Here is a 57,671-nt window from a genome sequence, read left to right on the forward strand (position 1 = left end):
CTCGCCGGAATTGCCATGACTGTGTTGATGGGACGGATGAATCCAGTCAGTATGGATTTCTCCTTTGCCGTACCACAATTCATTCAACCGGAATGGACGTGGACCTCCACCATTAACTTTGCCTTACCCTTAATTCTGGTCAGTCTGTCCGGACAGTTTTTACCCGGCATGGCCATTTTAAAACTCAGTGGCTACGACACGCCGGCCAAGCCGATTATTACTATGACAAGTATCGCCTCACTGGCAGTTTCTGTAGTGGGTGGAATTAGTATTGTCATCGCGGCGATTACGGCCGCATTATGTACCGGTAAAGATGCGCATGAGCTGAAAGAAAAACGTTATATCGCCGGGATTGCCAATGGCCTGTTTTATATTTTAGGCGGCCTATTTGCCGGTAGTATCGTGATGCTGTTTAGCTTGCTGCCTAAAGAGCTAGTTGCGGCTTTGGCTGGACTAGCATTACTTGGCGCGATTGCCACTAATATCACCACTGCAATTAAAGAAGAGTCACATCGTGACAGTGCACTGATTACCTTTATTGCGACCGTTTCAGGCATGAGCTTTCTCGGCTTGAGCTCAGTGTTTTGGGGCATCTGTATTGGCCTGATTGCGCATCTCATTCTGACCAAGCGTGAAGCTGCCGTTAAAGCAACTGAACAACTGCAGACCGCAAAAAATTAAGATATCTGAAAAATAAAAAACCCGCTCGAAAGCGGGTTTTTTATTGCATGGTTTCAGTCTTATAGACGAACCAATGGCAAAATCTGTTCAGCCAGTTCTTCGGCAGTTTCAGCAGTCAAGCTAACATCCGTGCCTTCAGCAACTGCAGTAATCACCACGATACCAGTTTCACGCAATAAAGCCACCTGCTCAGCCGTTAAGCCCACTTTGGCAATGGCGACGATACCATTTTGCAACAGCAGGCTTTCAATCGCTTGCGCCTGTTCCAATGCTTTTTCAGGTACAGTCACCGCAGCCGGTTTTTGTCCTAGACGTGCAGCACGGTCTTCAGCAGAAACAGGTTTTGCATGCGCAGACCATTCTACCGACTCTTCCACCATCCCTGCACCGATCGTCACGTTATTTAAACGATCAATGAAGATAAATGCACCGGTATAACGGCTGTCCTGATAACGATCGAAGACCACTGGGGCATCAAATTCAATCGTCACATCCGCAATCGCATTGAGATCGAGATGATCCACCTGCATATGCTCAAGTGTATTCACGTTCACGCGGTAGTTAATTGCAGTCACTTTGGCAGGAACGGTTTGTGTTCCCACTTTCAGATTATACAGTTTACCGATGACTAGGGGCTGGTCATTCATCCAGACCACAGTCGCACGCACTGAGCGTGAAATATGTGGGGCTTCCTGATCCGCACGCACCAGCATGTTGCCACGTGACACATCAATTTCGTCATTCAGCGTCAATGTCACCGCCTGACCAGCTATCGCGTGTTGCAAATTGCCATCAAAGGTCACGATTTCTTTAATCGTTGAACGTTTGCCGGATGGAAGTGCAATGATTTCCTCACCCACGCTGACATCACCGAGCGCAATCGTACCAGCAAAACCACGGAAATCCAGGTTCGGACGGTTAACATATTGCACCGGGAAGCGGAAATCATGCTTGGCAGAACCACGGTTGATTTCTACAGTTTCCAAAATCCCCATCAAGGTTTCACCTTGATACCATGGGGTATTGGCAGACTTGTTCACGACGTTATCGCCATTCAAGGCAGAAATTGGCGCAAACAAAATATTGCTTGGTTTGCGGTCAACCAACTGGTTGACGAATTCTTGGTATTGCGCCTGAATCTCGTTGAAACGTGCTTCAGAGAATTCCACCAAATCCATTTTATTGATCGCCACCACGATATTTTTAATACCGAGCAGGCTGGCAATATAGGTATGACGGCGGGTCTGGGTTTGCACACCATAACGCGCATCAATCAGGATAATCGCAAGGTCACAGGTCGACGCACCGGTCGCCATGTTACGCGTGTACTGCTCATGTCCCGGAGTATCAGCAATGATGAACTTGCGTTTTTCTGTCGAGAAATAGCGGTACGCAACATCGATGGTAATCCCCTGCTCACGTTCCGCTTGTAAGCCATCAACGAGTAACGCAAGGTCAGGCGCATCACCGGTAGTACCGACTTTTTTACTGTCACGGGTCACGGCTTGTAACTGATCTTCATAGATCAGTTTTGAATCATACAGCAAGCGACCAATCAGGGTACTTTTACCATCATCCACGTTACCGCAGGTCAAAAAGCGTAATAAGTCTTTACTTTCGTGCTGTTTTAAATAGGCCAGAATATCCTGGCTAATCAGGTCAGACTGATGAGACATGGCTCAGCTCCACAAATCTTAGAAACGTTTTAGAAATAGCCTTCTTGCTTTTTCTTTTCCATCGAACCCGCCTCATCATGGTCAATCATACGACCCTGACGTTCGGAGCTTGTGGTTAAAAGCATTTCCTGAATAATGTCCGGCAAGGTATCCGCTGTGGATTCCACTGCACCCGTTAATGGGTAACAACCCAAGGTACGGAAACGGACCGATTTCATTTGTGGGACTTCACCTTCATGGAGTGGCATACGCTCATCATCCACCATGATCAAGGTACCGCTACGCTCCACCACAGGACGTTCTGCAGCGAAGTACAAAGGCACCAACGGAATCTGCTCAAGATAGATGTATTGCCAGATATCCAGTTCAGTCCAGTTCGACAATGGGAAAACACGGATGCTTTCACCCTTGTTCACTTTACCGTTGTAGATATTCCACAATTCTGGACGCTGGTTTTTTGGATCCCAGCGATGTTTGCTGTCACGGAAAGAATACACACGCTCTTTGGCACGCGACTTTTCTTCATCACGACGTGCACCACCAAAAGCAGCATCAAAACCGTATTTGTCCAAAGCCTGTTTCAGACCTTGAGTTTTCATGATGTCGGTGTATTTCGAGCTGCCATGGTCAAACGGATTAATCCCCGCGTCCACCCCTTCCTTATTTTGATGCACAATCAGATCAAAGCCATGTTTTTTGGCCATGTCATCACGGAACTTGATCATGTCGCGGAATTTCCAGCCGGTATCGACATGCAATAAAGGGAAAGGTAGTTTTGCAGGATAGAACGCTTTCAAGGCAAGGTGCAGCATCACTGCTGAATCTTTACCAATCGAATACAACATCACCGGATTTTCAAATTCGGCAGCAACCTCACGAATAATGTGGATGCTTTCAGCTTCTAACTGTTTAAGATGTGTAAGTCTTTCCTCAGTTGGAGGAACGATTGCCATAACAACTCCGGATGTATCTGTGTTTCAAGATGAGTGTGATGCTTTATTCAGCATCATACAAATGATATTCATTATAGTGATGAACAAATCATTCCTTTTGCATTGTTTGTGATATTGATATTCCAATTCATCATATAACCTTGGTCTAAAGGCCTGGTGACTTTTTATTCCTTGGCTAGCCTAGAATACAAGATAAACAACCTATTCTCTCTATTTATACAAACAACCCACCTAAAAACTTTAAGTTTTCAGCTTTGTTCCCTACCCTGACCAGTTATTGTGCACAGTAATCAGCTTATCGCTCTAAACTCTAGCAGTACAATCAACTCTTTGTTTCAATGCACAAAGCCTTTACATTACAAGATAAAGCATTTTTTCACAGGGCTCATCATGACGCTTTCTGTCCAACAGACTAAAACACAACTTGAAGCTGCCCATGTGGCAGGTTTTATCTATCAGCAAGACAATCTCCTGGTACTACAAGAACCGCTTACCCCGGAGGGCAAGGATCAGAATGTCTTTATCCAGCATGATGAAACGGCTGATCAGCTCGGGATCCAGTTTGGGATCAAAGTTGTTGAAGAGCAGATTGAATTACTGATTGGCATTACCCATAGCAATCAAGATAAAAGTTATGAAATCGGCGCGGGCAATCTCAGAGGTGAACAACGTGCCTTTAACCTCCTTTATGCATTTTATAATTATCCGAAAGGCTTTTATCTGCTACGCCTACCTTTAATGAGCGATGCAGAAAGTTTGCAAGATGCACTCGACAGTCAACTGTTCCAACTGGAACAGATGGCATTTTTAAATAGCGCAGTTAAAACCAATGCATTGGGTGAGCAAAGTTACTGGATGAAATCATTTATTGTGCAGCAAAGTCTGGACATGCAACAGCGTTTACGAGCTGCGTTAAATGACTAATACACAGCCATAAAAAATCCCCTCGATTGTGAGGGGATTTTTTGTATCCGTAAAAATTAAGCTTCTTTACGGCGCATATGCGGGAACAAGATCACATCACGAATACTTGGCGCATCAGCAAAGATCATCACTAGACGGTCAATACCAATCCCCTCACCTGCTGTTGGAGGAAGACCGTATTCCAGTGCTTCAACAAACTCGGCGTCATAATGCATGGCTTCATCATCACCGGCATCTTTTTCAGCGACTTGCGCCTGGAAGCGTTCTGCCTGATCAATCGGGTCATTCAGCTCGCTGAAACCATTGGCCAGTTCACGACCACCGATAAAGAACTCGAAACGATCGGTGATGTGCGGATTTTCATCATTACGGCGTGCCAGAGGCGAAGTTTCCGCTGGATATTCGGTAATGAAGGTTGGCTGACGTAATTTGGTTTCGACGGTTTCTTCAAACACGATGGTCTGCAATTTACCCAAGCCGAAAGAAGGTTTCACTTCTTCTTTCAGCACATCCTTGATGAACTTCGCCAGGAACTCACGGTCACTGACATTTTCAGGGGTAAATTCCGGATTATGTTCAAGGATCGCATCAAACATGGAAATCTTCTTGTATGGACCTTTGAAGTGGAACACTTCACCCTGATACGGCACATCGGTTGAACCCAAAATGTCGTGTGCCAATTTTTCCAGCATGTCTTCAGTCAAGGCCATCAAATCTTTGTAATCCGCATAAGCCTGATAGAATTCAATCATGGTGAATTCTGGGTTATGACGGGTCGATACACCTTCATTACGGAAATTACGGTTGATTTCGAAAACACGTTCAAAACCGCCAACCACCAAACGTTTCAAATAGAGTTCCGGTGCGATACGCAAGAACAATGGCATATCCAAAGCGTTATGATGCGTTTCAAACGGACGCGCTGAAGCACCACCCGGAATGATATGCATCATCGGGGTTTCCACTTCCATAAAACGGTGTTGGGTCAAATAGTGACGAATACCCGCGACCACTTTGGCACGAATTTCAAAGGTACGGCGTGTTTCTTCATTCACGATCAAGTCTAAATAACGCTTACGGTATTTGACTTCAGTATCGGTCAAACCATGGAATTTGTCAGGAAGCGGACGTAAAGACTTGGTCAACAGTTCACAGGCTTCAAGGTGCACATACAAGTCACCTTTACCTGAACGACCGATATAACCTTCCGCTGCGATAATGTCCCCCAGGTCGAGTGACTTGATCATCGCCAATGTCGCTTCAGGTAAACCTTTACGGTCCACATACAACTGGATACGACCACTCATGTCTTGAATGACCATGAAAGAGCCACGGTTCAACATGACGCGACCCGCAACTTTTACATAGACTTTTTCACCTGATTCAATTTCTTCTTTGCTTTTTCCGTGAAACTCAGCTTGTAAGTCCGCTGCATAATGCTCACGTTTAAAGGTATTTGGCCAAGGGCTTGTGCCGTTTTCTTGCGCCTGCGCTTGAATTTGCTTTAACTTGGCATGACGCTGTGCAATTAAATCGTTTTCGGAAATTTGTTGTTCAGAAGTCGATTGAGCGTTGTGTTGCGTCATCATCTGCCTCGAAAAATTTAAATAAAAAAGAAGTCGTATAGCATAGCAGAATTACAAAAAATTTCGAATCTATTGACCACAACACGACTAAAAAATAATTTTTACATTTTCACAACGTTTGTGGGCAGTTTTGCACCATTGCCTTAGACCAATAGCTAAGTGGCAGCCCGAAAAGCTGTTCGTAGAATGAAGGTCGATGAAAGTTCTCGGTGCTTTCTTCTTTTTATCTTTGCTAATTTTTATTTTTGATTGCGTGACATAATAATGAACGAAAGCACTATCAAGATTCTGTTCTTGCATGGCTTGGACTCCTCAAAGGACTCCACCAAGTTCCATGCCATTCATTCTGACAACAAGTTTTGTATTGAAGTCGATTACCGCAACCTCAACTTTGCCACCGTACAAGCCTTCTACAGTGAAATTATTGCCAAAATTAAACCCCAACTGCTGGTCGGTCATTGCTTGGGGGGCTATTGGGCATTAAAAATGTCAGCACAGCATGGGCTGGCAGCAGTGGTGGCCAATCCAAACTTATCTCCCGATTTTCGTGATGACTACCCACCCATCAATGAGCAGGATCTGGATCATGACATTCCGCAAATGGCCTATTTGGAACTTGGCGATGAAATCCTGGATATGAACCAGGTACTGGCGCAACTTGAACCCTTTATGCTGATCGAAACCTTTGCCGGCGGACATCACCGTCTTGAGCATCCCGAAAACACCAATGGTTTAATTGAACAAGTCAGCAAACAGCTGTTATCAGCCACTTTGTAATGGATGCCACGTTGCTCAAAATTCAGGCATAAAAAAAGCCTTGTACAAACAAGACTTTTTAAATGATATGACTTAAGCAACTTTTTTGGCTTCAGCCTGTGTCGTATTAAGTACTGGCCAGATCGGTAGGCCTAAGTCACGGTGCATATGCGGTAAATCCAACAAAATGCTCGCACCTAAAACAGTATGCTCACATTTCTCGGCCAATTGACGCACCGCTTTTAACGTACCACCCGTCGCCAAAACGTCATCCACAATAATGACTTTTTGGGGTGCTACATCAGCTGCCATTTCCAAACGGTCGACACCATATTCCAAGCTATAACCCACACCCACAACTGGCGGTGGCAGTTTACCTGCTTTACGAACCAAAAGTAGGCCCTTTTCTAAACGCTGCGCGAGCAAACTGGCCAACACAAAACCACGTGCTTCCACAGCAACAAAACTTTCTACTTCATCCAACATGTCCTGCGGCATGTTTGCAATTAATGCATCCGCCAATGAAGCCAAGTTTTGCATAAACAACGGTGTCAGATCATAAAAGCAGATACCTGGTTTTGGGAAATCTTGCACTGTACGGATGTTCGACCAAAGTGTAGCTGACAAATTCATCATGGGAGAGGAAAGCAAAATAAGAAGACGCACAAATTTTAACGCTTAAAATGATCAATGCCTAGCCAAAAAAGGACGGTTAAGACACTTGGAAATTTAGTTATTTATATAACTTATTGATTTTATTACACCCATTTTTTTAAATTATATTGGGTATATTATTTACTTATTATAGAATACATGAAAAGTTCATTTTTAGCTGTTAGACCATGGTCTAAATCACCCCTTCTGCACTTTTTTAAGCGATTTTAGAACCCGCCTCTCCGAACTCTAGCTTTCTCTATAACCCTCAATTGAATCATCATAGAAAGTTTATCGCGCGATCTCAAAATAATTCTGCCAGCAACGCAGGAGAATCGCTGAGATTCACTTTACTTTGCCGATAGAACTGCGTAAAAATTCAATTAATCTATGGCAACGGTCATATGTTTAAACCTTATTGCGGTGAATGGTAAAAATCCGCTATAGCCATCAGTGTTGGGAGAATTGAATGAAAAAGTATCAATGCATCGTGTGTGGATGGATTTATGATGAAGCACTCGGTTGGCCGCAAGATGGCATTGCTCCAGGTACAAAATGGGAAGATGTACCAGAAGATTGGACCTGCCCAGACTGTGGCGTCTCCAAAGCAGATTTTGAGATGATTGAAGTCTAATTGAGAATCAAAGACCATGTTTTCATGGTCTTTTTTTATGACACCTGCCGAGATTTTATCTATGCAAAATAATCTTCATCCTATCGTTATTATTGGTTCGGGCATGGCGGGTTATACCGTGGCGCGTGAAATCCGCAAACTGAGCCCTGAACAAGCGCTGGTGATGATTTGCGCCGATGACGCTACCAACTACGCAAAACCAACTTTATCCAATGCCTTGGTCGGCAAAAAAGCACCTGAAAATATCGCATTGGGCGATGCTGCAAAAATGAGTGCACAGCTCAACATGCGCATTGAGACCCATACCTGGGTTAAGCAAATCCATAGCGAACAGCATGAACTCTTATTGGAAAAAGACGGTGAAAGCAGCACCCAAGCCTACTCAAAACTGATCTTGGCTGTTGGCGCAAATCCGATTCGCCTCGCCATCGCAGGAGATGGCAGTGACGACATTCATGTGGTGAACTCACTGAATGATTATCGTGCTTTCCGGGAAAATCTTGAAAAACGCAAAGACAAACGTGTGGTCATTTTAGGCGCTGGACTGATTGGCTGTGAGTTTGCCAATGATTTGCAAAACACCGGTCACGATGTCACGGTGATTGATCTGTCACCTTTGCCTTTAGGTCGTTTATTACCGGCTTATGTTGCTGAAGAGTTCCAGAAAAATCTAGAAGACAGCGGGATTAAGTTTATCCTTGCCACGACGGTCGAAAAAGTCACTAAAATCAACAATGGTGAAGATTATGCGGTCATGTTAGCCAATGGCCATAGTCTGGTAGCGGATATTGTACTCAGTGCCGTAGGCTTACAACCGAATATTGCTTTAGCGAAAACTGGTGGGATTCATACCAGTCGTGGCATTTTGACCAACAGCCTGCTGGAAACCAATCAGCCTGATATTTATGCAGTCGGTGACTGTGCAGAAGTGAATGGCACTTTGTTGCCGTATGTGATGCCCATCATGCAACAGGCTCGTGCATTGGCCAAAACCCTGACCGGTCAAAGCACGCATGTTCATTACCCAGCAATGCCTGTCGCAGTAAAAACCCCGGCGGCCCCTTTAACGGTGTTGCCTGCACCTACCGATGTGGATGTGAACTGGGAAACAGAAGAATTTGACGATGGCATGATTGCCAAAGCTTTTGATAGCGAAGGCACTTTACGTGGTTTTGTCCTGCTCGGTGCAACAGCAGCCAAACAGCGACTGGCCTTGACCAAACTGGTGCCAGACTTGATTCCTACTACAGTTTAAGCGTTTAATATAAAGGACATTTATTTAAAATGTCCTTTATAGAGGACGCTCAACATGAACAGTGCTTTGCAGTTTAGTGTGTCTCCTTATACCCCATTCATGCAGGAAACCAAAGTCGAACTGGGCAATGGCATTACCCTGCATGTTGAAGTGGGCGGTCATCCCGAGCATCCAGCAGTTCTGTTAATCATGGGCCTGGGTGCGCAAATGCTTTACTGGCCTGATTTCTTATGCAAGTCCCTGATCGATCAAGGCTTTCGTGTCATCCGCTTTGATAATCGTGATATTGGCCTTTCCTCCAAAGTTCCACATCAAGGTCCGCCGCTCAACACCATCAAACTGATGGGACGTTTTGCACTCGGTCTCGAGAATCAGGGTGCCCCTTATACCCTGCATGATATGGCAGATGATGCCGCTTTACTGACTGAACAGTTACAACTCGATCAAGTCTATGTACTCGGGGCGTCCATGGGGGGAATGATCGCACAAATCCTGGCCGCTAAATATCCAGAAAAAGTCAACAAACTGGGCTTGATGTTTACCAGTAACAACCAACCCCTTTTACCTCCACCTTTTCCAAAACAATTACTCAGTTTACTGGAGAAACCGGCCTCGAATGATGAGGCAGGCATTATTGACCACAGCCTTAAACTGTTTAACCTGATTGGTTCACCCGGCCATATCAATCCGATTGAAGCCATTCAAACTGCACGAAAATTATATCAACGCAGTTATTACCCGGCGGGTGTACTTCAACAGTTTTTAGCAATATTATGTACGGGCTCCTTGCTTCAACTGGACAAACAGATCGCGCAACCGACGTTGATCGTACATGGTTCGCAAGACCGTTTGCTCCCGCCAAGTCATGGTAAAGCTGTTGCGAAAGCGATCTCAGGCGCAAAATTTGAATTAATTCATGGAATGGGGCATGATATTCCCCCGCATTTCATACCTCAAATTAGCGGTTTATTTGCTCATCACTTTAAATAAACATTAGGACACTATGGCTGCATTACCCTCCTTAAGACAGCTGTCATACCTCGTTACACTGTCTGAAACGTTGCACTTTACTGAAGCAGCGCGCCGTTCGTTCGTGACCCAGTCGACTCTGTCGGGCGGGATCATGGAGCTAGAGCGCCTTCTAGGTGGTGTACTTGTTGAACGTGATCGGCAAAATGTTCGTTTGACACCATTAGGCGAACAGGTCGTAGCACGTGCCCGTGTTCTCTTGGCCGATGCCCAAGACCTGATGCGCTTAAGTCGTGAAATGAGCGAGCCGCTAACCGGCGATTTACATCTGGGAATTATTCCAACCATTGCACCGTTCATTTTGTCAGCCTTACTGGATGAAGTGCACAAACAGCTGCCAAAAATTCAGCTGCATTTGCATGAAGCACAAAGTGAAAAAATTGTCGAAAAACTCGAGCATGGCAATCTCGACATGGTGGTGCTTGCCCTGCCGTTTGACACGCGCAGTCTAAAAGTGGCTGAAATCGCTAAAGAAAGCCTGTACCTGGTTTGCCATAAATCCGATCAGCACTCGGCTACCGCACGTTCCTTGCAAGATCTGGATTTATCTCGCCTGATGTTACTGGAAGAAGGTCATTGCTTGCGTGATCACGCACTCAGCGCCTGTCCGGTGGGGGAACGTAAAAATGATCACCGCTTGAAAGCGAGCTCATTACCGACTCTAGTTGAAATGGTTTCGTCTAATCTTGGTTTTACCTTGCTGCCCGAAATTGCAACACATAGCCACATGATTAAGTACAATCCTGAACTAGTGGTCAAAGCAATTGATGCTGCTCCTAGCCGCACCCTTGCCTTGGTCACGCGTAAGAGCACGCCATTACAAAGTGAATTTGATGTCTTGCTGCAGGTTTTACAAAAAATCGTAAACAATCTGAATTAATTTAATTCTGAATCAAAAAAGGAGCTTTTAAAGCTCCTTTTTTATGGGGAGGATAAAAATTACTTAAAAATTTCCAGCAACTCGCGTTGGGCATTATGCGGCGCTTCACCTTCGGCTGGCTGTGCACGCAGCCAAGTACCATCGCCCTGTAACAACCAGGCCTGCTGATTATCTTGCAGGTAATTCAGTAAGCCCTGCTGATAAATACGTTTTTTCAGTGCCGGATCTTCAATCGGGAAGCAGGCTTCTACACGGTTAAACAGGTTACGGTCCATCCAGTCAGCACTTGAACAGTAAATATGCGGATTGCCATTATTACTGAAGTAATAAACACGGGTATGCTCCAAGAAACGACCGACAATCGAACGCACCCGGATATTCTCGGACAGTCCTGGCAAACCTGGACGTAAGCAGCAAATTGAACGAATAATCAAATCAATCTGCACGCCAGCTTGTGATGCCTCATACAGTTTATTGATCAACTGCATTTCGGTGAGTGCATTCACCTTGACAATAATCTGTGCTGGCTTGCCCGCTTTGGCATTGGCAATTTCTTCGTCAATATAAGTCAGCAACTGCGCGTGTAAGGTAAATGGTGCATGTAGCAATTTTTTCAGTTTGGCCATTTTACCCATACCGGTCAGCTCCTGAAAAATGCGGTGCACATCTTCACAGAGCTCCTTGTCGGTAGTCATTAGGCCATAATCAGTATAAATACGCGCATTGGTGGCATGATAGTTACCCGTGCCTAAATGCACATAACGCACCAGTTTGTTATTTTCACGGCGTACCACCAGAATCATCTTGGCATGGGTCTTGTAACCGACGATCCCATACACCACCACAGCACCCGCTTCTTGCAATACATTGGCAACCGCAATATTGGATTCTTCATCGAAACGCGCACGCAGTTCGATGACTGCCGTCACTTCCTTGCCATTACGCGCTGCTTCAGCCAGTAATTGGACAATTTCCGAATCTGCCCCACTCCGGTACAACGTCTGTTTAATCGCCAACACCTGAGGATCACGTGCTGCTTCACGTAACAGGTTAATAACTGGGGCAAAAGATTCAAACGGATGGTGCAGCAAAATATCCTGCTTTTGCATGGCGTTAAAAATACTTTCCGACTTGCGCAAGGCTTTAGGCAGTACAGGCGTATGCGAATCATAACGCAAATGTGGACGCTTAAAATTTGAAAGCAAACGTGCCAAGTTTACTGGTCCATCGACCTTATAAAGCTGGCTTTCATCTAAATCAAATTCATTCAGCAAATATTGATAAATCGGTTTTGGACAATTTTCTGTCACTTCCAGACGTACAGCACGACCAAAACGACGTGAACTTAACTCACCTTTCAGGGCTTTGGCTAAGTCTTCAACATCTTCATTCAAAGCCAAGTCTGCATTACGGGTTACACGGAACTGATAACAACCAGTTGCGGTCATGCCTGGGAATAGATCAGATACATGCTCATGAATAATGGCGGATAACATGACATGGTGTTCTTTACCACCCGTCAATTCATCCGGCAAGCGCACCACTCGTGGTAACGAGCGTGGGGCCGGTACAACAGCCAGGTCGATCTGACGGCCAAAGGCATCCTTCCCTTCCAAGGTCACGATAAAGTTCAGGCTTTTATTGACCAGACGGGGGAACGGATGTGCCGGGTCCAAACTGATCGGCGTCAGCACGGGAGCGACCTGCTCCTGAAAGTACTTTTTAATCCAGGTGGATTGTGCCGGCGTCAGTTCACCACGCTTGAGAAAACAGATGTCTTCTTCGCGCAACTTCGGCAAAATTTCTTCATTTAAGATGCGATATTGACGTTCAATTGCAGCATGCGCGGTTTTAGAAATGGAATCCAATACCTGTTTAGGCGTTAAACCATCCGGACTACGGCTTTCATTACCTAAATCCAGCTGTTCCATCACCCCGGCAACACGAATCTCAAAAAACTCATCCAGGTTACGAGAAAAAATGAGCAGGAAATTCATCCGTTCCAAGAGTGGATGTAAAGGATCAACCGCTTGTTCGAGTACGCGTAAATGAAAATCTAGAATTGAAAGTTCACGATTGATGTAGCGATCATTATAAATATATTCAGCAGGGGTGGCGGAAACCGCATTATTCATGCTCTAACCTATGATTATAAAGTGTAAAGTCTTCATCTAAGTATGCTTTAAATTTATGTAAATTTCATAAAAAAAGGCCAAAAATATGGGCTTTTTCAAAATTATTTACACTTAAGGAATATTGCTGTAACGCATATATTTACGGATCATGCGCTTGCGATATTCTAAGGAACGGTCATTACGATGATGCTGGTAATATTTCGGATTCGGTAGAATTGAGGCCAGAAAAACCGCCTGCTCACGGCTCAAACTGCGTGCACTCTTGCCAAAATAATATTGGGTGGCTGCTTCCACTCCGTAGATATTTTCACCAAATTCGACCGAGTTTAGATAGACTTCTAATATCCGCTGCTTAGACCACATACGTTCCATCATCCAGGTGGCAGCTGCCTCCTGACCTTTGCGGATAAAAGAACGCTGATTATATAAAAACAGGTTTTTCGCCAACTGCTGGGAAATGGTTGAACCTCCAGCAACGACCTGCCCCTGCTCGTTATTGCGTTGTAAGGCAGACTGGATACCGGCCCAATCAAAGCCATGATGCTGCAAAAATTTACCATCCTCTGCTGCAACTACGGCATGTTTGACGTTATCACTAATCTCATCATAATCGCGCCATTGATGCTTGATTGGCTCACTCGGATCTGACCAGTAATCTAGACGCATGAACATGGTGGTTTCGACATCATGGGTACGCCACCACACCAGACTGGCAAAAATCCACAACTGGACCAAGAGCACGATACCAACAAGAATTAACAAAGTCCGAACAATAAAAGCTTTCATGTCAGTAGGTTGCTCCTGAATTGATAATTTTTCGTGTTAAGCTTTTTCTCAAGATGATCATGACCGAGACTCCCTCTATGGCAGAGTTTGCTCCCCCATCTTTTCAGCAGCAGTCTGTTCAGCTGCGGCGCTGGTGGATCACCGCCCTGTTGATTACAGTCAACGTAGGGCTTTTTCTCTGGCAAGTGCTGCACGGCATGAACATCAGCCAACCGGCTATAGCCGATGCTATCTACTGGGGTGCTGATTATGCACCTTTAACCTTTTTAGCGGAACCACAACGCCTGTTCAGCAGCATGTTTTTTCATTTTGGCCTGATTCATCTCATGCTGAATATGTGGGCGTTATACATCTTCGGTAGTGTCGCTGAACAGCTGTTTGGCCACCGCTTCTTTATCGGATTGTACCTGCTGGCTGGACTGATGGGCAGCCTGTATAGCGGCTATATCAGTATTCAATCCAGTCTGCTGTTACTGCAAAACTTCGATCCGGCTGATCTGCCACGCGTCAGTGCAGGCGCTTCGGGTGCAGTGATGGGTTTGGGCGGAGCACTTACCGTGCTTTCACTCCTTCCGCCCCTGCCGCGTCAGACTTTGCTCTTGGACAAGAAATCTCTGCTAATCATTATGGGGATTAACTTGGCGATGGGCATGATGATCGCGGGAATTAACAATGCAGCCCATCTGGGTGGCATGATGATGGGCGCAGGACTGGCACTGCTCTGGTATATCAGTCAACGGGTCAAACTCGCGTGGGGTGGATTGCTGGCGTTAATGCTCGGTGCGGGACTGTGCTGGTGGCTGTATCAATACAACCTGCAGCAGCTAGAAGTGATTCAACCGATCTGGCAAAGCTTGCTGCATGAGATGTTGAGAAAAACATAAAGCAAAAAAATAGGGTAGCATCAGCCACCCCAACTTTTTCTTTATTGTAATTCACGCAAACTCTGTAAAGGAGGAATGTCACAAAGATAACTCAAGCGATAACGCCCAATCAGCGCACATAAAATACTCATCAGCAGCGGTAAAACCAGCCAGATTTCCCAGTGTGGTTGTATGACCAGATTCATTTTGGAGCTAGCAACAGCACTGATCACCTCAGCAAACAGGCAAGCAACCACCCCCGCAACGGCTCCTAAAAATCCAATTTCCAGAGTCAGCATGCGTTTTAATCGAGCTTTGGAAGCCCCAAATGAACGCATCAGGGCAACTTCACGTTTACGTTCATCCATCAGCAGATTAAGGCAGGCAATCAACACCAGGAACCCCGCGACACTGACCAGCAGAGCCAAAATGGTCATGATCTGCACCAGCACCTGCACCAAGCGTTTGATTTCATCCAAAATCTGGCTGACATCAATAAACACGGTATTGTTATATTGCTGAATCAACTGGAGCAGCTTGGCTTTATCCTGTGGAGGAACATAGAAACTGCCGAGATAACTGCCAGCATTTCCATCCATCGTATGCGGAGAGAAAATAAAGAAGAAATTTGGACTAAAACTTTCCCATTCCACCGTACGCAAGTTAATCACTTTAGCCTTTAGCTGCCCTTCCGGCAAACTAAAAGTCAACTGATCTCCGAGTTGAATACCGAGTGTTTCTGCAGTTTTTTGCTCAACAGAAACTTGTGCAACCTGACTGAAACTAGACTGACCCTGCACAATCTGGTTATCTGCCGGGAAAGTTTCAGCCTGGGTCAAATTGAGTTCACGGCGCAAAGAATTATTCTGTGCCACCAATTCAGCTGAAAAAGGCTGACCATTTTTGGCAATCAAGCGTCCGCGAATATTCGGATACAAGGGGGTACGATGCCAGCCATTTTGTTGTAACCGCTGCTGAAAGCCCGGCATATCAAACGGTGGCAAACCGTACACAAACTGGTTGGGCGTTCCTGCAGGCAACTGCTGTTGCCAGCGCTCCAGCAAATCTGTACGCAATACAGTCAACACTGTAATGAGACTCAGACCCAAAGCCAATGCTGTAATTTGGAATGCGGTTTGATAGGGGATGCGCACATAGGCAGACAAACGGTTTTTGCCGGCTTTTAACCACTTTAAGCCAAGCCAGACCAAAGCATACAGTACCCCACTTAAAGCCAGAATGCTGCCCATGACCAAGGCCGTCAGACCGACCCGTTCTGTAAGCAAAATACTAAACAGCCCGAGGCTGAGCAAACCGCTGCTGAGCAACACAAGCAAAGATTGCGCAGATTTCTCCTGCTGACGGATGACCCGGATCGGTGGGGTTTTGAGTAACTGCCAGACACTCGGCAAGATAAAACCAAGCATGACGATGGCACTGGTCAGCATCGCAATCGGTAATGGACCAAGCAGCATCTCCATCCAAGAGAAACTTAATTGCAAATGGGGAATCAACTGCAACATCAGACTCAACAGCCCATAACCCAGCCCTACACCGATGACACTGCCAAATAGCATTGCGAGCAGCATGACCAACGCTAAAATCGCCAGATAAGCCCACCAGATCTGTCGTTTGCTCGCCCCCATACAACGCATCAACGCGATATGATCCTGATTCTGAACCACATAGCGCTGGCTGGTCAGGGCAATCGCGATGCCACAGAGCAGGATCGTCAGAATATTGGCGAGCTGCAGGAAAATATCCAGATTTTCAATCGGTTTCACCAAGCGACTATTGCCTTCGCTGGCGCTGCGCAAACGCAAACTCCCCTCTGCAGAGGAGGCTGAATTGGTTTTTGCCTGATCTTGATCCGGTCTTAGCTGCTTAAAATATTGCTGGAACTGTTCAAGCTGTACAGGTGATCCTGCCAACAATAAACGGTATTCAATGCGACTGCCGGTTTGAATGGCCCGGGTTCGGGCAATATCCTGTTGGTGAATCATCACCGTGGGTGAAAATCCGGAAAAACCCAATTCCTGATTGGAATCCCGCTGAATTTTTCCAGCCACCTGAAATGCTCCATCAGCAATATGCACCGTATCACCAATTTTTGTATTGAGTAATTCCATCGCTCGCGGACTCAGCCAAATCTGGCCAGGCCGAATTTTAGGATTCATCACGCCATTCACTTGCAGTTTTCCACGCAAAGGAAAAGCCTGATCCACGGCTTTGACATTAACCATGACAAACTGGTCACCGGTATAAGCCATCGAACTAAAAACCGTGACCTGTGAACGCCGTAATTGTAATTGTTGTGACTTTTGCTGCCATTTTTCAGATAGTGGCTGATTATCGGACAGCAGCAAATCTGCCGCTAACATCTCGGCGGCCTGCAAGGCCACCGCCTGCTGCACCTGCTGATTGCTGAATTTGAGAGCTGTGGTCGCACTGATCGCCAACGTTAAAGCAATCAACAGCAGGTAAATCCCGCTACTGCGGAAACTCTGGAGCAGTAAAGGCTTAAAAATTGCGCTCATGCCGGCTCCTGTACAGCTGCAGATTCCAGCAACTGTCCGTCCACCAGTTGCAAATGGCGCTGGCATTGTTCCGCTAGTTTCAGATCATGAGTGACCAGTACCAAGGTGGTACCCATTTCCCGATTGAGCTGAAACAGTAACTGCTCGATTTCCTGAGCCGTTTGTCCATCCAGGTTACCGGTCGGTTCATCGGCAAAAATAATTTTCGGTTCACTTACTAAAGCCCGGGCAATCGCGACACGTTGCTGCTCTCCGCCTGAAAGCACTTTAGGAGTTTGGGTTGCCTGACGCTCCAATCCTACTTTTTTCAATAACTGCAAGGCTTTTTGTTCCGCTTGAGCATAATCAAAATGCGGCTGTAAACGTAAAGGCAACATCACATTTTCTAGAGCTGTTAAATGTGGTAACAATTGAAATGACTGAAAGACAAAACCAATCGATTGCTGACGGACGGCGGCACGCTGCTCTTCATTCAGGTGATGGATCGGTTGACCACACACATACAATTCGCCAGAACTGGCCTGATCCAACGTTGCCAGTAGCCCCAACAGAGTCGATTTTCCCGAACCGGAACGTCCGGTAATCGCAACCAGTTCCCCCGGATAAATGTCGAGCTGAATATCTTTTAAAATGGTTAGGGTCTTATCTTGTAATGTAATGCTTTGGCTCAAATGCTGGGCAGAAATCAGGGCTTGTGGCATGATGGAGTCCGAGATATTGGTTTGAGTCATAAAGTGCCTCTATGCAGAAACATAGCGTAATATTCAAGATCCAGCAGTGGATGTGTGTTGGATGTCTCTGTCTCAGCCCGATGGCCGTTTCCGCCAAAACCATTATGGTTTTAGGTGACAGTATTAGCGCTGCCTACGGGATGAATCCGGAGCAAGGTTGGGTGAGTTTGTTGCAAAAACGATTAAACCAACAGTATCCGAAACAGCATAAAGTGGTCAATGCCAGTGTCAGTGGTGAAACCACCAGTGGTGCTTTGGCACGCTTGCCGAAACTGTTAACAACCTATCGTCCAGACGTGGTGGTGATTGAGCTCGGTGGAAATGATGGTTTGCGCGGACAACCACCGCAGATGATTGCCAAAAATTTAGGCCAACTGATTCAACATAGCCAAAAGACGCGGGCCAAAGTTGTATTGTTAGGGATGAAAATCCCCCCGAACTATGGCAGTGCTTACAGTCAGGCTTTTGAAAAAAATTATCGCGTGGTCAGTCAGCAGTACAAAATTCCACTGCTGCCGTTCTTTTTACAGCGTATCGCTGGCAATGCTCAATTGATGCAGCAAGATCAGATTCACCCGAATGTGAAAGCCCAGCCGATTTTACTGGCCAATGCTTATCCATACATTAAGGGCGCGTTATAAACGCGCCCTTAATGACTGATCTTGCCTAAAAATACGGTTAATAATCGAAGAAGACCACTTCACCGGTTTCGAGCGAGTATTCTGCACCCACCACAATCAGCTTACCTTGAGCGATCAAGTTTTCGATCACTGCTGAACCATGGCGCAACTGATTCACCGAAGCGAAAACGTTAGAACGTACCGCGTGTGCACACAGTTTATTCAAATCATGTTTCAAATCAGTTTGCAAAAGAATTTCTACAGAAGGACGAACGCGGTTCACAATCGACATCAAATTATTCGATGGTGGGCTTTCCGGATTGAGTAGTGTATCTACTGTCGCCTGCACCGCACCACAGTGACTATGACCTAAAACCACCACCACGGCACAGTCATAACGTTCAGCAGCGAACTCAACACTCCCGACTTGGGATGGGGCAACCACGTTACCGGCAACACGGATCACAAACAAATCACCGAGGCCCTGATCAAAGACCATTTCTGCTGGAACGCGTGAGTCCGAACAACCCAAAACAATCGCAAATGGATTCTGGTCTTTTGCCATTTCTGCGCGCTCGTGGTGCGTCAGCAACTTCGGATGTGTAGTTTCACCTTTTACAAAGCGTTGATTTCCTGATTTTAAACGTTCTAAAGCTTCTTGAGCTGTTAACATTTTCTATCGTCTTCCCTATTCATGACGAGGATCATTGTAATCCTCACACCCGCACATGTCATTGACCAAAACAATGCGCTTAATGCATTTCTACTGAATTGCGGAGTCAATATTGAACCGTACAAATAGATTATTTTTCAGAATAATGTTTGAGCCTATTTCTGTTAAATGGCTAGCAAGCATACCCAATCTACAGGTTTTCACAGCCCTATTCCCCGTGCATCACCTTAATTCCAACAAAACCATGTGCCTAAACAAGGAGCAACAAACGGGTTCAGCAATATCAAAAATCATCTGACAAAATAGAAATCTCTCTCAAAAAGATCCGCTGGCCTACCTGCAAAAACCATCATCATGCTGCAACATCCGCTGGAGCCCCCTGTCCTGAATCGGTACAATCCTCTCTAGCTTCACTTCCCTCTGCTTAGGTTTGCCTGATTTTTATGTCTACACAACCCATGATTGAACAACTTATCGATGCCCATCTGGCTTTTCTCGAGCAGGAATGGAGCCAAGCCACTACAGTACAAAATGAATGCAACAGTTTTTACCAGTGGTTGAGCCAGCAGAGCCTGGGACAACTGTGGAGCTTTGAACAAATCAATGCCTTATTGCAGCAGCAAATCCTCAACACGCCGGTCAGCGCCGCTCTGATTGAACAGATTGCTGAACATCTGCATTTTGCCCTCGTGCATCCTGTGAATGACAGTACCCGTATTGAAGACGTGATTCCGGTACTCACTGTCGACCGGATTGCCCAGTATGTGTCCAGTAAAGGGGCACATCGGCAACGTCTGATCAAACGTGTGGTCAATAATCCTGCCTTCTCCGCAATGATCTCGCAACTGATCCAGCACGCCATTCAGGATTATATGGAAAACTCCATGCTGGCCAAACGGGTGCCGGGGGTTAGCCAGTTTATGAAGATGGGCAAATCCATGTTAGAAAGCGTGACGGATGCCAATCTGCAAAGCACGATTGCCTTTTACCTGCAGCGGAATATTCTGAAACTCAGCCAATTGAGTGAACATGTGCTGAACCAGCATTTTGATCAGGACAAGCTGTATCATTTTCAGGCTAACCTCTGGCACAAAATCAAAGGCCTGCCCTTGCATGTCTTACGTGATTATATCGAGGTCAAAGATTTACCGCAGACGGTTGGTCTAGCGCATGAAATCTGGGAACATCTGCGCCAGACCGATTATATGCGACAGCAACTGCATGATGGGTTATATACCTGGTATGTCCGCAACCAAGAACGTCGTCTGGATGTGCTGTTACGCGATCTGAATATTGATGAAGCCTTGGTACAGCGGGAACTGCAACAGCTCCTGCATCCTGTCCTAGAACAGATGATTTCAAGCCAGTACTTACGAACGCGGGCACGACATTATCTGGAAAAATTTTATTATTCTGATGCAGCCCAGCAGATTTTGAGCAGTCAACCCGCGCCTCACTGACAATTCACTTATTTTAACAACTCGTTTTAGCCATAAAAAAAGACCTTAGAAAAGGTCTTTTTTTATGGCCATGGGCTTATTTGAAATAAGCACCTTCAGACTGGCTATGGTCGGTTTGGTCCACGACACGCATCAATTCAGGCACGTGTTGTTTCAGTGTTGTTTCAACCCCTTGCTTTAAGGTGATGTCGATCGAAGAACAGCCCTGACAACCACCGCCAAATTTAACCACTGCAGTCAAACCATGTTCAGCATCTTCAACCACTTCCACGAGTGCACAGTTACCACCATGCCCTGCAAGACCCGGGTTGATTTCGGCCTGTAACACATAGGTAATACGTTCTTCAACTGACGCATCCGGCCCTACACGTGGTACTTTAGAGTTTGGGGCACGGAAAGTAAGTTGGCCGCCAAAACGGTCTTTGTTATAGTCAATCACGGCATCTTTTAGATACGGAATGGATGGCGTATCGATAAATGCAGGGAAATCTGGATATTCTTGCTTATAATCGGTTGGCACGACTTCTTCTGGTGCACTGTAAGCCATGCAGCATTCAGCACGTGGTGTACCCGGGTTTTCAACAAAGATACGAACGCCGATTCCCGGAGTATTCTGTTTGGCAAGCAAATCACGCAAATACTCTTGTGCAGTTGGAGTAATGAGTACGTTTGGGATTTCTTCTGCAACTGCAGCGTTGGTGTTCTCAGTCGACATAGCAATAATTCCTCAAGCTGAAGTTAGTATTTTAACTGAAGATGCGGAATTTTTAAAAAAAATCAACTAAATTTGTCGGATTTATGCTGAAAGTTCAATCTTTATATGGATTTAATGGCATGATGCAAGGCAAAACATGAAATCTAGATTGGGGTTATATGCTGGATTTGCCTTTTAATCACACCGTCACGATTATTCTGATCACAGTTATTGTATCTTTATTGGCCTTTAATAATCGCGTGCTGATGAACCGCTTGATCTTCTGGCCACCCGCCATGCAGCGTGGACAATATGACCGTTTTATCACCCATGGTTTTGTCCATGCAGACGGCGCTCACCTGCTGTTTAATATGATCACGCTGTTTTTCTTTGGCAGTATCATCGAAAGCTTTTACCGTCAGTATTTTTATGATTTGGGCTTTGTGCTGTTCTATCTGGGCGGGCTGATTTTTGCCATTCTGCCGAGTTATCTACAACACAAAAACGACGTGCACTGGGCCAGCTTGGGTGCATCAGGCGCGGTTTCAGCCGTCCTGTTTGCCTATATCCTGTTTGAACCGTGGAAACTGATTTTTGTATTCTTTATTCCCGTGCCTGCGATTATTTTTGCAGTGTTATATGTAGCGTATAGCATCTGGTCAGGCAAACGTGGCAACAGCAACATTAACCATAGTGCGCATCTATGGGGAGCCACGTATGGGGTCATCATGACGATCATCATTGAACCACGGTTAATCGGCCACTTCCTGAATAAACTCCTGCAAATCCCTTTTTAACTTTTCCCATCCGTTGAGCCGTCTAGCCTGTTCATGAGCAGCGGCTCGACTACATCTATCAATGTCTCGTTACATCGCTTTATCAGCTCTACATTTCTTGACAGATTTTGGTAGTTCATGCCTGTTCACAATCGCATTTGGGATAGATAATGAATTGATATAGATATTCAAACTGATTATTGGCGAGATTCTTTGCATGTCCAGTTCTTTAGACGGCCTACAATTCCCCATTGACCCGGAAACCCATAAAACCAGTACCTCGCAAACCGGCAAGGACATTGTGGCTGAGGCATTATCAATCGTCGATCACAAGACCTCTCAACAGACCTTACAGGAACAAAACTGGCGTAAGCACTATCCACGCTATTTTCATGCCTTAGTCAAACACGGCATTCAGAGCAGCCATAATGCCATCACGATTGCCCAACAAGGCTTGCATAAAGCCCATCACAGTTTTGTCTTTTACCGCAAAGGCGAAGCGCATTTGCTGAAAGATCTCATGCAGCTACCGCATGACACATTGCACCAAGTCGAAATTCACGGCAAAAGTACAGCAGCACCGGAGTGGTACATTCCCTACCACGGACAAAAATTACAGGGACAGGCGTTACTGGATCAGCTGCAACGCTGGCAAGATGCCGGGGTCATCGAAGCCAGTCATGCGGATGCCTTGCGTCAGGTGAATGCCCATCCTGAATGGCTCGATCTCTCCGACCGAACCTTGGTGCTGTTTGGTGCTGGTTCTGAGGCAGGACCACTGACCTGGCTGTCAAAATGGAAAGCCAATATCGTGGCAGTTGATCTGCCGAATGCCAAAGTTTGGGAACGTATTCTGAAAACCATTGATGCGGGTAATGCAAGGTTAATTGCGCCAAGTGCCCAAGCAGTGAAAGAGGATAGCAGCACAGCCGAGTTAAAAAACCAACTGGGTGCTAATCTGCTGACTCAAACACCGGAAATTGCCCACTGGCTAGGCCAGTTCTCACAGCCACTGGATTTAGCCGCAATTGCTTATCTGGACGGTGAAAAACATGTGCGGGTCGCCATGGCAATGGACAGTATCATGCAGGCGGTGAGTGAACAGAAACCCGACACCAGTTTGATGTTTATGTGTACCCCAACCGATGTCTATGCAGTGCCGAAAGAAGTCACCGAGGCGGCAAAAGATAAACTCAAACAACGTTCAGCTATACAAAAACTCCTGACCAAAGGGGTGTCCACATTATCTTTACAGCGTTTTTTCCAGAAAAATCCGCAGCAACTGATTCACTCCGAAAATGGTCAAGACTACGGGATTGCGGACTGTCTGGTGCTTGAACAAGGCCCCAATTACGCACTGGCCAAACGCCTGCAACAATGGCGTGCCATTCTCGCACGTCATCATGGACAGACTGTCAGCATTAACATTGCCCCATCCACCACCACTCATTCCGTCACCAAAAATCCTTTGCTCAAAGCAGCCTTTAATGGCGCACAGTTATTTGATGTAGAAGCCTTTCATCCAGAAACCACCAATGCCATGATGGCAGCGCTCTGGATTCACGATTTAAGAAATCCTGCTTCAGTGGCACATCCAGAAACTCCTCTGGAGCATCCTCTGGAGTTGATCATGTCTGGCGCCAACCATGGTGGTTTATGGCGTGTGGCCTACCTGGCACGGACGGCCCTGCCGTTTGCCGCCCTGTACGGGTTCGGTCAGGAATACCTGCCATTAAAAAAAGCACTGCGCAAACTGAAAAAATAAAATTGATCACCATAAAAAAAGCTTTGCCGAGGCAAAGCTTTTTTTATTATAGGTTTTATTGCGAATTAAACGAACTGCAGGAACAACCAGTACAAGCCACCCGATAAACAGATGGTTGCAGGCAAGGTAAAGATCCAGGCTGAGAGGATGGTTCTTACCGTTGCGAAGTTCAAACCAGACTTATTGGCCACCATCGTACCGGCAACCGCACTGTTCAAAACATGGGTTGTCGATACTGGCATCCCTAAGCCGTCTGCCGCTGCAATCGTGGTCATCGCCACAAGTTCCGCCGACATCCCTTGACCATAGGTCATGTGGTTTTTACCAATACGCTCACCGACGGTAACCACAATACGCTTCCAGCCCACCATGGTTCCAAGACCCAACGCTAAAGCAACTGCAACTTTTACCCAGGTCGGGATGTATTGCAGGAATGAATCCAGGTTGTCACGATAGTCTTCTACCACCTTGTCTTGTTGTTCATTCAACTTAGGTAAGGCTTTTGCTTTATCCAGACGTTTGAAGGCGGTCGTACTCAAATACATGTCGTTACGGATTTCCGCAACCTGTGCTTCAGGAATATCTTTCAGACTGCGGTAATCACCGACGCGCTCACCCAAATGGTTCGTCAAACTGGCCAAAGCGGGAACCACTTCAGGGTTGACTTGTTTCGTCTGGATGTATTTGGTCAATACGTCACGGGCTTTTTCATCGGCCATCTGGTCATGCTGGGCATAAAGAACAGTCGCCGTTTGTGCAGACAATTTTTCAAAAGACTGCAGATGCTGGTTGTCCAGATTCTTGTTTAATGAATACGCCATTGGTACCAAACCGATCAGAATCAACATGATCAGGCCCATACCTTTTTGACCATCGTTTGAACCATGCGCAAAGCTCACACCAGTACAGGTGAAAATCAGCAAGGCACGAATGAGTGGTGGTGGTGGCTTATTGCCTTCAGGTGGCTGGAACAGTTCCAACTGACGTTTGAAAATGGTTTTCACCAGCAAGAACACAATTGCAGCAAAACCGAAACCGATCAGTGGCGAGAACAACAATGCCTTACCCACCTTCATCACCTGATCCATATCCACACCACTAGCACCGCCGGTAGTATTCAACAGGTAATTCATCACCCCTACACCCAGAATCGAACCAATCAGGGTATGCGAACTCGATGCTGGAATGCCAAGGAACCAAGTTCCCAAGTTCCACAGAATCGCGGCGATCAGCATGGCAAAAACCATGGCAAAACCAGCACCACTGCCAACATTCATAATCAGTTCGACAGGCAACAGCGCGATAATTCCGTAAGCAACCGCACCACTGGCGATCATGACCCCAAGAAAGTTACAGAAACCGGCCCACATGACGGCAACAGGTGCAGGCAACGCATTGGTATAAATCACGGTTGCGACTGCGTTCGCCGTGTCATGGAAACCATTCACGAACTCAAAGCCCAAAGCGATCAGTAATGCCGTCGCTAATAGGATAACGGAATATAAGCTAAGCGCCGGTACATGAGAAAGGTCCGCACTCATCTGAAACGCGATATAAATCAACGTTGAAATGATGATTGCAAGAAACACCGGCATAAAGAATTTCGGTGTTGGGACATGCACATTCGTCGACCGTGTGGCGGATTGACCGGCTGAGTCTTGACGTGGAGAAGTATTCTGATTCATGCAGATAGCATTTAAAGGACAATAAAATGCCCTTATTGTTAAATTAAATTATGACAATTATATGACAAAAAGCTGTCATATAACGCCCTTTTTTAACAATTGCATTAATTTTGACTGTCATCCCACTGGATTGGACTATTCGTTATTCAACTTTAGAAAGTTCATCGAGTTTTAAATGGGATGTGACCGCTACAACAGCGGAAAAACATGCATCTGAATCAGCTCTATAACATGCTCAACCATGAAGAAGATGAGCGGAATATACGAATTCAATATTGCAGTTTGATGAAAAAACCGACGTGAATGCTTTGATTTGCAAGCGTCTAGCCCTGCCACCTCTTGCAAGCCATAAAAATCCGGATGAAACCTGCTATAATGCCGACCATTTTACATCCATCTGCACTGGGGTTCCTTATGTCCACGCTTGCCACCCTAAAAGAGCTTCTCGCCAAACGTATCCTGATTATTGATGGTGCCATGGGAACCATGATCCAACGCCATCAACTGGAAGAAGCTGACTACCGGGGTGAGCGTTTTTCCGACTGGGCGCATGACCTGAAAGGCAACAACGACCTGTTGGTTCTAACCCAACCGCAAATTATTCAAGGTATTCACGAAGCCTATCTGGATGCCGGTGCAGACATCATTGAAACCAACAGCTTTAACGGCACCCGCGTTTCCATGTCTGATTACCACATGGAAGACCTGGTACCAGAAATCAACCGTGAAGCCGCGCGTATTGCCAAAGCAGCCTGTGAAAAATACTCGACGCCGGACAAACCGCGTTTTGTCGCAGGTGTCTTGGGACCCACTTCACGGACCTGTTCGATTTCACCGAACGTCAACGATCCAGCCTTCCGTAACATCACCTTTGATGAACTGAAAGAAAACTATATCGAAGCAGCGCATGCGCTGATCGAAGGTGGCGCGGATATCCTGCTGATCGAAACCGTGTTTGACACCTTGAACTGTAAAGCCGCAATCTTTGCGGTAAAAGAAGTGTTCAAGCAAATCGGTTATGAACTGCCATTGATGATTTCCGGCACCATTACCGATGCTTCAGGCCGTACCTTAACTGGTCAAACGGCGGAAGCCTTCTGGAACTCGGTGCGTCATGGTGATCTTTTGTCGATCGGCTTTAACTGTGCACTCGGTGCAGATGCAATGCGCCCGCACGTCAAAACTGTTGCCGATGTCGCTGATGTGTTTGTTTCTGCGCACCCGAATGCCGGTTTGCCAAATGCTTTTGGTGGTTATGACGAAACACCGGAGCAAACCGCAGCCTTCCTGAAAGAATTTGCCGAAAGCGGTCTGATCAACATCACCGGTGGTTGTTGTGGTACCACACCGGATCACATTCGTGCGATCTACAATGCCGTGAAAGATATTGCACCGCGCCAGATTCCAGACATCAAACCAGCTTGTCGTCTCAGTGGTTTAGAACCGTTTAACATTTTTGACGACTCGCTGTTTGTGAACGTTGGTGAACGAACCAATGTCACCGGTTCAAAAAAATTCCTGCGTCTGATCCGTGAAGAAAATTTTGCCGAAGCCCTCGATGTTGCACGTCAACAGGTGGAAAGCGGTGCACAGATCATCGACATCAACATGGATGAAGGCATGCTCGATTCGCAACATGCGATGGTGCATTTCCTGAATCTGGTCGCATCTGAGCCGGATATTTCCCGTGTACCAATCATGATTGACTCCTCAAAATGGGAAATCATTGAAGCCGGCCTGAAATGCGTGCAAGGTAAACCGGTCGTCAACTCGATTTCCCTGAAAGAAGGCTATGATGAGTTTGTCGAAAAAGCGCGCCTGTGCCGCCAGTATGGTGCAGCAATTATCGTGATGGCCTTTGATGAAAAGGGTCAGGCCGATACCGCTGAGCGTAAACGTGAAATCTGTAAACGTTCTTATGACGTATTGGTCAACGAAGTCGGTTTTCCATCGGAAGACATCATCTTTGACCCGAACGTATTTGCCGTCGCGACCGGTATTGAAGAACACAACAACTACGCCGTGGACTTCATCGAAGCAACTGGCTGGATCAAGCAAAACCTGCCGAATGCGATGATTTCTGGGGGTGTCTCCAACGTCTCGTTCTCGTTCCGTGGTAATGAGCCGGTACGTGAAGCCATTCACTCGGTGTTCCTCTACCATGCCATCAAGCAAGGCATGACCATGGGCATTGTCAACGCCGGACAGATGGCGATTTATGATGACATTCCACAAGAACTGAAAGAAGCTGTTGAAGATGTCATTCTGAACCGCAATCAGGGTGAAAGCGGTCAGGATGCGACAGAAAAACTGCTGGAAGTGGCAGAACAATACCGTGGTCAGGCCGGTGCACAAAAAGCCGTTGAAAACCTAGAATGGCGTAACCAGTCCGTCGAAAAACGTCTGGAATATGCGTTAGTGAAAGGGATTACCACGTTCATTGATGAAGATACCGAAGAGGCACGTCTCAAAGCCAAACGCCCACTGGATGTGATCGAAGGCCCATTGATGGATGGTATGAACGTGGTCGGCGACCTGTTTGGTGCCGGCAAGATGTTCCTGCCACAGGTAGTGAAATCTGCCCGTGTCATGAAACAGGCGGTGGCTTGGCTCAACCCGTACATCGAAGCGGAAAAAACTGCCGGTGAGACCAAAGGTAAAGTGCTGATGGCCACGGTGAAAGGTGACGTACACGACATTGGGAAAAACATTGTTGGCGTGGTCCTCGGCTGTAATGGCTACGACATTGTTGACCTCGGCGTGATGGTCCCTGCCGAGAAGATTCTGCAAACTGCGATTGACGAGAAGGTTGATATTATCGGTCTGTCCGGTTTGATTACCCCATCGCTCGATGAAATGGTCTTTGTTGCCAAAGAAATGCAGCGTAAAGGCTTCAAGATTCCACTATTGATTGGTGGTGCAACCACTTCCAAAGCGCATACCGCTGTCAAAATTGATCCACAATATCAAAATGATGCCGTGATTTATGTGGCAGATGCCTCACGTGCCGTGGGTGTCGCAACCAGCTTGTTGTCGAAAGACATGAAAGCCGATTTCGTGGCTCAACATCGTGCCGAATATGCCAAGGTCCGTGAACGGATTGCCAACAAGCAACCAAAAGCAGCCAAACTGTCTTATGCTGAATCGATTGAAAATGGTCTGAAAATTGACTGGACCCAAGGTGAACTGGCGCAACCAAAATTGATTGGGACGCAGGTGATCACCCAGTATCCTCTTGAGACACTGGTGAAATATTTTGACTGGACGCCATTCTTTATTTCCTGGAGTCTGGCGGGTAAATTCCCGCAAATCCTGCAGGATGAGATTGTCGGTGAAGCAGCGACGGATTTGTACAATCAGGCCCAAGTGATGCTAAAAGACATCATCGAAAATAAACGTTTCGATGCACGTGCCGTCTTTGGCATCTACCCGGCCAAACGTACCGCTGCGGATACCGTAACCGTCTATGATGAAGCGGGACAAGCCACCCATCATTTTGAACATTTGCGTCAGCAATCCGATAAAGTCACCGGTAAGCCGAACTTGTCTTTAGCGGACTTTATTGCCCCTGAAACTGCTGATCAGCAGGATTATCTGGGTGGCTTTACCGTATCGATCTTTGGTGCAGAAGAAATGGCCCATGAATTCAAAGCCAAAGGTGATGACTATTCTGCCATTCTGGTGCAATCACTCGGGGACCGTTTTGCTGAAGCCTTTGCTGAACATCTGCATGAACGCATCCGTAAAGAGTTCTGGGGTTATCAACCGGATGAACAACTGTCCAATGAAGAGTTGATCAAGGAAAAATACGTCGGTATCCGCCCTGCCCCGGGCTATCCGGCGTGCCCAGAGCATTCGGAAAAAGCAGTGTTGTTTGACTGGTTAGGTTCAACCGACAAGATCGGCACACAGCTCACTTCGAGTTTTGCGATGTGGCCACCTTCAAGTGTCAGCGGTTTCTATTATGCCCACCCAGAATCCCAGTACTTCAATGTCGGTAAAATCTCTCAAGACCAGCTTGAGGACTATGCCAAACGTAAAGGCTGGACTCTGGATGAAGCCAAACGCTGGCTGGCACCAAATCTCGATGATTCAATTGATGCTTAAGGCAGTATAAAAAAATCCCCTCAAATGAGGGGATTTTTTTATGATGGCTAACGATTCAAAGCTTATTCATCACGAGTTTTAACATCAAACAATTCAATTTCAAAAATAAGATTGGAATTGGCCGGAATGATATTGCCCATCTTGCGCTCACCATAAGCCAAATGGGACGGTACGATCAATTTACGTTTACCGCCGACCTTCATCCCCATAATGCCCTGATCCCAGCCTTTAATCACGCGGCCAGTACCAATCACACATTCAAAATAATTACCGCGGTCAATGGAAGAGTCGAACTTGGTGCCATCTTCCAACCAGCCAGTATAATGTGTGGTAATCAGCGCACCTTTGACCGCTTCTTTACCTTCACCTACTTTTAAATCAATAATCTGTAATTCATTCGACATGACATGATCCTGTTTCTATCAACCGGCAAATCATGTGGCCGGTACGGGGTTCAATTTTGAGAGATTATAGCCTGTCGCGATGAATATCCGCGTAAAATTGACTGGTTGAGGCTGAATTAGTATTCCAGCTCTCTCACATCGGGATCATTCAGTAAAAATTCGATCAATTTTTTATGGTTGCTGGCTCGTCCCTGTAAAAACCAGTGACCGGTAATGCTGGTTTCGGTTTTATGCTGCACCCCGCGCTCGATCCGCATGTGGAACTGCTTAAACACCGCCTCATAATGATGTAAGGTTTCCTGCTGATAGGCACAGACAATTTTATAGTCACGTTGCATATTCAGCTCGGCGATCCAGTCCTGAATATAAATCATCAGAATCAGTACGATGAGCACCACCACCGCAGTGAGGACACTCAACAAAACATAACCCGCTCCGGTCGCAATGCCTAAAGCAGCAACCATCCAGATGGTCGTGGCCGTGGTAATGCCCGAGATATGATTTTCTTCTTTGAAGATCACGCCCGCACCGATAAAACCAAGGCCAGTCAGAATGTTGGCAGCCAAACGGTCCGGATTATTGACGCCGATCTTGATCGACATAATGGTAAACAGACAGGAAGCCAGACTGACCATAATCATGGTACGCAAGCCAGCAGACTTGTTACGATATTCGCGTTCTGCGCCAATCACCGCACCGATCAGCAAGGCAATCAATAAATGATAAAGGTCGGCATTCATTGATTTCTCTCCTTGACTGATAATGCTGTATTCTTTTATATGCCTGCTAAACTATTGTTGCAAGTCAATTTTTTCAGGCTATTACTACATGACGGAAGTCTGTTTTATTTCAGTTGGGTCCACTCAACCGTGACTTGTCCTTGATCGCTGAGGAGCGTCCATTCCCCATCCAGAATATTCAGCTGTAACTGCATGGTTCGTTCACAAAGGTCGGTTAAAGCCTGAGTAGTCTTCTCACTCAATGCCCAGACACTCAAATTATTCAGCGTTTTCAGCTTGCTGCTTTTTTTCCACCAGTCATCCACTTGACTGCCATAAGCGACCACTGCCACTTGCTGGCAACGACTACTGGCTTTTTTCACTTTATCTTCGGCAGGGCAACCGACTTCAATCCATTTTTCCAACTGGCCAGTCAGGTCTTTTTGCCACAAGGCCGGTTCATCGGTTTCAAACAAATCTTTGGTAAATTCTAGACGTTCATCGGCAAAACGAGCATAAGCCAGGATTCTCACCATCAAACGTTCAATGGTCTCCGAAGGGTGCAATGCCAGGGTCAGTTGATAATCCGCATAAATATGCTGATCCATATCAGCAATATTCAGATCCGCTTTATAAATGGTTGCTTTGAGCGCCATGACAGATGTTTACCTAAGCATTAAAAATGGCGCTCAGCATAACAAAAGCCCGATCAGAACGCAGCAGCAATTCCGCATGTTTACTGCCACAAAAGCTTGTCGGTTCAAATCACTTGACATTTAACTGCAAGGCGAGCAGTTGCTGCTCGAAATTCTGCCAGTCACGCTCATCCGGCACGATCACCTCGATACGGTTATCAATTCCTTCATCGCCGGACTTGTAATTAAACTGGGCCGGATTGAAATTGAAGTACATCCAGCCCTGGTTGGTATTGAAGATCGCCTTGATGCGCAGCCAGTCTTTCTGATGACAGAGCAAATCGAGTAAAGGTAAAAAATCAAATTGCCAGTTTTTCGGCAGTTTCCAGCCCGCTACACTATAACCCTGAGCAGTCTCCACATAGTGATAAGGCAACTGCTTGATTTCGACCTTTTGCTCTGCCGTATTTGAACTTGCTCGTTGCAGTTTCAACAGAGGTTGCACCTTGCGCTGCGTTCCGACATACGGCAGATCGATCTCAGCCAAATCCAGCTGGCCATGTGCACTGCTCAGCCAGCGCTGAGCATAAGCTTGATATTCCTGTTTTAATTCATCCAGTGCCTGATCATCAGCAAACGTCATTTGATCCTGATGGGAAACCACCACAATTTGCGCGGCTTTCAGCTGATCTGCATACAGGTTGTGTTTGACCCAATCATGATCATGCAGGCGTGATCCATCCACCACTGTCACCAAAGCCCGTATGGCCAAGGTTTGCTGCCAGTGAGGTTCGGTCAGCTGTTCCAGCAATTGTGCAGGATGCCCCAATCCGGTCGGCTCGATAAACAGGCGGGTGGGTTTACTTTCAGCCAGCAAGCGTGACAAAGCAATTTGCATCGGTAGCTGACTGCTACAACACAAGCAACCGCCCAGTAATTCTTTCACGGCATAGCCTTGATCCTGTGGCAAAAGCTGCTGATCCACCCCGATCTGGCCAAATTCATTCATTAAAATGGCCCAGGTTTCACCCTCTGGTTTTTGGCTGAGCAGATGCTGCAGTACAGTCGTCTTCCCTGCCCCTAAAAAACCCGAAATAATATGTGTTGGAATGGCGTTGTTTGCACTGACAAGTTTCAAGAAAATCCCCACATGTTGAGTTTATTTTTGCTCACCGGTGTTCTACGGCTTCGACCTGATGTTGCAAAAAACACAGCGTTTTGCCGTATTCTTCCTGAGATGAACATTCGCAGATCACCTTTCATTACCGTAGCGTTGATCATACGTGAAAATCCGGAGGACACAGCTGAAAAATTCTAAAATCATCTGTTCAGAAGTTTCATCTTTCTTCCCCCCATCTCACAGCATCCCTATGATAGAAATGAACAATCATAGAATCTCTCCAAATGATGACATAAATAAAAATTAATCATTAATATTCATAAATTTATATCAATAAAACCACCCTGAAGTGTTTTTTTTCTTGCTTGTTATCCACTATGGCATAGCTTGTCTAAGACCCTCTCTTCAACCTTAATAGGCGGGTGAAAGATGAATAAAGGGATCTTTGCTGTGAGTTCAAATCAAGTTAATTACACAACTGAAGTCGCCATTCTGGGTGCAGGTCCAGTCGGTTTAACCATTGCCAACTACCTGAGTAAACAGAGTGTAGAAGTTACCGTCATTGAACAATTGGATGACCTGATTGACTATCCTCGTGCGATCGGGATTGATGACGAAGCCTTGCGTACCATTCAGTCGCTCGGTTTGATTGAGCAGGTTTTGCCCCATACGACACCAAACCATGCGATGCGTTTCCTGACCCCGAAAGGTCGCTGTTTTGCGGATATCCAGCCGATGACCCGTGAATTTGGCTGGTCGCGTCGTAATGCCTTTATTCAGCCGCAGGTTGACCGTGTTTTGTTGAATGGCCTGGCACAGTATCCAAAAACACAGGTTCTATTTTCACGTCATGTCAGTGAATTCCAGCAGGACCACGAAGGTGTCACCTTAAAGCTCCAGAATAAAGACCAGCAGCAAGAAGCGGTACGGGCCAAATATCTGATCGCCTGTGATGGTGGTAACTCATATATTCGTCGTACTTTAAATATTGGTTTTGAAGGTAAAACTGCACCAAACCAGTGGATCGTGATTGATGTCGCCAATGACCCATTAGCGACCCCACACATTTACCTGTGCTGTGACCCGGTACGTCCTTATGTGTCTGCCGCATTGCCTCATGCTATCCGCCGTTTCGAATTTATGGTCATGCCTGGCGAGACTCAGGAAGAACTCAGCAAACCGGAAAATATCAGCAAGTTACTCTCCAAGGTCTTGCCAAATACCCATAATATTGAAGTGATCCGTCAACGTGTCTATACCCACAATGCACGTATTGCAGACAAGTTCCGTGTCGACCGCATTTTGCTGGCCGGTGATGCAGCACACATCATGCCGGTATGGCAAGGTCAAGGCTATAACAGCGGTATGCGTGATGCTTTCAACTTGGCTTGGAAAGTCGCCCTAGTCGTCAAAGGTGTTGCAACGCCAGATCTATTAGACTCCTATCAGGTGGAGCGTAAAGATCATGCCAAAGCGATGATTGATCTTTCAGTGATGGCCGGTCATGTCTTGGCTCCACCGAAGAAATGGCAAGGTTTTGTGCGTGACGGCGTTTCCTATGTCTTAAATTACATTCAGCCGATTAAACGCTATCTACTCGAAATGCGTTTCAAACCGATGCCTAAATACCATGACGGTGCCTTGGTTGCAGATACAGCCAACAAAAACTCACCGGTCGGTAAGATGTTTATCCAGCCTCAAGTCAAGCTGGAATCAGGTGAAACCGTACTGCTCGATGAAGTCATCGGCAATGATTTTGCAGTCATCGCCTGGGGTGTCAATCCAAAATGGGGCATCAGCCCAAGCACCATGCAAAAATGGCAGAAACTGGGTGTAAAATTTATTCAGGTTCTACCGGCAGTACAGTTAGACAATACGCAACGTGAGAAAATTGAGGGTGTTATCACCATTGGCGATATCGGAACCGAAATCCGCAGCTGGTTTGGTCAAACCAACCAGTCGATTGTAATTCTCCGTCCAGACCGTTTTGTCGCGGCACTGGCCATTCCTCAGACGCTGGATCACACCAGCCAGCAACTGTTTGCCAAGTTGCATCTTAAATAAGTCCCTGTTGACGACGTTAAACCACTCTACGGAGTGGTTTTTTTATTGGCCGTCAAAAATAAACCCCACATGTGTGGGGTCTAGTCAATGCATTCTCATCAGGAGGCAAAAAAGTCGACATGAAACTGTTCTTTCAAGATTTTCAGAATCAGCTCAATCGCTTTATGTTTTTTTCCAGCACGATAACTGGCGTACAGACCAATCATTGGTAACGGTTCAATAGTATTTTTCACCACGATTTTATCACCAAGCAAAGGAATCACGTAGGCAGGCACCAGACTCCATCCAACCCCCATCCCCACCAGATTGACATTTAATAAAATGTTGGTGGAATGCTGTACCACATTCACCTTGATTTTTTCCTGTTGAAGAAATGCCTGAATGACCTTGTACAATTGTGGCGATGACTTCTCATCACTGATAATAAAATCCTGCTGATTAAAACTCTTGATACTGACATGACGCTGAGCAGCGAATGGCGAAGCCTTCGGCATAATCAGGGTTAAAGGTTCACGGAAAATCAGCACGTGTTCCAGCTCATCGCAATCATCCACATAGCGGGTGAAGGCAATATCAATTTCACCCCGTTTCAGTGCCTGTAACTGCTCAGCATCAGTCAAGCTATGGAAATCAATCTTCAGCTCCGGAAAATGGGCACGGATATTTGGCATGATGTAGGGGAAAATTTTCATCTCGGCCACAGGTACAAAGCCGATATGCAATTGCTCTTTCTGCTGACTTTCCACCTGACGTGCGGCCTGAACGGCTTTTTCTGCATGTTCCAGACTCAGCAGCGCTTCTTTTAAAAAGGCTTCGCCTGCTTCAGTCAATTCAACCTTGCGATTGGAACGCAGTAGCAGCTGCACCCCCACTTCATGCTCCAGATCCTTGATTTGCTGACTCAAAGAAGGCTGCACCGTATACATTTTCTGTGCCGCCCGGGTAAAGTTCAGTGTTTCGGCCACCGCAACAAAATAGCGTAAATGTCGTAATTCCATCTTCTCCCACTCCCTTTTAGGCTTTTGCTAAACGGCTGGCCACCGTCGCTTTGTATAACAGCACGGTAAGAAGTACCAGCACTGCACATAAGGCATAGGTACTTTCAAAACCAAAACGTGCGATCACCAGTCCCAACACGACCGATCCCACCGCCATCCCGAGATCAAACAAGGTGAAAAAGGTGGAAATAGCATGTCCCATCCGTTCTTTCGGCACCGCCTGAATCGCCAGGGTTTGAAAACATGGAAATAATGAACCATATCCAATCCCGATAAACACTGCAGATAACCATAGAATCCATTGATTGCTCATCATGCTCACGGTGAATAGGCCCAAGGCAAAAAACAGGAATGACGGGTAAATCACGGCACTCGGACCTTTGCGGTCATAAATTTTGCCAATCCAGGGACGAACCACAATCATCGAGATCGCAAACACAATAAAGAACAGACTGGTATAGGCCAACAAATGCTTGCTTTCACTATAGGCCGTAATAAAGCTCATAATGCTGGAATAGGCAAAAGAAGTCACCAAGGCCACAAAACCGATCGGTACGGCACGCGTTTCAATAATGTGGTGCCAACTAAATTTAGGGCGGACTTCATCTTGCGACAAAATTACAGGTTGGACATGTTCTTGGACTGGAATCATCAGACAAAAAATAAAACTTAACGCGATAATTCCGGTCAGCACGGCAAATAAGGTCGTAAAATTACTGTATTGCACCACGGTCAAGGCAATTAACGGCCCGAATACCACTGCCAGATTGGTGGACATCACATAATAGCCCATGCCCTCACCTTTACGCTGTTCTGGAATAAACTCGTTGGCAATCGGCACCGTGACCGTCGTTAACACACTGAACCAGATGCCATGTACAAAGCGGATGGCCAGTAGCGCCAACATGCTGTCAACAAACAGATAGCCCAAAGCCAACAACATAAACATTGCGGATGAAGCCAAGAAGGCTTTTTTCTTACCGACTTTTTCAATGATCAACCCTGAAAAAGGACGAATGGCAATGGAAGAAACCAGAAACAGAGTCAGTGCCAATCCGGCCTGACTCACCGTACCCCCCAATGCTTTCATAATGTAAATCGGCAAGATGGTTAACAAGGCATAGTAATAAATAAACAGGAACAGGTTTGTCGCCACACATAATAAAAATGAGCGGTTCCACAACTTTTCAGCAGTCGCAGTGGACATGGGAGATCTCAACTTGCACAAATGGGAGAAGACTTAAGGCAATAAAACCGGTTGCAGCACGAGATCAACCAAGGCCTCAATATAGGCGTGATCCGGCATGCGGTTAAAAAAGATAATCTGGTAATGGATGGGCCCGTATAAGGTATCCAGCATCAGTTCAAATGGATAATCGGCCCGGATTTCACCACGCTGAATGGCCAGCTCAATCAGTTTGCGTGTCTGTTCACGGCGCGGCAGTAAATACTGCTTAAAAAACTCACCTGCCGCTTCACGATTCTCAGCCATCACAACCAATAACGCACGGCCCACCTGATGGTTCAATGCGGCAGAGAGCTTGAGCAGCTGTTGATTCAAGTTATATTTCAGGCTGGCAGTAAAATCCAGTTCAAAGACCGAAGCGGTTTGTTGTTTAAAAGCATCCAGCACCAGATCGGATTTGTGTTTCCACCAGCGGTAAATGGTGGATTTCCCCACTCCGGCCCGTGCCGCCACATCCTCAATCGTAAGGTGTGCATAGTCATATTGCTGTAAAGCCGCCAATACAGCATCTAAAATGAGCTGCTTGCGGCGTGAGCATTTTTCAATTTCTGTCATGGGTGAATAAATTTCGAAACGATACGTTTCGTTTTATTGTAGAGCAAGTTTTTACAGAACACTAGCTTTTAAAGGATCAGTGTTAAATTTCAGGCATAAAAAAAGACCTTCTCATGAAGGCCTTTTTTAGAAATCTACAGTGCTTTAAGATTGCACAGCACTCTTTTTATGGATACTGCAAGACGGATGGTGATTTTCCTGCAAGCGTAGCACCTTACGTTGTTCAGCGGCTTCAAAACGGCAACGTTTCCAGTCATTATCCAAGTTTAATGCAGGTACTTCACGTGGTTTACGGTCTTCATCCACCGCAACCATGGTGAAATAGCAGCTGTTGGTATGGCGTACGGTACGTTTTTGAATATTTTGCGCTTCGACACGGATGCCGATTTCCATCGAAGTACGACCGACGTGGTTGACACTGGCCAAGAAGGTCACCAACTCACCAACATAGATCGGTTCTTTAAATGTCACTTTATCCACTGACAAAGTCACCACATAACTACCTGAATAGCGGCTGGCACACGCATAAGCCACCTGATCAAGTAACTTTAAAATTGTTCCCCCATGCACATTCCCTGAGAAATTTGCCATATCTGGCGTCATAAGAATGGACATTGTTAACTCGGACTGATCGTCCAGGATCTGGGTAAGTTGATCTAAAGGGGACATGGTTGACGAGGCTCAATTCAATAATAAGGAAATACTGCTTTAGTATTATATCTTTTTTCCTTTAAAAAACATGTGAAATCCTAAAAATTGTCATCATCATTTCTTATTCTTTTCATACTATTGTTCAGAAAAATATATAAAAAGACTATAAAAATAAAACCAACTATTTGATTTTTATTTGTTATTTTAATATAGATTAAAAATAATACAATTAAATCCAACAATCTGCTGCATGGCATGAGAGATGGCTTTATTGACTCAAGCATTCTCTATATTGCAGGTAAATACTCAACACCAGCGTTTTTCACTTCTAAAATAATTGACCCTGTCTCGCATTTTTAATTCAACAAGAGTCAGCGCTGAGGATGAACGATCGAACAAGAAATCATGCTGCGCTCTATGGATGATGACTATCCTGTGCAGTGTTTTTACCCGTCAATCACACACAACATCTCGGCAGTAATATCACTGTAGTGTAAGACATTGTTGTCATCTAAACGTGCTTGGATCTGGAAAGAACCATCCGGATTCATCTTGATCACTTCAAACTGCAGATGCTCCATCATCGCCAGTTTGACCTTTTGACCGATTTGGATATTCTTCATGATTGAACCTGTTTGTTAATGTCTTGATATTATGCAGATTCAATACATCATGGGTTTTTCATGAGCCGTTTTAAACCGCATGGTGGATAGTGAAAAGTATAAACAGGTTATTGCTCAGGGTAAATATAAGCGCATGCATATGAATAAAAAGCATACCTGCAAGAAAGCCAACATGCAGATCAAGAGTCATTTTGGCTTGTGAAATCCATGAATGATCAGATACTTAAACAGGATTCATCTAAACGTGACTGATCATATACTTGAGTAATTGTTCAGCCACGCAGAGGGTTTTATTTCGCCAATAAAGGATCTATCGTCTGGTTTTGTGCCGTCAAGCCATTCAAACTTTTAACCGGCTGTCCCTGTTTACTTGCCAAACTCATTTCAATGGCAGCGATTTTGGCCATTGCCGCTTCAATACCGGCCTGCATGGTCGCTTCACGGCCTTTGACATCAAAGATATGGGCCTTTTCACGCAGATCCGGCTGAATCACGATATCGGCATATTGCAACTCTTCGGTTGCCAGACGATTTTGCATGATATTGATATTCTGGTTAAACAGTCCCCACATATTGGTGGTCTCGGTATGGATCGGCTGAGCCAGAATATCCACGGCAATAATCATATCCGCACCCAATTCCCGTGCCACTTCAACCGGTACCGGACTCACCAGACCACCATCAACATATTCTTCACCAGCAATCTGTGTAGGCACAAACATACTCGGAATCGCCACCGAAGCACGCACAGCCTGACCGGTATTGCCATAATTAAATACGACTTTTTTGCCAGCTTTTAACTGGGTCGCCACCACATACATCGGAATTTTGAGCTGTTGCAACGGTGTAGTACTCACCTGTGCATTCACATAATCTTCAATTTTCTGACCATCAAAAAAGCCTTTTTTGGCCAAAGTAAGATCACGCACATCTGCAGGTTTCATGTTTAATGCGATTTCTCGCAATTCAGCTGCATTTTTACCACTGGCGTATATCGAGCCAACAATACTGCCTGCACTGGTTCCCACAATAAAATCAGGCCGGATGCCATACTGCTCCAAAACTTGAATCACTCCGATATGGGCATAGCCACGTGCGCCACCACTTCCCAACACTAAAGCGATGATTGGGCGTTTTTGCTGTTGTTTAATTTTTTGGAAATCAATCTGGTGAGGACGTGACTGTGCTTCAGCACTTTCCGTTGATTTTATCAATGGTGCAGCTACACTTGCAGATGTCACAGGCAACTGTTGACAGCCTGCAAGTGCCACCGAGAATCCCAGTACCCATAATTTCATCTGTTTCATGCTTGAAGCACCTATTCATTTTGCAGCCCGAGTGTACGGAGAAGATGATGACTTCTCTGTTGTATTTATTTAAATCGTCATCTTCTCTTTTTATACTGCCAAAGATTTAAGCTAAACAAAAGTCATAATCATGACCCCAACCCTCTGGCAAATTTTCTTGACCTTTTTGAAATTAGGGTGCACCTCTTTTGGTGGCCCGGCTGCACACCTGGTATTTTTTCATCAGGTCTTTGTGCAACAGCGACAATGGCTACAGGATACCGAATATGCCCAACTGGTTGCATTGGCTCAGCTGTTGCCCGGTCCAACCAGTAGTCAAGTTGGGATCGGGATTGGTTATCTGCAAAAAGGTTATGCCGGTGGGTTTTGTGCATGGCTGGGCTTTACCCTTCCATCAGCCCTGCTCATGACCGTCTTCGCGTTGCTCAGCTATCAGGTCAGTGATCTGATTCATCTCGATGCCTTTCATGCCATCCAGTTGATTGTCATGGCAGTAGTGGCTGTCGCGTTCTGGCAAATGCTGACCAGCTTCTGCAAACAGACCTGGCATTATCTGCTGATGTTGGCAGCCACCCTGTTTATTTTACTGGTTCCGATCGCCATCAATCAGATTCTTGTCATTCTGGTCGCTGCATTGCTGGGAGTCACCTTCTCCAAACAGAACAATCTAACCAACCGTGAACCTCTATCTCTCCAGATCCTGCAGTCTCAGTCCCAACATCATCGGGCGTGGTGGTGGCTGTTCCTGTTCTTTGCACTGTTTGTAGTCTTTGCCCTGCTGCAAGGATTCACACCTAGCCTGTTGATCGAGAGCATACAAGGCTTTTATCAAACTGCGGCTTTGGTCTTTGGCGGTGGACATGTGGTTTTACCCCTGTTACATCAACAGTTTGTCAGTACCCATCTGATTCCTGCCCAGCAGTTTGACTTAGGCTATGCCTTGGCACAGTTGATTCCGGGTCCATTGTTTACCTTTGCCAGTTTCATTGGGGCGTTTATTCCAATGACGCCTTTTCCACTGCTCAATGCGGCAATCGCCACCCTTGCGATTTTTCTTCCGTCTTTTTTACTGATTTTTGCCTTGTTGCCCTACTGGTCTCGTTTTATGGCCCAAGCAAAAATTCAAAAAGCCGTAACGGGTATTAATGCAGCCGTGATCGGTTTACTGTTTGCCATGGTCATCTCGATGGGGATGGATCAGATCCGTCATTGGTCAGATCTGCTGTTCGTGGTGTTGGTCATCGCCTTACTTAAAACCAAGCTACCTGTACTGATTAGTATTCCAGGCAGTTTCTTGCTGTATCTATTACTACAATTTTGGATATAAAGTACCTAATACCCCCATTAAAAAAGCCCCTACATGAGGGGCTTGATGTTGAACTTAGACAAAAAACTTCAAGATCAACTGAATCACTGTCGCATTAATCAAGTCCACAAAGAACGCACCACACAACGGTACAATCAGGAAAGCCTTATGCGAAGGACCATACATGTTGGTAATCGCTTGCATATTGGCTACGGCAGTTGGTGTTGCCCCCATACCAAAACCACAATGTCCAGCCGCCAATACAGCCGCATCATAATTTTTACCCATTGCCCGGAACGTGACAAAACTCGCATAGAGTGCCATCGTGATGGTTTGTGCTCCAAGAATCACCACCAATGGTCCCGCCAGATCAGCCAGTTGCCAGAGTTTCAGTGATAACAATGCCATTGCCAGATATAAAGACAAAGAGGCATTACCAAACACATCAATCGCTCGGTCAAAGATATCAATCTTAAAACCAGACTCCATGATATTACGCAGGATGACGCCGCCACCCAAGGCCCAGACAAAAGTTGGCAATTCATACCAGGTACCTTTACTCATCCCGGTCATGAAATCGGCAAATGCCAGACATGCCGCAAACATTCCCAAAGTGGTAATGGCATTATCTGCGGTAATTAAACGAACCTGATGCGGGTTTTCAAATGGGGCCAGATCGTCTGATTCTGGTGCAGGATGAGTATCCCTGTCATGAATTTGTGCTTCAGTTTTGGCTTGTGCCAGACCATGGCGATTAATCAACAGTTTGGCAATTGGACCGCCAATAATACCACCGATGATCAGACCAAAAGTGGCGCTGGCCATCCCGAGTGCCAAGGCACCTTGAATCCCATGTTCCACTTCCAGAATTTCGCCCCAAGCTCCTGCAGTGCCGTGACCTCCAGTTAGGGTAATCGAACCCGCGATCAAGCCAATCAGTGGATCCACACCTAGTACGGTCGCAAGGCTCATGCCCACGAAGTCCTGCACCACAATAAATGCGGCAACCGCGATAAGGAAAATGACCAACCCCATGCCACCTTCTTTCAGTTTGGCAAAGTTCGCACTCAAACCAATTGAAGCAAAAAAAATCAGCATAAAGCTGCTTTGCAGCTCGCTACTGGTCACAATGCTATATCCCCAAACGTTATAAACTATCAGGGAAAGTACAGCAGCCACTAAACCACCGGCGACAGGCTCAGGAATATTGTAGCGTTTCAAAAAATCAATTTTATTGACCAGCAAACGTCCGAGCAGCAGCACGATGACAGCAGCAATCAAGGTATAAAATGCATTAAAGGTAAATTGCATGACATCTGTCCATTATGATCTTTGATCTGGACCATACAGAGATTTGACCAATTGCAGCGGAAACGCTGCAGAATCGGGCCAAACCGTATTGAACAGGTCCAGATTAAATACAAAAAAGTTTAGAAAATATCGTTAGATGGCGTGGGTGATGGCAATGTTCGCCTTATCACCCTTAGAAGGTATATTTCGCCATGGCACCCACACGATTGTCTTGACCTTTTTCGCCGGTAAAGGTTTCACGTTCACCATAGACATACTCCACACCAAACGTCAGCGGATTAACAGGAGAATACATGACGTTGAACCATGCTTGCTGTAAGCGTTGGTTTTGATTGCTATCCCTATTTTGAAGTGCAATTTGGGCAAATGCATTGTCCTCAGACAGCATCACACCATAACCCAGTGTGCTTCGCAGTTTGCTGTTCAACTGATACGTTGCACCCACCGCCACTGAATCAAACACATTTTTCTCGATCTTTTGTGTGGCAGGGTGAATCAGGTAGCTATCATTACTATACAGGACGAATTTTCCATCTCCTTCTACATGATAGTAATCCGCCATAATACGCAGATCATTGCTCAGCTGATACGCTGCTCCCAGACCCACGCCCCACGCGAGGGTTGAATCGTCTTCTGTCTTACGTTCGGTCACTAAACCTCTCAGAGACGATGTTCCTTTATTGTCTGCAAAGTTATATTTCAGTTTTGCTGTTAATGCAGGAATACTGGTTTTGGTACTACTCAAACCGTCATTGGCTTCTTCTAATGCAACGAAATATTCGGTTTGCGGGGTGATTTTATTCTGGTAACGAACCATCTTGTTGCGATAAGTGGCACCACCCAAATTTGTATTAAAATCCAGCATTTCTGGCATTAAATCCGTTGCCACGAAGGTTGAGGTGGTTTGACCGAATAGCCAGTTATTGTAGGTTAGATAAGCATGGCGGATGCGCAAGGTGTCATTGCTACCACGGAAGTCGACTTCGATCTTTCCACCCACTTTATCTTGGCCCAGCTGCTTTTTAAAATCTAGACCTAGGCGGCTCGTTGCCACCGAGCTGTACATTTTGTCTTGATGTGCATCATCTAATGCAACATCGTCAATACGGTTAAAAATTGAGGAACCACCTTTGGCCTGATATTGAACGTCTGCACGTAAAAATCCATATAAATTGAATTCTGAGCCTGCAGCAGTCGTGAGTTGCAGACCTTCTTTTGCAGCGGAAGACGTCGCTTGAAGAGGAGCAGGTCTGACCACGGAGGGCAATACAACTTGTGCCGAAGTATTATGAGTTTGTAGGGTTTGTACTTGATAACGCTCGATCAGTGTTCTGAGCTCTTTCACTTCCATTTTTAACTGCTGCAATTCATCCTGTTCAGATGTGGCATGAGCAGTATTCATCAACAAAGTCACAACGGTAATTGTCAGGCTTTGTTGCATTAATCGCTTTTGACTGAGGGGTAATCTCATGCGAAGCTCCTTTTAACGCATTCCGGTTTTTCCTATTGTTTTGGGCTTTCAGAACAATAAGACATCAAGGTTTTGCTCTGTTCCTTGGTTTCAGATCAGAGAAAAAGGCCGTATTATGCGCAAAATTACCCCATATTTTTACCGTTTGTTAAATTTAAATTGAAAGATTCTTATAAAATTATACAAAATATGATTTTTTCTTTTTATGAATCAAAAACCTAAAAACCATCTAATAAATTAGTCGTAGAACGTAAAAAAAGAGGCCGGAGCCTCTTTTTTGTTTGTACTTAACTTACAATCAAATGATTAGAAGTTATAAATTGCAGTGGCTTGAACGCGGTTGTCTACACCAGTCTGGCTCTTGTAGGCGCCATTGTCAAAGGTTTCACGCTCACCATAGACATATTCAAGACCAAAGCTAAGTGGTTTGACTGGGCTATAGAAGACATTTGCCCAAGCTTGCCATAAATTGTCGTTAAGTGCAGACTTAAGATCAGTTTGGACAGCATCAAGATACTGTTTATTGTCATCAGCCTTCATATAGCCGTATCCCAAAGTACCACGCCATTTTGGAGTGAACTGTTGGGTTAAACCAACCGTAATTGAATCAAACTCATTCTCAACCAAGTTTTTATTCGAATCGATTAAATAACCTGGATTCGACCAAGCAACAAAGCTGCTATCACCTTTCACATGGTAGTAATCCGCTTTTAAAGTTGTACTTGGTGTTAAGTTATATTTCAAACCAAGACCTGCACCCCAAGCAGTTGTTTCATCATCAGCCGTTTTCTTTTCAGCAACCATCACGCGTGGTGTGATAATCCCCGCACCATTGGCAAATTTTTGATCGAAACGTGCAGTCAATGCAGGTAAGCGCATTTCATTCTTTGGATCTGAACCATAAGTTGCAACAGTCTTGTCGGTATTAAGAGCATTATCTGTGTATTTTGGATCTTCTAAACCAACAGCAAGTTTACTATTAGCATTGAAATTCTTGGTATAGCGTACTTGAGCTGTACGTTTAATTGAACCGCCAACATAGCCGAGAGCGTCAATAGTTTCAGGCATATAGTCGGTAATCGCAAAGTTAGACCAGGTTTGACCCACCAACCAGTTACCATACGTCATGTAGGCATGACGGATACGGAATTGGTCAGCTGTAGCACCGCCCACAAAGTCCATTTCTAACTTACCCGCCACATCACCCGCTTGTGTTGGAGTTTTAAAGTCGAAACCGAAACGTGAAGAGTTTAGTGTCGTTTTTAAACGGTCACTTGCTTCTTTAACACCTTCTAAAGGAACAGTACTGATCTGGTTATACATACGTGCAGCGCTACCGCCTTCAGCTTGATAAGAAGCATCGGCACGAACATTACCGTAGAATTTTACTTCGGTACCTGATGGAGTCGTGAAGCTTAAACCATTTGCTTTTGGTGCTGCTGCAGGAGCTGGATAATTTTGTGCTGGTGTGCCTGGAGCTGGCATGCTAACAGCAGGTTTCGCTGCAACATATTGCTCAAGTAATGCGCGTAATTCTTTGACTTCACCACGTAACTGTTCAACTTCCGTATTTGAACCATTCGCTTGAGCCATAGTCGCCATACCCATAGCGACTGCTAAAGTAAGAGTATTTACAGCCAAAGTTTTAGACTGAATTTTCATCCTGCGTTTCCTTTCTCTCGAAAATTTGTTGTTGGTATTGTTCATTCCACTGAACATTATCCTTGCCTTATTTTTACCCCAGAAAATGCACAAACTCTAGCCATATCATCCAAAAGTCGCACTAGCCTTTGGTCGCATTACACTCACATTTCCTCCATATTTTCACTATTGGATCATGCTATTCTTGCGACTAAAAAACAACTTTTAAAACATAATTTAATATGAATAACAATTAGTTAAAAACAAAAAGTTCACAATCTTGCTTACACTAAAAAAGATTAAAACAAGCTTAAAGTTTAAACAAAATATTTCATCGAATACCTTTAAGATATACATTTAGACCCAGATTTAAGGCATGTCTTGCAGTTTTTTTACACAAAAAAAGTCTTCACAAGCATGTAAAATCACTTATAGTCTGATGCAAAACAACGCATCAAATGAAAAAACAGGAGTATTTATGAACTTGGAGCAGGTTCGCTACGTCGATGAAGCTATCACCTCTCGACATTCAGTTCGCGCTTTTCTAAACCAAGCAGTAGAGCCCGAACTAATTAAAGATATTCTTCGTGTAGCCAGTCGTGCACCTTCGGGCACCAATACTCAGCCCTGGAAAGTCTATGTGGTCACAGGCAAAAAACGCGAGGAAATGATTGAGCGTGTCTGTCAGGCACAACTTGAAATCAATGCCAATCCAGCCCTAGCCTCAGAATACACAGAAACTTTTGCATACTATCCTCATACCTGGATTTCGCCGTTTATTGACCGTCGTCGGGAAAATGGCTGGGCGCTATACGGTCTACTCAACATCCAAAAAGGTGATAAGGACAAAATGGCAGCACAACAATTGCGTAACTTCAAATTATTCGATGCGCCAGTTGGCCTGTACTTTACCGTGAATAAAGCCATGGGGATTGGTTCAAAAATGGACATTGCCATGATGATGCAAAACGTCATGACGGCTGCCAAGGCCCGCGGTCTGGATACCTGCCCTCAGGCCGCGTGGAACCATTTCCACCCGATTGTACTGGATGTACTCGCTGCACCTGAAGATGAAGAGCTGGTCTGTACCATTGCTTTGGGTTACGCAGACCCCGAGGCGATTGTAAATACCCTAGTGACCCCACGTGAACCAGTCGAAAACTTCACTGTATTTTTGGATAGCTAAGCCAATATGTAAAAGAGACACAGCCTGTGTCTCTTTTTCAACATTCTTAATTGATTCAGATTGTTGATTGTAAACGCTGATCACGAATCAAAGCCGATATGGCGATTCCTCCAATGGCTAAAAATATCAGCATGATGACAGCAACATTCAATACCGCATTCCAGCTCAAAATATTTAACAAGACCCCACCAAGTAGCCCACAGCCAAACTGCAGGCTACCCATAATCGCACTTGCCGTTCCCGCACGCGCTCCCTGCTGAGACATCGCCAGCGCGGTGGCATTAGGACCGGTAAAGCCAATTCCGGCAACCGCCATAAACATTCCCGCCATGACCCCAACAAAAGAATGCAGCCATTGCAACCCAGCAGCAAACAAAATAACAGCTCCTAATAATTGAATGAGCACGCCCACACAAAGTCGTTGCAATACACCCAGATGTCCAGCCAAACGTTTATTGATAAAAGATAACAGCATGATGCCAAAAGCATTCATACCAAAGGCATAGGCAAACTGCTGCTGTGACAAATGATAGCCATCCATCAGAATCGAGGATGCCGAACTGATATAGGAGAAAAGCACTGCCCCACTGAAACAGCCTGCAAGCATCGGTAAACGAAAACTGCGATCCAGCAAAATCGTCATATAGAGACGGGCTACCTGACTGAAATTTAATTTTAGACGGCGATCCGCTGGCAAAGTTTCCTTAAAGAAAAAATGCACACAGCCCAAACAGACTAGCCCCATCATGGCCAGTACCACAAAGACGGCATGCCAACTAAAGAATGCCAAAATCCACGCACCAATGGTCGGTGCTAAAATAGGTGCCAACCCCATCACAATCATCATGCTAGCAAAAGCGTGGGCGGATTGAGACAGATCAAGCCGATCTCGAATTGCCGCACGTGCCATCACCACACCTACACAGCCACCGAGCGCTTGAAGAACACGCGCCAGAATCAAACTCCATTCACTTTCAGCCAGAACACAGAGCAGACTCGCCAGACTATAAAGAATCAAACCAAAATAGAGGGGTTTCTTACGTCCAATCCGGTCACTGATCGGGCCATAGACCAGCTGTCCCACCGCTAAGCCAAAAAAATAAGCGGGTAAAGTATTGGCAACTTGCTGGGTCGTGGTGCCAAAGTCACTCGCCATTTGCGGCAAGGCTGGCAGGTACATATCTATCGATAAGGGACCTAATGCCGTGAGCAAAGCCAGCAACATAATCCAGCTGGAAGAATATCCCGTAGACGTATCAGATTTTTCAATATTCATATTGGTGTTTTGCATGATCGGCGTGCAGACAAGCTTACACGCTCCATAGTATGATGAGCACGATATATAAATGAATTGTCACATAACCAGCACAATAACCGATTAATTTTTAAACTTTTATTTTATATTAAGGACATGCATTGAAACCCTGGCTCACTCGTCTCAAACAAGCGACCTATAACACAACCTTCATGTATAACCTGCGCATGATTATTGCGTTTAGTGGTACGGCGTTTGTGCCTTATCTGCTCGACTATCAACTCGCTACCATCCCACTGACATTAGGTGTGGTCGCTGCGGGTTTGAGTGATATTGACGACCGGTTTTCTGTGCGCATCATGAACCTGATTTACACCTATCTTGGGTTCTTTGTGACCGCAGTGTCTGTCCATTTTTTGTTTCCTTATCCGGTACTGTTTGCGATTGGCTTAATTGTGTCCTGCATTGGCTGGATTTTACTGGGTTCATTGGGCCGTCGTTACGCCATTATTTCTTACGGCTGTCTGGTGGTATCGGTCTATTCCATGCTCGGTGTCCATCTATTCGAAGAATGGTATATGCAACCGATGCTGCTGGTGATTGGCGCCGCTTGGTATGGCCTGCTTTCCACCATTAGTTTCTTGCTGTTTCCGGTTAGGGTGGTACAGGACAAATTATCCCAATGCTATTCTTCGTTAGGCGATTTCCTGTTTGCCAAGTCCAATTTGTTCGATGTCGACATGACACGAGAAAGTTATCAGCAAAGCATGATTGACCTGTCGATGGAAAATGGTCGTTTGGTCGGCATTTTTAATGAAATGAAAACGGCCTTGCTCACGCGCCTCAAGGGAGACCGCGGACAAAAAGACACCCGCCGCAGCCTGCATTATTACTTCGTGGCACAAGATATTCATGAACGGGCAGACTCAGCCCATATTGACTACCAGAAACTGGCGAAAATCTTTCAGCACAGCGACATTCTGTTCCGCTTCCAGCGCATTCTCTCCATCCAAGGGAAAGCCTGTAAGGATCTTAGCGAGAGCATCTTGCATCGCAGTACCTATCAACATAACAAACGTTTTAAGCATGCTTTTGAAAATCTGCGTCTGTCTTTGGAGAAACTGCAACAGGAACAGCAATATGACCAAATCTGGATCAATGCACTGTTTTCTCTCTATCAAAACCTCAAAGCCATCGATGCACAACTGCGTAACGTGGAAACCGAACGCCACATCAAGCTAGATAAAAGCAAACATATTGAAAATCAGCTGAAAGATGATGATCTGAAAGGCTGGGATGACATCGTGATTCGGGTCAAACAGCATTTGACTCCTGAATCTGTGTTATTCCGCCATGCCATACGGCTGTCACTGGTGCTGTTTATTGGTTATGTGTTTATTCAGCTCACTGATATCCAGTATGGTTATTGGATTCTGTTGACGGCCCTGTTTGTTAGCCAGCCGAACTTTAACGCCACCAAACGCCGCTTGTATCTGCGTATTATCGGAACCTTAATCGGCATCAGCATCGGTTATGCCGTCCTGTATTTTATCCCGTCGATCGAAGGTCAGTTATTGCTGCTGATTTTAAGCGGTGCCCTGTTCTTTGAACTGCGCAGTAAACAGTATGCACAGGCTACAGCTTTCATGACGATTTTGGCCATGATCAATTTCAATCTGGATGGCTTGGGCTTCGCCGCTGCATTACCGCGCCTGATTGATACCCTGATTGGCTGTGGACTAGCGTGGTTTGGGGTCAGCTTTATCTGGCCGGACTGGCAATTCCGCCGTTTACCGCGCACCATCAAACGTGCGCTCACTGCTCAATGTGACTACCTGACCGAAGTAGTGCAGCAATATCAGCATGGCCGCAATAATGGACTGCAATACCGCGTTGTGCGTCGTGCAGCCAACAATACCGATGCTGAAGTGGCTTCATTAATTTCAACCTTGGCCACTGAACCGGATTTCGATCCAGCGCAGAAAAATCAGGCCTTTGAATTTTTGTGTTTGCACCATACTTTTTTGAGCTACATTTCAGCTCTAGGCGCACACCGTCAGCAAATTCAGGATCCGGAAATCTTGGCCTTGCTGCATCAGGCTCTCGATGATATCCGGGGTTCACTACTTCATGATGAGACGCCCGACTTGACAGCACAGAACATGCTACAGACGATTCGTCAGCGTTTAAGCCAGAATAACCAGGCCGATCAACATTCCTTGATCATCCTGCAACAGCTGTCCCTGATGCTGAGTATTCTTGCTCAACTCAGTACGCTCAAGCAGAGTTTAAGCCATGAACATGACACGCAAGCCTCCGAGCTGGGTTCCATCTAAAGTGGGTAGAAAATTGGCAGAATATCCTCACTGAATTAGGAGAATTAGTGCTAAACTTTGAAAAGTTTAGGATTCGTTACATGCATTATGACTGCAAAAAATATTTATGCTTATACCCTTCAGCCAGTGAATTATGAAGTTTCCGAGGCTGAGCAACGCAACGTGCAACTGATGATCTGGCGCAGTACCAACAAGATTGGTACAAAAGCCTGGGCCATCATGGGAGCGATTGTGGCTTTATCTATTCTTGGCATTATCTTGCTCAAGAATTACTCTACCCTGTTTTGCTGGATCGCCATCGTGGGTGTGGTGCTGTATTACGCGTTACGTACCTACGGTTTGGAATGGTATGTCAAACGTAAGATGAATGAATTTCCAGTACAGGAAATTAAAGGCATTCGCTTAGGGGTACAGCCACACGGGATCGTGATGCGTCAACAGATGGGCGGTCAAGAAGGTGTGGGTACGATTGGCTGGAAAGACATTTATGAGTGGTATAACACGCCGGATTTTATTTTGGTCAACTTCAAAGTAAAAGACCAACAAGGGGCTTATATCTTGCCTAAGCGCATGGATTCAAAGAACTTTCCATTCAATACTGTACGCAAGCATCTGAATGAAACTGTAGGACCTGCTAAAACCTTTTAAGCATCCTCAATTTTAAAGGCCTCATTTGAGGCCTTTTTTATGTACCAGTATTGCAAATGATAATTAGTATTAATTACAATATCCATACTATCTGCACATTTGCGTTCTATGCTTAGCCGCACTTACCCAATGCCGCTTTTCTGGTCATTAACTCATGCTTAAAAGAATATTTTTCCAAATTCACTGGTTTTTAGGGATTACTGCCGGACTGATCCTGTCCATTATGGGCGTCACAGGGGCGATCTATTCCTATGAATCGCAAATCCTGAAATGGATCAACCAAGACAGTTATGTGGTCGCTGCCCAGACACAGCCAAAGCTGACACCAGCGCAGATTTATCAGCATTTTCAACGTACCCAACCTGAACTGAAAATTAACAGTGTGACGATTAGCAGCAGCCAGACCACCTCATCACAGATCAATATTGCCAAAGCCGGAGAAAAACGTGGTTTAGCGGTGATGATTAACCCTTACACGGCTGAAGTGTTGCCTGAGTTGAAAGGTCGCGAATTTTTCAAGTTTGTAGAAAAACTGCACCGTACCCTCACCTTGGGGCCTCAAGGTAAACTGATTACTGGTTCTTGTGCCCTAATACTGATTTTCTTTGTGCTGAGTGGCTTATATCTACGCTGGCCGAAAAAGCATAGTGTACGTCAATGGCTGGCTGTTAAACCGCAACTTAAAGGTCGCAATTTTCTGTGGGATCTACATGCGGTAGTCGGAACCTGGGTGATTGTGTTTTATCTGATGCTAGCCATGACGGGGCTGTATTGGTCGTTTGACTGGTGGCGCAATGGGATGTATGCAGTACTGGGGGTACAACGTGAAATACCTAAAGAAGTACCACTAGCTGCAAAAAAGGATGAAGGCTCAAAACAGGCTCTCCCCCTACCGACGGTCAGTTACGCACTAGAACGGACCTGGAGTGGTTTTAATCAAAACATTGGTCGTGAATATTCCAGCCTAACGCTCAACATCCCTACCAAAAATGATGGCAAAGTCGAGGTTAGCTTTATCGATGCCACACCACAGCATGAACGAGCAAAAAATACGGCGAGTTACGATTATCGTGCAGAAAAAATAGAAAAATTAAAACTCTATGAAACACAACCGCTGAATGAAAAAATCATGTCCAGTATGTTGCCGGTACACCGTGGTAGCTTTTTCGGACCGATTTATCAGTTCCTTGCCATGTTGGCCGCATTGGTTATGCCTCTGTTTTTCATTACCGGCTGGATGCTGTACTTAAAACGTCGCAAACAGAAAAAGCTCACCCAAGCCGCACGTCTGGCATTGAGTTCAACAGACCTCAAACATCCACGTCAGCCCTGGTTGATCGTCTATGCATCACAGACGGGGCTGGCCGAACAACTGGCCTGGCGTACCGCAACCAGCTTGCAGGCTGCCAACCAGACTGTTCAGGTAAAATCCATGCAGCAGCTTAGCCTGACAGAACTCAAACAGCAGCAGCACATCCTGTTTGTGGTCAGCACCTATGGTACGGGTGATGCTCCTGATCTGGCTTCAAGCTTTGTCAAAAAAGTCATGCGGGAACAACCTGACCTGGCACAGCTCAACTACGCTATTTTAGCTTTGGGCTCCAAAGAATATACCAACAGCTATTGCCGATTTGGCTATCGTGTTGATGAATGGCTGCAAGCCTGTCATGCCACTCCACTGTTTGATTTGATCACCGTGGATAATGCAGATCCTGTAGCGCTTCAATGCTGGAATCAGGCTTTAGCTGAACTCTTCCAGACCGAACTGGCCGATATGCAGGTGAATAAAGTATTTGATACCTGGTCGCTGGAAAAATGTGACTTGCTCAATCCAGGCAGCTTAGGTGGTGCTATTTACAATATTGAGTTACGCGCAAAGCATGATGCCTCATGGCAAGCCGGAGATATTGCCGAAATTCAGCCAGAAAATGCCCCGATCCGTATCCAAGCGTTTCTTCAGCAACAGCAACTAGATGGTCAAGCCCTAGTGCCATCTCTCAATCTGCCGTTACAAGAAGCATTAAAAACCAAAGACCTGAGCGCCTCAGTCCAAGCCTATCAAAATTTTGATGAACTGATTGATCAGCTGACGACACTACCAAGCCGTGAATATTCCATTGCCAGCATTCCATCGCAACAAATTTTGCGCTTGGTGGTCCGTCAACAGAAAAATCTCCAAGGTGAACTGGGCTTAGGTTCAGGCTGGTTAACGGCCCATGCAGCCATCAATCAACCGATTGCGCTACGCATCCGCAGCAATCCGAATTTTCACCTGATCGATGACAATCGCCCACTGATCCTGATCGGCAACGGAACAGGGATCGCAGGACTGATGAGCTTGATGCATGCGCGGGTTCGTCTCAATTACACCGAAAACTGGCTGATTTTTGGCGAACGTCAGCAAGCCTGTGATTTTATCTATCGAGAGACCATTCAGGCTTGGCAAAGCACAGCCATGCTACAACGTCTGGATCTTGCCTTCTCACGCGATCAGCCACAGCAGATTTATGTACAAGACAAATTGCGTGAACAAGCCAGCGAACTCAAAGCCTGGATCGATCGTGGCGCAGTGATCTATATCTGCGGCAGCCTGAAAGGTATGGCTCAAGACGTAGAACATGCTTTAATCGAGATTCTGGGCGAAGAAGCACTAGAAGAGTTGCGTTTAACACAACGTTATCGACGTGATGTCTATTAACTTTGCAACGACTACGCAAAACCGGGTACGATGAACCCGGTTTTTTTACGCCTGTTATACTGTCCTATGTTTTTAGTGATGCGGTGCCTATGACCTCCCTGATGCTTTCTCTGTCCAGCAAAATCAAACGCATGCTGACCGCATTGTTTGGTAGCCTGTTGTTCCTGGATGGCCTATTTTTCACCGTACAAAATAAAATCCATTTAGGAACCCTACTCCCCCTAGTTTTAGGTGGTTTTCTGCTAGCCTATAGTTATTTCTATCAGCAGATTCAAGCCATTTTAGTCCAGCATCCAAGCTATAAAATACTATGGCATCTGGGATGGGGATTACTGATCATTTGGGTCATCAGTCTCTTGAGTTTTTTTGTGTATCTGCATCAACAGATCCAACAACAAGTTGATGTTCCAGAGCTAAAAGCCATCATTGTCTTGGGAAGTGGCATTGAAAATGGTCGGCCTTCTGCCATTTTGGCCCAACGTCTAAATACCGCTGCTGCATTAGCCGCGCAACAACCGCAGGCAAACATTATTGTCAGTGGTGGTTTGGCAACCCGTGAACATGCGACTGAGGCCGAGATTATGGCCGCCTACTTACAGCACACCTTTCACATTCCCGCACATCGTATCAAGCTGGAAACCGAAAGTACCAGTACCGAGCTCAACCTGAGTAATACACAAGTCATTTTGCACAATCAGCATATTTCCCTCAAACAGCCGATTGCGATTGTCACCAGCGATTTCCATACCTTACGTGCAGCTGCGATTGCTCGAAAACAAGGCTATCAACACCCCATTATGGTCAGTGCACCGACACCTCTTTTGAATCGCTATAATGCCTGGCTGAGGGAATACTTTGCTTTTATCAGTGGCTGGTTGTTAAATGAATACTAAGATGAATCAATTATGCTGAATTGCATGATCTATAGTTTGATAAACAAAACAAATATTGTTCGTTCAAAATGAATTTATACAAAACATTTGACGATTGAAAATGGCCAAACTGTAAGAAGATGCAAAAGTACAAATAAGAAAATCCATCAAAACCAAGAGCTTTGATAGTTGAAGTAATTTCATACAGGAAGATATGGTGGGCGCTGACGGGATCGAACCGCCGACATTCTGCTTGTAAGGCAGACGCTCTACCAACTGAGCTAAGCGCCCTGAGCGAGGAGTAACAAAGCACTGCTTTGTCCGAGCGCAAGAGAAAAATCTTTGATTTTTTCAAGGCTCCAATCTCAGAACAGAGAATGAATAAATGGCGCAGCGGACGGGGCTCGAACCCGCGACCCCCGGCGTGACAGGCCGGTATTCTAACCAACTGAACTACCGCTGCACTTGCTAGACTTTGCTTTTAACAAAGTTAGGTCACTATATTTTAAATCAGAACTGAAATATGGTGGGCGCTGACGGGATCGAACCGCCGACATTCTGCTTGTAAGGCAGACGCTCTACCAACTGAGCTAAGCGCCCTCATTGAGGGAAAGATAAAATGGCGCAGCGGACGGGGCTCGAACCCGCGACCCCCGGCGTGACAGGCCGGTATTCTAACCAACTGAACTACCGCTGCACTTACGGCACTTTGTAAAATTACAAAGTTGAGTCACATTATCTTTTCAGTTTCACAACTTAAAAATATGGTGGGCGCTGACGGGATCGAACCGCCGACATTCTGCTTGTAAGGCAGACGCTCTACCAACTGAGCTAAGCGCCCGACAAGAGCTATTGTTAAAAGTGGCGCAGCGGACGGGGCTCGAACCCGCGACCCCCGGCGTGACAGGCCGGTATTCTAACCAACTGAACTACCGCTGCACTTTCACAATGTCGCTATTGTGGTACAAACAATGTTTTTGTTAAATCTAAAGTGGCGCAGCGGACGGGGCTCGAACCCGCGACCCCCGGCGTGACAGGCCGGTATTCTAACCAACTGAACTACCGCTGCACTGAGGATTTAACGTAAAGGACTTGGTGGGCGCTGACGGGATCGAACCGCCGACATTCTGCTTGTAAGGCAGACGCTCTACCAACTGAGCTAAGCGCCCTTTACAACGTCTTCATCGTTTGTGAGGTGCATTATAGAGAATCTTGACTGACTGTCAAACGCTTTTCTAGTAGATTTCAGTTTTTTACCGCCGAGTGATTAAAAAATAGGTCATTACCGAGAAAAGCTTGTAAATTCGGTACGTTATTTCGCGACTCACAAGCCCTTTAAACACACTCCAGAAAGACCACTAGGCCCATCATTGACACTATGTCCATTTAAACGTCTCTTTGGAACCCCTCTGCTAAAGAAAAACGCTTCAACTTCATTTGGCTTCAAATGCAGGAATGTCCAATGCATTTTCCGAGATATAAACCAGAGCCCCTGGCTCAATAGAGTTAAAAAGCTCAATGACATCTTGATTACGCATACGGATACAGCCATGTGACAAAGGAACTCCCATCGGCTCTGTATCCGGCGTACCATGAATATAGATATAACGGCTGAAGGTATCACAGCCCTGCCCTTGATTAAAACCGGGCTGTAAACCACTTAACCACAAAATACGCGAAAGTATCCAGTCACGTTCAGGATGTTGAGAGGCCAAATCCGAATTATAGATTTCACCTGTAGCTTGTCGTGCCACGAATACCGTATTTTTTGCTGCATCCTGACCAAACATTTGCTCTACACGATGCCAGCCGCGTGGCGTTTTACCACTATTTTCAGCTTCACCAATCCCATTTTTACCGGTTGAGATGGAGTAACACTGTTGTCGCGCTGGTAAATATAAATACTGCTGAGCCAGATCAATCCAAATCTGGGCATCATTCAGGCGATAAAGAGAATTATTGTTCATGTTCATTTTGCACAGGTAACTTGATCTGTTGCGGTTCCGGTCGCAACCATAACCAGCAGGCGACAGTTAGCATTACGGTGTCAGTGAAGACTTTGACCCAGAACGGCGCAGTAGTAAATAACATCATAATGGCACTGCCCAACATCATGATACTGGCAATCCACTTGGCTTTGCGTGGTACGGTGCCATTTTCACGCCAGTCTCTCAGCGTCTGCCCGTAACGCGGATGGTTCAACAGCCATTCATCGACTTGTGGCCAGCCTTTTGACGCCGCCCATGCAGCTAGTACCAGAAAGACCGTGGTTGGCATACCAGGCAAAATTGCACCAATTGCGCCCAGCGTGATAAAGATCACCACCAAACTCCGCCATAACAACACGACCATAACATTATCCAAAACCGCGACTGGCATTAGTATAAAGTGTTTTACCCTTTCACTCTGTGTTTTAATGCACTAGATTTACAATTCACGCGGAAAATCACATGCTGCGTTCACACCAGCACAGCGCCTATTTTGAACCTTGGCTGGAATTCCAACAGCCGATCGTACGCCAGTTGGCCTTTGCAGTCGCCAGCCCGAATCTGTTGCTGCACGCCCCCGCAGAACTTCAGCTCAAACATGCCTTTGAACTACACACGAATGTAGAATGGCAACAGCATTTTGAAAATTATTTACCACGGCTACGGCAGCTCGATCGAGCGTCTGCAGAACTGGAAAATTTTCTGCAGCAGTTGAAAAGTACCCGTCTAGGGCTACGCTTTGAATATCTGTTGTATTTCTGGTTGCTGGATCAGGAT

At 45.7% G+C, this 57,671-nt stretch carries 48 protein-coding genes and 8 tRNA genes (2 of these 56 only partly in view); 21 read left to right on the forward strand and 35 right to left on the reverse strand.

Going from position 1 to position 57,671, the window contains the following annotated elements; translation table 11 throughout:
* Window positions 1-681 carry the 3' portion of a benzoate/H(+) symporter BenE gene (gene benE, locus PGW99_RS08325; protein WP_443098220.1) on the forward strand. It extends 522 nt beyond the left edge of the window, so 681 of the gene's 1,203 nt are visible here — the last part of the coding sequence; its start codon lies off the left edge, out of view; its stop codon occupies window positions 679-681.
* Window positions 682-740: 59 nt separating this feature from the next.
* Here the strand turns inward: benE and cysN are convergent, their stop codons facing one another.
* Both cysN and cysD read right to left on the reverse strand, forming a co-directional pair.
* Complete coding sequence (gene cysN, locus PGW99_RS08330; protein WP_273777226.1) at window positions 741-2,357, reverse strand: sulfate adenylyltransferase subunit CysN; 1,617 nt, start codon at window positions 2,355-2,357, stop codon at window positions 741-743.
* 29 nt (window positions 2,358-2,386) lie between these two features.
* Complete coding sequence (gene cysD, locus PGW99_RS08335; RefSeq protein WP_273777227.1) at window positions 2,387-3,310, reverse strand: sulfate adenylyltransferase subunit CysD; 924 nt, start codon at window positions 3,308-3,310, stop codon at window positions 2,387-2,389.
* Between the two features lie 390 nt (window positions 3,311-3,700).
* On the opposite strand from cysD, the gene PGW99_RS08340 reads away from it, so the two are divergent.
* Window positions 3,701-4,234, forward strand: a complete 534-nt coding sequence (locus tag PGW99_RS08340) for a hypothetical protein (RefSeq protein ID WP_273777228.1) — start codon at window positions 3,701-3,703, stop codon at window positions 4,232-4,234.
* Window positions 4,235-4,290: 56 nt separating this feature from the next.
* On the opposite strand, the gene lysS is transcribed toward PGW99_RS08340, so the two are convergent.
* Window positions 4,291-5,820: a lysine--tRNA ligase gene (gene lysS, locus PGW99_RS08345; protein ID WP_273779479.1), complete on the reverse strand. Its 1,530-nt coding sequence runs from the start codon at window positions 5,818-5,820 to the stop codon at window positions 4,291-4,293.
* Between the two features lie 264 nt (window positions 5,821-6,084).
* On the opposite strand from lysS, the gene PGW99_RS08350 reads away from it, so the two are divergent.
* Entirely contained in the window at window positions 6,085-6,597 is a 513-nt protein-coding gene (locus PGW99_RS08350; RefSeq protein WP_273777229.1) for a YqiA/YcfP family alpha/beta fold hydrolase, read from the forward strand.
* 72 nt (window positions 6,598-6,669) lie between these two features.
* On the opposite strand, the gene PGW99_RS08355 is transcribed toward PGW99_RS08350, so the two are convergent.
* Complete coding sequence (locus tag PGW99_RS08355; RefSeq protein ID WP_273777230.1) at window positions 6,670-7,212, reverse strand: adenine phosphoribosyltransferase; 543 nt, start codon at window positions 7,210-7,212, stop codon at window positions 6,670-6,672.
* A 487-nt stretch (window positions 7,213-7,699) separates the two neighbouring features.
* Here PGW99_RS08355 and rubA point away from each other — a divergent pair, with 487 nt between their 5' ends.
* The 4 genes from rubA to oxyR all read left to right on the forward strand — a co-directional run bounded on the left by rubA (window position 7,700) and on the right by oxyR (window position 11,028).
* Window positions 7,700-7,864, forward strand: coding sequence for a rubredoxin RubA (gene rubA / locus PGW99_RS08360; protein WP_273777231.1), 165 nt, complete (start codon window positions 7,700-7,702; stop codon window positions 7,862-7,864).
* A gap of 61 nt (window positions 7,865-7,925) precedes the next feature.
* The gene (gene rubB / locus PGW99_RS08365) at window positions 7,926-9,119 is read left to right on the forward strand and encodes a rubredoxin reductase RubB (protein ID WP_273777232.1); all 1,194 of its coding nucleotides are present in this window, start codon (window positions 7,926-7,928) and stop codon (window positions 9,117-9,119) included.
* Window positions 9,120-9,173: 54 nt separating this feature from the next.
* Window positions 9,174-10,109: an esterase EstB gene (gene estB, locus PGW99_RS08370; RefSeq protein WP_273777233.1), complete on the forward strand. Its 936-nt coding sequence runs from the start codon at window positions 9,174-9,176 to the stop codon at window positions 10,107-10,109.
* Window positions 10,110-10,122: 13 nt separating this feature from the next.
* Window positions 10,123-11,028 carry a LysR family transcriptional regulator OxyR gene (oxyR, locus tag PGW99_RS08375; protein ID WP_273777234.1) on the forward strand — a complete coding sequence of 302 codons (906 nt, stop codon included), beginning with the start codon at window positions 10,123-10,125 and terminating at the stop codon, window positions 11,026-11,028.
* 59 nt (window positions 11,029-11,087) lie between these two features.
* Here oxyR and ppk1 read toward each other — a convergent pair whose 3' ends face one another.
* Both ppk1 and mtgA read right to left on the reverse strand, forming a co-directional pair.
* Complete coding sequence (ppk1, locus tag PGW99_RS08380; RefSeq protein ID WP_273777235.1) at window positions 11,088-13,163, reverse strand: polyphosphate kinase 1; 2,076 nt, start codon at window positions 13,161-13,163, stop codon at window positions 11,088-11,090.
* Between the two features lie 111 nt (window positions 13,164-13,274).
* A complete protein-coding gene (mtgA, locus tag PGW99_RS08385; protein WP_273777236.1) occupies window positions 13,275-13,949 on the reverse strand; it encodes a monofunctional biosynthetic peptidoglycan transglycosylase in 675 nt (224 codons plus the stop codon).
* Window positions 13,950-14,026: 77 nt separating this feature from the next.
* Between mtgA and PGW99_RS08390 the strand changes: the two genes are divergently transcribed.
* On the forward strand, window positions 14,027-14,833 hold the full coding sequence (locus tag PGW99_RS08390) for a rhomboid family intramembrane serine protease (RefSeq protein ID WP_273779481.1): 807 nt from the start codon (window positions 14,027-14,029) through the stop codon (window positions 14,831-14,833).
* Window positions 14,834-14,874: 41 nt separating this feature from the next.
* On the opposite strand, the gene PGW99_RS08395 is transcribed toward PGW99_RS08390, so the two are convergent.
* Complete coding sequence (locus PGW99_RS08395) at window positions 14,875-17,349, reverse strand: ABC transporter permease (RefSeq protein ID WP_273777237.1); 2,475 nt, start codon at window positions 17,347-17,349, stop codon at window positions 14,875-14,877.
* Window positions 17,346-18,080, reverse strand: a complete 735-nt coding sequence (locus PGW99_RS08400; RefSeq protein WP_273777238.1) for an ABC transporter ATP-binding protein — start codon at window positions 18,078-18,080, stop codon at window positions 17,346-17,348. Before PGW99_RS08400 ends, PGW99_RS08395 begins: the two co-directional genes overlap by 4 nt.
* A 50-nt stretch (window positions 18,081-18,130) precedes the next feature.
* Here PGW99_RS08400 and PGW99_RS08405 point away from each other — a divergent pair, with 50 nt between their 5' ends.
* Complete coding sequence (locus tag PGW99_RS08405) at window positions 18,131-18,721, forward strand: arylesterase (protein WP_273779482.1); 591 nt, start codon at window positions 18,131-18,133, stop codon at window positions 18,719-18,721.
* 37 nt (window positions 18,722-18,758) lie between these two features.
* On the opposite strand, the gene PGW99_RS08410 is transcribed toward PGW99_RS08405, so the two are convergent.
* Window positions 18,759-19,373: a carbonic anhydrase gene (locus PGW99_RS08410; RefSeq protein WP_273777239.1), complete on the reverse strand. Its 615-nt coding sequence runs from the start codon at window positions 19,371-19,373 to the stop codon at window positions 18,759-18,761.
* 443 nt (window positions 19,374-19,816) lie between these two features.
* On the opposite strand from PGW99_RS08410, the gene PGW99_RS08415 reads away from it, so the two are divergent.
* Window positions 19,817-20,833: a hypothetical protein gene (locus tag PGW99_RS08415; protein ID WP_273777240.1), complete on the forward strand. Its 1,017-nt coding sequence runs from the start codon at window positions 19,817-19,819 to the stop codon at window positions 20,831-20,833.
* Between the two features lie 76 nt (window positions 20,834-20,909).
* On the opposite strand, the gene nfuA is transcribed toward PGW99_RS08415, so the two are convergent.
* On the reverse strand, window positions 20,910-21,548 hold the full coding sequence (gene nfuA, locus PGW99_RS08420; RefSeq protein ID WP_273777241.1) for a Fe-S biogenesis protein NfuA: 639 nt from the start codon (window positions 21,546-21,548) through the stop codon (window positions 20,910-20,912).
* A gap of 158 nt (window positions 21,549-21,706) precedes the next feature.
* Between nfuA and PGW99_RS08425 the strand changes: the two genes are divergently transcribed.
* Both PGW99_RS08425 and PGW99_RS08430 read left to right on the forward strand, forming a co-directional pair.
* Entirely contained in the window at window positions 21,707-22,324 is a 618-nt protein-coding gene (locus PGW99_RS08425; RefSeq protein ID WP_273777242.1) for a rhomboid family intramembrane serine protease, read from the forward strand.
* 196 nt (window positions 22,325-22,520) lie between these two features.
* Window positions 22,521-24,068: a hypothetical protein gene (locus PGW99_RS08430; protein WP_273777243.1), complete on the forward strand. Its 1,548-nt coding sequence runs from the start codon at window positions 22,521-22,523 to the stop codon at window positions 24,066-24,068.
* Window positions 24,069-24,133: 65 nt separating this feature from the next.
* On the opposite strand, the gene PGW99_RS08435 is transcribed toward PGW99_RS08430, so the two are convergent.
* A complete protein-coding gene (locus PGW99_RS08435) occupies window positions 24,134-25,753 on the reverse strand; it encodes an inorganic phosphate transporter (protein ID WP_273777244.1) in 1,620 nt (539 codons plus the stop codon).
* Between the two features lie 414 nt (window positions 25,754-26,167).
* On the opposite strand from PGW99_RS08435, the gene metH reads away from it, so the two are divergent.
* The gene (metH, locus tag PGW99_RS08440; RefSeq protein ID WP_273777245.1) at window positions 26,168-29,860 is read left to right on the forward strand and encodes a methionine synthase; all 3,693 of its coding nucleotides are present in this window, start codon (window positions 26,168-26,170) and stop codon (window positions 29,858-29,860) included.
* Window positions 29,861-29,922: 62 nt separating this feature from the next.
* On the opposite strand, the gene PGW99_RS08445 is transcribed toward metH, so the two are convergent.
* The 4 genes from PGW99_RS08445 to PGW99_RS08460 all read right to left on the reverse strand — a co-directional run bounded on the left by PGW99_RS08445 (window position 29,923) and on the right by PGW99_RS08460 (window position 32,756).
* The gene (locus PGW99_RS08445) at window positions 29,923-30,264 is read right to left on the reverse strand and encodes an FKBP-type peptidyl-prolyl cis-trans isomerase (protein ID WP_273777246.1); all 342 of its coding nucleotides are present in this window, start codon (window positions 30,262-30,264) and stop codon (window positions 29,923-29,925) included.
* Between the two features lie 116 nt (window positions 30,265-30,380).
* Window positions 30,381-31,004 carry an MgtC/SapB family protein gene (locus PGW99_RS08450; RefSeq protein WP_273777247.1) on the reverse strand — a complete coding sequence of 208 codons (624 nt, stop codon included), beginning with the start codon at window positions 31,002-31,004 and terminating at the stop codon, window positions 30,381-30,383.
* Between the two features lie 104 nt (window positions 31,005-31,108).
* Complete coding sequence (locus PGW99_RS08455; protein ID WP_273777248.1) at window positions 31,109-31,639, reverse strand: YaeQ family protein; 531 nt, start codon at window positions 31,637-31,639, stop codon at window positions 31,109-31,111.
* A 109-nt stretch (window positions 31,640-31,748) separates the two neighbouring features.
* Window positions 31,749-32,756, reverse strand: a complete 1,008-nt coding sequence (locus tag PGW99_RS08460) for a CobW family GTP-binding protein (protein ID WP_273777249.1) — start codon at window positions 32,754-32,756, stop codon at window positions 31,749-31,751.
* Between the two features lie 411 nt (window positions 32,757-33,167).
* On the opposite strand from PGW99_RS08460, the gene PGW99_RS08465 reads away from it, so the two are divergent.
* Window positions 33,168-34,802: a bifunctional 3-(3-hydroxy-phenyl)propionate/3-hydroxycinnamic acid hydroxylase gene (locus PGW99_RS08465; protein WP_273777250.1), complete on the forward strand. Its 1,635-nt coding sequence runs from the start codon at window positions 33,168-33,170 to the stop codon at window positions 34,800-34,802.
* Between the two features lie 98 nt (window positions 34,803-34,900).
* Here PGW99_RS08465 and PGW99_RS08470 read toward each other — a convergent pair whose 3' ends face one another.
* The 6 genes from PGW99_RS08470 to PGW99_RS08495 all read right to left on the reverse strand — a co-directional run bounded on the left by PGW99_RS08470 (window position 34,901) and on the right by PGW99_RS08495 (window position 40,182).
* Window positions 34,901-35,800, reverse strand: coding sequence for a LysR substrate-binding domain-containing protein (locus tag PGW99_RS08470; protein ID WP_273777251.1), 900 nt, complete (start codon window positions 35,798-35,800; stop codon window positions 34,901-34,903).
* A gap of 16 nt (window positions 35,801-35,816) precedes the next feature.
* Entirely contained in the window at window positions 35,817-37,007 is a 1,191-nt protein-coding gene (locus tag PGW99_RS08475; protein ID WP_273777252.1) for an MFS transporter, read from the reverse strand.
* A 33-nt stretch (window positions 37,008-37,040) separates the two neighbouring features.
* A complete protein-coding gene (locus PGW99_RS08480; protein ID WP_273777253.1) occupies window positions 37,041-37,601 on the reverse strand; it encodes a TetR/AcrR family transcriptional regulator in 561 nt (186 codons plus the stop codon).
* A 144-nt stretch (window positions 37,602-37,745) separates the two neighbouring features.
* Window positions 37,746-38,270 carry an acyl-CoA thioesterase gene (locus PGW99_RS08485; RefSeq protein WP_273777254.1) on the reverse strand — a complete coding sequence of 175 codons (525 nt, stop codon included), beginning with the start codon at window positions 38,268-38,270 and terminating at the stop codon, window positions 37,746-37,748.
* 428 nt (window positions 38,271-38,698) lie between these two features.
* Window positions 38,699-38,875, reverse strand: a complete 177-nt coding sequence (locus PGW99_RS08490; protein ID WP_273777255.1) for a hypothetical protein — start codon at window positions 38,873-38,875, stop codon at window positions 38,699-38,701.
* A 290-nt stretch (window positions 38,876-39,165) separates the two neighbouring features.
* On the reverse strand, window positions 39,166-40,182 hold the full coding sequence (locus PGW99_RS08495) for a patatin-like phospholipase family protein (RefSeq protein WP_273777256.1): 1,017 nt from the start codon (window positions 40,180-40,182) through the stop codon (window positions 39,166-39,168).
* Window positions 40,183-40,309: 127 nt separating this feature from the next.
* Between PGW99_RS08495 and chrA the strand changes: the two genes are divergently transcribed.
* Window positions 40,310-41,509, forward strand: coding sequence for a chromate efflux transporter (chrA, locus tag PGW99_RS08500; RefSeq protein ID WP_273779483.1), 1,200 nt, complete (start codon window positions 40,310-40,312; stop codon window positions 41,507-41,509).
* 54 nt (window positions 41,510-41,563) lie between these two features.
* On the opposite strand, the gene gltS is transcribed toward chrA, so the two are convergent.
* From gltS to PGW99_RS08515, 3 genes are all read right to left on the reverse strand, one after another.
* Complete coding sequence (gltS, locus tag PGW99_RS08505) at window positions 41,564-42,799, reverse strand: sodium/glutamate symporter (RefSeq protein ID WP_273777257.1); 1,236 nt, start codon at window positions 42,797-42,799, stop codon at window positions 41,564-41,566.
* Window positions 42,800-42,971: 172 nt separating this feature from the next.
* Window positions 42,972-44,270 carry a DcaP family trimeric outer membrane transporter gene (locus PGW99_RS08510; protein ID WP_273777258.1) on the reverse strand — a complete coding sequence of 433 codons (1,299 nt, stop codon included), beginning with the start codon at window positions 44,268-44,270 and terminating at the stop codon, window positions 42,972-42,974.
* A 306-nt stretch (window positions 44,271-44,576) separates the two neighbouring features.
* A complete protein-coding gene (locus PGW99_RS08515; RefSeq protein ID WP_273777259.1) occupies window positions 44,577-45,932 on the reverse strand; it encodes a DcaP family trimeric outer membrane transporter in 1,356 nt (451 codons plus the stop codon).
* Between the two features lie 457 nt (window positions 45,933-46,389).
* Here PGW99_RS08515 and PGW99_RS08520 point away from each other — a divergent pair, with 457 nt between their 5' ends.
* Window positions 46,390-47,097 (forward strand): nitroreductase, encoded by a 708-nt coding sequence (locus tag PGW99_RS08520; RefSeq protein ID WP_273777260.1) that lies wholly within the window; start codon window positions 46,390-46,392, stop codon window positions 47,095-47,097.
* Between the two features lie 55 nt (window positions 47,098-47,152).
* Here PGW99_RS08520 and PGW99_RS08525 read toward each other — a convergent pair whose 3' ends face one another.
* Complete coding sequence (locus PGW99_RS08525; RefSeq protein WP_273779484.1) at window positions 47,153-48,373, reverse strand: multidrug effflux MFS transporter; 1,221 nt, start codon at window positions 48,371-48,373, stop codon at window positions 47,153-47,155.
* A 140-nt stretch (window positions 48,374-48,513) separates the two neighbouring features.
* Between PGW99_RS08525 and yccS the strand changes: the two genes are divergently transcribed.
* The 4 genes from yccS to PGW99_RS08545 all read left to right on the forward strand — a co-directional run bounded on the left by yccS (window position 48,514) and on the right by PGW99_RS08545 (window position 54,927).
* On the forward strand, window positions 48,514-50,688 hold the full coding sequence (gene yccS / locus PGW99_RS08530) for a YccS family putative transporter (RefSeq protein WP_273777261.1): 2,175 nt from the start codon (window positions 48,514-48,516) through the stop codon (window positions 50,686-50,688).
* An 87-nt stretch (window positions 50,689-50,775) separates the two neighbouring features.
* A complete protein-coding gene (locus tag PGW99_RS08535; protein WP_273777262.1) occupies window positions 50,776-51,336 on the forward strand; it encodes a YcxB family protein in 561 nt (186 codons plus the stop codon).
* Window positions 51,337-51,490: 154 nt separating this feature from the next.
* A complete protein-coding gene (locus tag PGW99_RS08540) occupies window positions 51,491-54,034 on the forward strand; it encodes a sulfite reductase flavoprotein subunit alpha (RefSeq protein WP_273777263.1) in 2,544 nt (847 codons plus the stop codon).
* A gap of 89 nt (window positions 54,035-54,123) precedes the next feature.
* A complete protein-coding gene (locus PGW99_RS08545; protein WP_273777264.1) occupies window positions 54,124-54,927 on the forward strand; it encodes a YdcF family protein in 804 nt (267 codons plus the stop codon).
* Window positions 54,928-55,121: 194 nt separating this feature from the next.
* On the opposite strand, the gene PGW99_RS08550 is transcribed toward PGW99_RS08545, so the two are convergent.
* The 10 genes from PGW99_RS08550 to PGW99_RS08595 form a co-directional block, all read right to left on the reverse strand.
* Window positions 55,122-55,197 (reverse strand) — tRNA-Val (locus PGW99_RS08550).
* Window positions 55,198-55,292: 95 nt separating this feature from the next.
* Window positions 55,293-55,369, reverse strand: a tRNA-Asp gene (locus tag PGW99_RS08555).
* A 61-nt stretch (window positions 55,370-55,430) separates the two neighbouring features.
* Window positions 55,431-55,506 (reverse strand) — tRNA-Val (locus PGW99_RS08560).
* Window positions 55,507-55,526: 20 nt separating this feature from the next.
* Window positions 55,527-55,603 (reverse strand) — tRNA-Asp (locus tag PGW99_RS08565).
* Between the two features lie 68 nt (window positions 55,604-55,671).
* A tRNA-Val gene (locus PGW99_RS08570) sits at window positions 55,672-55,747 on the reverse strand.
* Window positions 55,748-55,768: 21 nt separating this feature from the next.
* Window positions 55,769-55,845 (reverse strand) — tRNA-Asp (locus tag PGW99_RS08575).
* Window positions 55,846-55,898: 53 nt separating this feature from the next.
* Window positions 55,899-55,975 (reverse strand) — tRNA-Asp (locus PGW99_RS08580).
* A 24-nt stretch (window positions 55,976-55,999) separates the two neighbouring features.
* Window positions 56,000-56,075, reverse strand: a tRNA-Val gene (locus tag PGW99_RS08585).
* Between the two features lie 264 nt (window positions 56,076-56,339).
* Window positions 56,340-56,873, reverse strand: coding sequence for a cell wall-recycling L,D-carboxypeptidase ElsL (elsL, locus tag PGW99_RS08590; RefSeq protein WP_273777265.1), 534 nt, complete (start codon window positions 56,871-56,873; stop codon window positions 56,340-56,342).
* Window positions 56,863-57,258, reverse strand: a complete 396-nt coding sequence (locus PGW99_RS08595; protein ID WP_273777266.1) for a YbaN family protein — start codon at window positions 57,256-57,258, stop codon at window positions 56,863-56,865. Before PGW99_RS08595 ends, elsL begins: the two co-directional genes overlap by 11 nt.
* A 98-nt stretch (window positions 57,259-57,356) precedes the next feature.
* Between PGW99_RS08595 and PGW99_RS08600 the strand changes: the two genes are divergently transcribed.
* Window positions 57,357-57,671: the beginning of a DUF1853 family protein gene (locus PGW99_RS08600; RefSeq protein ID WP_273777267.1), read on the forward strand. The gene runs 570 nt beyond the window's last position; the window shows 315 of its 885 coding nt (coding positions 1-315); its start codon is at window positions 57,357-57,359; the stop codon falls past the right edge of the window.

Origin of the sequence: Acinetobacter sp. GSS19 (genome assembly GCF_028621895.1) — a bacterium.
GTDB lineage: Bacteria > Pseudomonadota > Gammaproteobacteria > Pseudomonadales > Moraxellaceae > Acinetobacter.

Coding starts and splice junctions, on each gene's coding strand:
- cysN (WP_273777226.1), bottom strand. CDS start 2,357: ATGTCTCATCAGTCTGACCTGATTAGCCAGGATATTCTGGCCTATTTA.
- cysD (WP_273777227.1), bottom strand. CDS start 3,310: ATGGCAATCGTTCCTCCAACTGAGGAAAGACTTACACATCTTAAACAG.
- PGW99_RS08340 (WP_273777228.1), top strand. CDS start 3,701: ATGACGCTTTCTGTCCAACAGACTAAAACACAACTTGAAGCTGCCCAT.
- lysS (WP_273779479.1), bottom strand. CDS start 5,820: ATGACGCAACACAACGCTCAATCGACTTCTGAACAACAAATTTCCGAA.
- PGW99_RS08350 (WP_273777229.1), top strand. CDS start 6,085: ATGAACGAAAGCACTATCAAGATTCTGTTCTTGCATGGCTTGGACTCC.
- PGW99_RS08355 (WP_273777230.1), bottom strand. CDS start 7,212: ATGATGAATTTGTCAGCTACACTTTGGTCGAACATCCGTACAGTGCAA.
- rubA (WP_273777231.1), top strand. CDS start 7,700: ATGAAAAAGTATCAATGCATCGTGTGTGGATGGATTTATGATGAAGCA.
- rubB (WP_273777232.1), top strand. CDS start 7,926: ATGCAAAATAATCTTCATCCTATCGTTATTATTGGTTCGGGCATGGCG.
- estB (WP_273777233.1), top strand. CDS start 9,174: ATGAACAGTGCTTTGCAGTTTAGTGTGTCTCCTTATACCCCATTCATG.
- oxyR (WP_273777234.1), top strand. CDS start 10,123: ATGGCTGCATTACCCTCCTTAAGACAGCTGTCATACCTCGTTACACTG.
- ppk1 (WP_273777235.1), bottom strand. CDS start 13,163: ATGAATAATGCGGTTTCCGCCACCCCTGCTGAATATATTTATAATGAT.
- mtgA (WP_273777236.1), bottom strand. CDS start 13,949: ATGAAAGCTTTTATTGTTCGGACTTTGTTAATTCTTGTTGGTATCGTG.
- PGW99_RS08390 (WP_273779481.1), top strand. CDS start 14,027: ATGGCAGAGTTTGCTCCCCCATCTTTTCAGCAGCAGTCTGTTCAGCTG.
- PGW99_RS08395 (WP_273777237.1), bottom strand. CDS start 17,349: ATGAGCGCAATTTTTAAGCCTTTACTGCTCCAGAGTTTCCGCAGTAGC.
- PGW99_RS08400 (WP_273777238.1), bottom strand. CDS start 18,080: ATGACTCAAACCAATATCTCGGACTCCATCATGCCACAAGCCCTGATT.
- PGW99_RS08405 (WP_273779482.1), top strand. CDS start 18,131: ATGTGTGTTGGATGTCTCTGTCTCAGCCCGATGGCCGTTTCCGCCAAA.
- PGW99_RS08410 (WP_273777239.1), bottom strand. CDS start 19,373: ATGTTAACAGCTCAAGAAGCTTTAGAACGTTTAAAATCAGGAAATCAA.
- PGW99_RS08415 (WP_273777240.1), top strand. CDS start 19,817: ATGTCTACACAACCCATGATTGAACAACTTATCGATGCCCATCTGGCT.
- nfuA (WP_273777241.1), bottom strand. CDS start 21,548: ATGTCGACTGAGAACACCAACGCTGCAGTTGCAGAAGAAATCCCAAAC.
- PGW99_RS08425 (WP_273777242.1), top strand. CDS start 21,707: ATGCTGGATTTGCCTTTTAATCACACCGTCACGATTATTCTGATCACA.
- PGW99_RS08430 (WP_273777243.1), top strand. CDS start 22,521: ATGTCCAGTTCTTTAGACGGCCTACAATTCCCCATTGACCCGGAAACC.
- PGW99_RS08435 (WP_273777244.1), bottom strand. CDS start 25,753: ATGAATCAGAATACTTCTCCACGTCAAGACTCAGCCGGTCAATCCGCC.
- metH (WP_273777245.1), top strand. CDS start 26,168: ATGTCCACGCTTGCCACCCTAAAAGAGCTTCTCGCCAAACGTATCCTG.
- PGW99_RS08445 (WP_273777246.1), bottom strand. CDS start 30,264: ATGTCGAATGAATTACAGATTATTGATTTAAAAGTAGGTGAAGGTAAA.
- PGW99_RS08450 (WP_273777247.1), bottom strand. CDS start 31,004: ATGAATGCCGACCTTTATCATTTATTGATTGCCTTGCTGATCGGTGCG.
- PGW99_RS08455 (WP_273777248.1), bottom strand. CDS start 31,639: ATGGCGCTCAAAGCAACCATTTATAAAGCGGATCTGAATATTGCTGAT.
- PGW99_RS08465 (WP_273777250.1), top strand. CDS start 33,168: ATGAATAAAGGGATCTTTGCTGTGAGTTCAAATCAAGTTAATTACACA.
- PGW99_RS08470 (WP_273777251.1), bottom strand. CDS start 35,800: ATGGAATTACGACATTTACGCTATTTTGTTGCGGTGGCCGAAACACTG.
- PGW99_RS08475 (WP_273777252.1), bottom strand. CDS start 37,007: ATGTCCACTGCGACTGCTGAAAAGTTGTGGAACCGCTCATTTTTATTA.
- PGW99_RS08480 (WP_273777253.1), bottom strand. CDS start 37,601: ATGACAGAAATTGAAAAATGCTCACGCCGCAAGCAGCTCATTTTAGAT.
- PGW99_RS08485 (WP_273777254.1), bottom strand. CDS start 38,270: ATGTCCCCTTTAGATCAACTTACCCAGATCCTGGACGATCAGTCCGAG.
- PGW99_RS08490 (WP_273777255.1), bottom strand. CDS start 38,875: ATGAAGAATATCCAAATCGGTCAAAAGGTCAAACTGGCGATGATGGAG.
- PGW99_RS08495 (WP_273777256.1), bottom strand. CDS start 40,182: ATGAAACAGATGAAATTATGGGTACTGGGATTCTCGGTGGCACTTGCA.
- gltS (WP_273777257.1), bottom strand. CDS start 42,799: ATGCAATTTACCTTTAATGCATTTTATACCTTGATTGCTGCTGTCATC.
- PGW99_RS08510 (WP_273777258.1), bottom strand. CDS start 44,270: ATGAGATTACCCCTCAGTCAAAAGCGATTAATGCAACAAAGCCTGACA.
- PGW99_RS08515 (WP_273777259.1), bottom strand. CDS start 45,932: ATGAAAATTCAGTCTAAAACTTTGGCTGTAAATACTCTTACTTTAGCA.
- PGW99_RS08520 (WP_273777260.1), top strand. CDS start 46,390: ATGAACTTGGAGCAGGTTCGCTACGTCGATGAAGCTATCACCTCTCGA.
- PGW99_RS08525 (WP_273779484.1), bottom strand. CDS start 48,373: ATGAATATTGAAAAATCTGATACGTCTACGGGATATTCTTCCAGCTGG.
- PGW99_RS08535 (WP_273777262.1), top strand. CDS start 50,776: ATGACTGCAAAAAATATTTATGCTTATACCCTTCAGCCAGTGAATTAT.
- PGW99_RS08540 (WP_273777263.1), top strand. CDS start 51,491: ATGCTTAAAAGAATATTTTTCCAAATTCACTGGTTTTTAGGGATTACT.
- PGW99_RS08545 (WP_273777264.1), top strand. CDS start 54,124: ATGACCTCCCTGATGCTTTCTCTGTCCAGCAAAATCAAACGCATGCTG.
- elsL (WP_273777265.1), bottom strand. CDS start 56,873: ATGAACAATAATTCTCTTTATCGCCTGAATGATGCCCAGATTTGGATT.
- PGW99_RS08595 (WP_273777266.1), bottom strand. CDS start 57,258: ATGGTCGTGTTGTTATGGCGGAGTTTGGTGGTGATCTTTATCACGCTG.